Origin of the sequence: uncultured Castellaniella sp. (genome assembly GCF_937988725.1) — a bacterium.
Lineage (GTDB): Bacteria > Pseudomonadota > Gammaproteobacteria > Burkholderiales > Burkholderiaceae_B > Castellaniella.
On the sequence record NZ_CALKHS010000009.1, the window covers coordinates 340,232 to 396,179 of the forward strand.

Consider the following 55,948-nt stretch of genomic DNA (forward strand, 5'->3'; position numbering starts at 1 on the left):
GACTGCCGCCTGTTCCAGTTCGATCTGGTGTCGGCCGGCTACCGGGACCGCTGAGGATCGGCAAGGCGACAGGCGGGATCTCTTTTTGGCAACACTCCTTCCGGAGGGTCGAAACCGGCGCTTGCATTTTGACTAGGGAAAACCCTATAATAGGGTTAACCCGAGCGAAACGCTCTTACCACGCCAAGAGGCCTGCCATGAAGAACCTGAACAATGTCGATATCCGCCTGACCGACGCCCTGGAACGCCAACTGCTGGCCGAAGCCATCGAAGCGCAACAGGAATACGCTCTGGATCGCGCCCTGTCGCAGCTGTTCCGCAAGGTTGCCGGCTTCTTCAAGGCTCCCGAAGGCCGCATGCACCACTCGGTGCGCACCGCCCACTGAGCGAATCTCCGGCTCCGGGTTTCGCCGCAAGGCCGCCTGATTCAGGCGGCCTTTCTCTTGCCCGCAATCCGCCCGCGCCCGACGAGCCGTCGCCATGGCCGCGGCATGGGATAATGGCGTGCTTCCCAGTCCACCCGCCGCCATGCCAGCCACCGCCACCCTGCCCGCCGTTCCCCTCGCCCCTTCCCGCCTGCGCCGCTTCGCCTGCATGATGTACGAGGGCGTGCTGCTGTTCGGGGTCGTCTTCCTGGCCGGGTATCTGTTCGACACCCTGACGCAAAGCCGCAGCGGCCTGATGCTGCGCCATTCCCGCCAGGTGTTCCTGTTCCTGGCCATGGGGGTGTACTTCCTGGCCTGCTGGCGGCGCGGCGGCCAGACCCTGCCCATGAAGACCTGGGACATCCGCCTGACCGACCGGGGCGGCCAGCCGCTGCGCGGCTCGCGCATGGCGCTGCGCTACGTGCTGCTGTGGCCGCTGCCGCTCCTGACCGCGCTGCTGATCGGCGCCCTGTCCCGGGCGATCGGCTGGCCCTCGCTGGACCTGCTGATCGTGGCCGCCCCTTTCTCAATTTTCATCTGGACCTGGTTCGACCCGCAGCAGCAATTCCTGCACGACCGCCTGCTGGGCACCGAACTGCATGACCTAAGACTGCCCACATGAGCGATTTCCTGAAGAAATACCTGACTGCCGACCACAGCACCCGCATCCAGACCCTACGCCTGGAAGAAGCCTGGCGCACCGGCCTGGCCCACCAGGACCTGCCGCCGCTGATCGTCGGCCTGCTCGGCGAGCTGGCCGCCGCGGCCGTCCTGCTGGCCGGCAACATCAAGTTCGACGGGTCGGTGGTCCTGCAGCTGCAGGGTAACGGCCCCGTGCGGCTGATCATGGTGGAATGCACCGCCGCGCTGGAACTGCGCGCCACGGCGCACCTGCGGGAATCCGCCGTCGTGCCCGAGGCCGCCACGCTGCAGTCCCTGCTGAATGCCGATGGCCAGGGCCGCTTCACCGTGCTGCTGGATCCCGCCGGGCGCCAGGAAGGCGCCACGCCCTACCAGGGCATCGTCCCCCTGGAAGGCGACACCGTGGCCGCCACGCTGGAACACTACATGAAGCATTCCGAACAACTGGACACCCGTCTGTGGCTGGCCGCCGACGACCGTCATTGCGCGGGACTGCTGCTGCAGCGCATGCCGGGGCGGACCGCCGCCGACGGCACACCCATCCCGGCCGACACGGCCGAGGCCACCTGGACGCACTGCCAGGCCCTGGCGGACACGCTGAAGCCCGCGGAACTGCTGGCCGACGCGCCCGACGCGCTGATCCGCAAACTGTTCTGGGAAGACGACCTGCTGGCCTTCCCCGACCAGCCGGTCCGCTGGCATTGCCCCTGCAACCGCCAGCGCGTGGCCGACATGCTGCGCAGCCTGGGGCAAGCCGAAGTCGACTCCATCCTGGCCGAACAGGGGCGCGTGCACATCGCCTGCAACTTCTGCGGCAAGCCCTACGATTTCGACGCCGTGGACTGCGCCGGCCTGTTTCTGGACACGCCCGAACAGCGGCCGGCGCCCGGGTCCGATTCCATCCACTGACAAGGCCCCGCACGCGCTTTTGCCATAGCGGAGCTTCCCGACTACCCGGCGCGGCCGGGCGGCCCCATACTGCCTCGCACTTCCCGGCACACACGAGAGGCAGCGGGCCATGGCGTTCTCAGACACAGCGCATCCGTTTCATGCGGGCGGCCCATCCGCGCAACGCGGCGCGGGCATGGCGGGGTTTCTCGCCGTCCTCGCCCCCATCCTGGGCCTGGGGCTGGGCGGCATCGAACTGGCGCACTGGATGAATCTGCGCCAGACCCTCAGCCTGGCGCTGATGGACGCCGCCCGCGCGGGCATCACTCGCCAGGCCAGCCCCCAAGCCATCGCCGACGCCTTCGAACAGGGCCTGCGCGCAATCTACATCCGGCCGGCCGCGCAAACCCGGGCGCTGCAGGTCCGGCGCCACGCCCTGGGCATCCCCTGGCAGATCCGCATCCGGCAGCCCGGCCCCGCGGCCTTTCTGGACCACGCCGACGCGGCGCTTCCCGTTCCGCGCGCTCATCCGGCGCAGGCCCTGATCCGCAACGACTACCAGGCCGCGCAGCACGCGCGACGGCTCCGGCAGGGCTGGCCCGAGGGACGCGGGCCGCAATCGGGCCTGACGATCTTCGAAGCCAATACCTTGCTGATGGATCTCTGGTGGCCGCAAGCCCCCCTGGCGCCCGGGGTATCGGCCGTCGTCCGGGCCCTGGCGCCCCTGCATGGCGACCCCATCGGGCGGCGGATGATGGAAAAGGGCTACCTGCCATTCCGCCGCCGCATTCGCCTGGGGATGCAGTCCCACCCGGCCTCCTGGCCGGACCTGCCCGACGGGCGCGTCGTCCACGGAGGGCCGGCGACCGTCCCCGGGTCCGCCCCGCCGGACGTCCCGGCCGGCATGCCCGCCGACGGCGCAAGCGCGCCTTCCGGCTCCTCCGGCGCCCAGGCGCCAGGCGAAACGACGCCCGAGACAGGGCAGGCGCCCCCTGCGGATCCATCGGATACGGAATGGGAAATGGAAAAGCCGGACGCGACGGCGCCCGGCCAGGACACAACAGGCGGCACGCCGGAGGCCTGCGCGCCTTGAACCGCTACTGCCCGCCGGGTGTGCGCGGCAGGATCTGGACGAAATATTCGCCTTCGCGGATCATGTTCAGTTCGCCGCGGGCGCGTTCCTCGACGGCGGAAATCCCGGTCTTCAGATCCTGGACTTCCGCCTGCAAGGCATTGTTGCGGGCCATCAGCGCCTGATTGTTGTCGGTTTCCTGCTGCACTTGCGCCTGCAGGTCCTGAACCCGCAGCCAGCCGCCCTTGCCCCACCACAAAGGATACTGGGTGGCCAGCGTCAGGACCAGCAAGGCCAGGCTGAGCAGGCGCATGGTCGTGGTCAGCGCAGGTTGTAGAAGGCCGACGCGCCCGGATAGGCGGCGACTTCCGCCAGCTCTTCCTCGATGCGCAGCAGCTGGTTGTATTTGGCCATGCGGTCGGAACGCGACAGGGAGCCGGTCTTGATCTGCATGGCGTTGGTGGCCACGGCGATGTCGGCGATGGTGGAATCTTCGGTTTCGCCGGAACGGTGCGAGATCACGGCGGTGTAGCCGGCGCGCTTGGCCATTTCGATGGCGGCGAAGGTTTCGGTCAGCGTGCCGATCTGGTTGATCTTGATCAGGATCGAATTGGCGATGCCTTGGTCGATGCCTTTCTTCAGGATCTTGGTGTTGGTGACGAACAGGTCGTCGCCCACCAGCTGGACCTTGCGGCCCAGCTGTTCGGTCAGGATGCGCCAGCCGTCCCAGTCGTCTTCGGCCATGCCGTCTTCGATGGTGATGATCGGGTATTTGTCGCACCAGGACGCCAGCAGATTGGCGAAGTCCTGGGAATTCAGGGCGATGCCGCCTTCGCCGGCCAGGTGGTACTTGCCGTCGCGGTAGAACTCCGAGCTGGCGCAATCCAGGCCCAGCACGATCTGGGAACCGGCTTCGTAGCCGGCTTCGCCGATGGCCTTCAGGATCAGTTCGATGGCCGCTTCGTGGTTGGCGACGTTGGGGGCGAAGCCGCCTTCGTCACCCACGGCCGTGGACATGCCCTGGCCGCCGATGATCTTCTTCAGGGAATGGAAGACTTCCGCGCCCATGCGCAGGGCTTCGCGGAAGCTGGTCGCACCCACCGGCAGGATCATGAATTCCTGCAGGTCCAGGGTGTTGTTGGCGTGCGCCCCGCCGTTGATGACGTTCATCATGGGCACGGGCATCTGCATGGGGCCGCTGCCGCCGAAATAGCGATACAGCGACAGGCCGGCGTCGTCGGCGGCCGCCTTGGCGACGGCCATGCTGGCGGCCAGGATCGCATTGGCGCCCAGGCGGCTTTTGTCGTCCGTGCCGTCCAGGTCGATCAGGGTGCGGTCGATGAAGGTCTGTTCCTGGGCGTCCAGGCCCATCAGGGCCTCGGAGATCTCGGTATTGACGTGTTCCACCGCCCGCAGCACGCCCTTGCCCAGATAGCGGGACTTGTCGCCGTCGCGCAGCTCGATGGCTTCGCGGGAACCGGTCGACGCCCCCGACGGCACCGCCGCGCGGCCCATGGCGCCGGATTCCAGCAAGACGTCGCATTCCACGGTGGGGTTGCCGCGCGAATCCAGAATTTCGCGCCCGATGATGTCTACGATTGCACTCATGGTATGACCGTCCTGCCTGTTTGGGGTGGGTGGGTGAAAAGGAAACCCCGCTATTGTAGCGGGGGATGCCGAAGGTCAGTCTACTTCGGAAAACCGCGCCTGTGGGCCATGAGCCCCATACCGGAGGTATGCACTGCGCAGATCGGGGCGGCGGCTACAGCGCCAGATCCAGCGCCCCGCCCTGCTTCACGCAGCGATCCAGCGCCGCCAGGGTGTCCAGCAGCGCGCGCATCTTGCCCAGCGGCACGGCATTGGGACCGTCAGACAGGGCCTTTTCGGGATTCGGATGGGTTTCCATGAACACCCCGGCCACGCCCACCGCCACGGCGGCGCGCGCCAGCACGGGAACGAATTCACGCTGCCCGCCGGAACTGGTGCCCTGACCGCCGGGCAGCTGCACCGAATGGGTGGCATCGAACACCACCGGGCAGTGCGTGTCGCGCATGATGGCCAGGGAGCGCATGTCCGACACCAGGTTGTGATAGCCGAACGATGCGCCGCGTTCGCACACCAGGATGTTCTGGCCGTCGCCGCCCGCCTGGATGGCGGCGTCGCGGGCCTTGGCCACGACCTGCTTCATGTCTTCAGGCGCCAGGAACTGCCCTTTCTTGATGTTGACGGGCTTGAGCGTCGCGGCGCAGGCCTGGATGAAATCCGTCTGGCGGCACAGGAAGGCGGGCGTCTGCAGCACGTCCACGACCGAGGCGACCTCGCGGGCCTGGCCGGTTTCGTGCACGTCGGTCAGCACCGGCACGCCCAGCTGCTTGCGCACGTCTTCCAGGATCTTCAGGCCCTCGTCCATGCCGGGCCCCCGGAACGAAGCCCCCGAACTGCGGTTGGCCTTGTCGAAGGAGCTTTTGTAGATGAAGGGGATGCCCAGCGCCCGCGTCATTTCCTGCAGGATGCCGGCGGTCTCAAAGGCCAGTTCGCGCGATTCGATCACGCAGGGTCCGGCGATCAGGAACAGCGGCTGATCCAGGCCCGCTTGGAAATGACACAGTTGCATGGTTCTACCCCTTGACGCTCAGGCTGGTCCGGCTTTTCTGATAAGCCAGCGCAGCCTGGATGTAGCTGGTGAACAGCGGATGGCCGTCGCGCGGCGTGGACGTGAATTCCGGGTGGAACTGCACTCCCATGAACCACGGATGGCTGGGGATCTCCATGATTTCCGGCAGGTTTTCCGTGGGCGTGCGGGCGCTGATGACCAGGCCGGCTTCTTCCAGGCGGTTCACGTAGACGTTGTTGACTTCGTAGCGGTGGCGGTGGCGTTCGTTGACTTCCGCCCCGTAGATGTCGAAGGCCCGCGTGCCGGGCTTGACCGGGCAGCGCTGGGCGCCCTTGCGCATGGTGCCGCCCAGGTCGGACGCGGCATCGCGCTTTTCGATCCTGCCTTCGCGGTCCTGCCATTCAGTGATCAGGGCCACCACCGGGTGGGAGGCGGACGGATCGAATTCGGTGCTGTTGGCCCCGCCCAGGCCGGCCACATGGCGGGCGAATTCCACCACGGCCAGCTGCATGCCCAGGCAGATGCCCAGGTAGGGGATGCCGTTTTCGCGGGCGTACTGGATGGCCTTGATCTTGCCTTCCGTGCCGCGCTTGCCGAAGCCGCCCGGCACCAGGATGGCGTCCAGGCCCGCCAGGCAGCCGGTGCCCCGGGTTTCGATTTCCTCGGAATCCAGGTATTCGATGTGCACCCGCGAATGCGTGTGGATGCCCGCATGCACCAGGGCTTCGGACAGGGATTTGTAGGATTCGGTCAGGTCGACGTATTTGCCGACCATGCCGATGGTGATGGACTCGCTGGGGTTTTCCAGATCGCGCACCAGGCGGTCCCAGACGGTCAGGTCGGCGGGCGGCGGCGTGATGGCCAGCGCGTCGCACACCAGGCTGTCCAGGCCCTGCTCGTGCAGCATGGCCGGGATCTTGTAGATGGAATCCGCGTCCCAGACCGAAATCACCGCGTCCAGGGGCACATTGGAAAACAGGGAGATCTTCGCCCGCTCGTCGTCCGGCACAGGACGGTCGGCGCGGCACAGCAGCGCATTGGGATAGATGCCGATTTCACGCAGCTTCTGCACCGAGTGCTGGGTGGGCTTGGTCTTGAGTTCGCCCGCCGAGGCGATGTAGGGCACCAGCGTCAGGTGCACGAAGGCGCACTGGTTGCGGCCCAGGCGCAGGCTCATCTGGCGCACGGCCTCCAGGAAAGGCAGCGATTCGATGTCGCCCACCGTGCCGCCGATCTCGACGATGGCCACGTCGGCCTGGCCGTTGTAGGCGGCTTTCGCGCCCCGCGCGACGAAATCCTGGATTTCATTGGTGATGTGGGGAATGACCTGCACGGTCTTGCCCAGGTAATCGCCCCGCCGTTCCTTGCGCAGCACGGATTCGTAGATCTGGCCGGTCGTGAAGTTGTTGACCTTGTGCATGCGGGCCGACACGAAGCGTTCGTAGTGGCCCAGATCCAGGTCGGTCTCGGCGCCGTCCTCGGTGACGAAAACCTCGCCGTGCTGAAAGGGGCTCATGGTGCCCGGATCCACGTTGATGTAGGGATCCAGCTTCAGCATCGTGACCCGCAGCCCGCGGGATTCCAGGATCGCGGCCAGGGAGGCCGCAGCAATGCCCTTGCCCAGGGAGGAGACGACTCCCCCTGTGACGAATACGTATTTGGTCATTTCATAGGTGCCCGGTGTGGACGGGCGCAGCGGGAAATCGAGATTATAACCGCTCCGCCGGGGCCGTCAGGAGGCCTGCGGCGGCACCGTTGCCGATCAATCACATAGGCCAGATTGGCGAAGGACAAAGCCCGGCAGGCGATGCCGGCCGCGCTTCCGGTACGCCCCGAAGGCGAGGATCATCGCCCGCTCCCGGATCAACGGCGAAAGACGGCGGAGACCGGCGTTAGAATCGCCAAGGCCGTTTCTTCGACGAACGGTCCCCGATCATGCCCGCGAAGTGATCGAGAAGCGCTACGCTGAACCGGTTCATCCCGTCGCTGCGCTCATCGCATATCTCGTTTTAGGCGAGGCGCTGGCGCTGGAGTCGATACCGGGGATCCTGCTCGCCGTCATCGGCATCTATCTCGTGATCCGAAAGTCCTGAGCGCCGGCCCACGCACACACACAGGAACTCCATGAACGGCTTCATCTCCGGATTTCTCCTCGGCCTCGGCCTGATCGCCGCCATCGGCGCGCAGAACGCCTTCGTCCTGAAGCAGGGCCTGCAGAAGCGGCACGTGCTGGCCGTCAGCCTGACCTGCGCCCTGTCCGACATGGTCCTGATCGCCGCGGGCGTCGCGGGCTTCGGCGCGCTGATCGCGGCGGCCCCCGGCATCCGGGTCCTCATGACCTGGGCGGGCGCCCTCTTCCTGGCGGTCTATGCCATCAAGAGCTTCCACGCGGCGATCACCAACCGCTCAGCGCTGAATCCGGCGGAGGCCGGAACCAGCAGTCTGTCCGCCACAATCGCCACCTGCCTGGCGTTCACCTGGCTGAACCCGCACGTCTACCTGGACACGGTCGTGCTGCTGGGTTCCGTCTCCACGAACTACGGCCCTGACCGCTTCCTGTTCGGGCTGGGGGCGGTCACGGCATCTTTCCTGTTCTTCTTCGCGCTGGGGTTCGGCGCCCGGCTGCTGCGGCCGCTGTTCGCCCGCCCCGCCGCGTGGCGCGTGCTGGATCTGCTGGTCGGCCTGATCATGACGGCGCTGGCCGTCAAGCTGGCGGCATCGGCGTGATGCGCGACCCGGCCATATGGTCCCCCCGGCGCGCCAGCCCCTGGACCGGACATGCCGCCCCTAGGCTGACGCAAAGGAATAAGTCTCCCTGACCCGCAACGCCGCCACGAACCCGACCAGGCTCAAGCCCGCCGGAAGCCAAAGCGCCGTCTGGTATGCCGCTGCGGAAACGTCGGCGCCCAACACAAGCAACCAGCCATATGCCGTCTGGACGATGGCGGTGACCAGGAACACCCCCATGTTGACGAAGGCGATGGCGGATCCGGCGAGTTCCGCATGCACGCTCTCCTTCACGGCCGCGAAAGAGACGGCCACCTGGGCGCCACTGGACAAACCCAGCGCCAGGAAACAGACGAGACCGCTTGTGAATCCGCCGCCAGGGGCGAACAGCAGCCAGAACCAGGCCGCGACATTGCACAGTGAGGACAGCCAGATGAAACACTTGCGCGCCCTCATCCCGTCGGACAATTGGCCAAAGAGCAGCGATCCGAATCCATAGGGCAGCAACGCCAGCGTCAGTATCCACGACGCCGAGGCGCCCGACAGACCATAGCCATCGCTCAACAACTGGGTACCCCACAAGCCGGCGAAAGCGTAGAAGGTCCCGTTCGTCCCCGAGATCGCCAGCAGGATCAGCCATAGCTGCCGGCTTCCGATCACGTCCAGCCACAAGCCCCGGTGAGGCGAATCACGCCGCATCCCCATCGCCCGCCGCCGCAATGCATCGGACATCGGCGGGGGACGCCAGAAGAGCAGAATCAGAAGCGCCGCGGCGACAGTCACCAGGCCGAGCCACTGGAAGACCGTCCGCCAATCGGTCAGTTCAAGAAGCAGACGCGCGGGGGCTTCCGACACGAGCGAACCCAGGGTTCCGATCAATAGCGTCACTCCGGTCACCATGCCGAACCGGCGCCCATCGAACCAGATGGCGTTGTTCTTCATCATGGCAACGAAGACCAGCGACATGCCCAGGCCCACCAGGCAAGGGCCTGTCAGAGCAAGCGCGTAATTCCCGCTCGCGCTCAGGATCAAGGCGCCGACACCGGTCAATAGCGTGCCGATCATGGCCGGCGCACGAATGCCGAAACGATCGATGACCACGCCGGCCGGCACCTGCATCAGGGTGTACACCCAGAAATGCGCGGCTGCGAGCCCGCCTAATGCCGCCGCGTCCAGTCCCAGGCTTTCACCGATCGGCGCCGCAAACGTCGCCGGCGCAAACCGATTGAAAAACCCGATAAAGAAGGCGGTGACCAGGAGCGTGTAGCTGACAAGCATGAGTCCCCTTCTGAGAGCGCTTCGGCGGTGATGTTGTAGCGCGCCAGGCGCGACACGCCGCGGGCGACGAAGTACCCCAGCAGCACGCGGTCCCAGATCCCGATCCAGTCGAACAGTCAGGGTAACATCGAGCGGAGGACGGGATCGGGATTAAGATGGTACGAGCCCACCATGGATAGCCCCGGGAGGACGCCATGCCCCGATTGACTGCGAAAGACTTCGCGCCGGAACTGCTGGAACTCTACGATTTCTACGCGCACGGACTGATCGACCGGCGCGAATTCCTGAATCGGGCGGCGCGCTACGCCGCCGGGGGGCTGGGCGCCGCCGCCCTGCTGGCCACGCTGTCGCCCGATTACGCGCTGGCCGAACAGGTGTCCTTCACCGACCCGGACATCCTCGCCGAATACATTCATTACCCGTCCCCCAAGGGCAACGGCACGATACGCGCCTATCTGGTCCGGCCGGCCAAGGCCGCGGGCAAAATCCCCGGCGTCGTGGTCGTCCACGAGAACCGCGGCCTGAACCCCTACATCGAAGACGTCGCCCGGCGGCTGGCCAAGGCCGGCTTCCTGGCGCTGGCGCCCGACGGCCTCAGCGCCAAGGGCGGCTACCCGGGCAACGACGACCAGGGCCGGGAACTGCAGCAGCAGATCGACCCCGTCAAGCTGATGAACGATTTCTTCGCCGCCGTCGAATTCCTGCCGACCGTCGCCGGGTCGACGGGCAAGACCGGGATCATCGGCTTCTGCTACGGCGGCGGGGTCGCCAACGCGGCCGCCGTCGCCTACCCGGAACTGGCGGCGGCCGTGCCCTTCTACGGCATGCAGCCGCGTCCCGAGGACGTGCCCCGCATCCGGGCGCCCCTGCTGCTGCACTACGCCGGCCTGGACACCCGCGTCAATGCGGGCTGGCCGGCCTACGAGGCGGCGCTGAAAGCCGGCGGAAAGACCTACGAGGCCCACATCTACCCAGGCGTGAACCACGGCTTCCACAACGATTCGACCCCGCGCTACGACAAGGACGCCGCCGAGCTGGCCTGGAGCCGCAGCATCGCCTGGTTCAGGCGCTGGCTGGCCTAGCGGCCCGCGCCATCACGCCTCGGCCAGCGCGGGTTCCGCCTTCGGGGCCGAATGGGCGCCGGCCGATACGGCCGGCAGATCATGGGATTCGTCGATGTGGCGCAGTTGGCGGCGGCTGGCCAGCAGCACCGCAACGCCGGCCAGCACGGCGGCCGCGCCCACCCAATAGGGCACGTGATCGTTGATGGTTTCGCCCAGATAGCCCGCCAGCCAGGGCGCGACCGCCCCGCCGCTGAAGCGCACGAAGCTGTAGGCGGCGGACGCCACGCCGCGCTCGACGGGCGCGGCCTTCATCACGGTCTCGGTGACCAGGGTGTTGTTGATGCCCAGGAACAGGCCCGCCGCCACCACGCCGACCACCAGCACGGCCTTGTTGTCGGTCCAGACGGCCATCATGACCAGCACCGCCGCGAAACCCGTCAAGGCCATGGCGATGGACGGCAGCGTGCCGAAGCCGCCCTGCAGCCGGGGCGCCAGGACGACGGAGGCGAAGGCCAGCATCGCGCCCCAGCCGAAGAAGACCAGCCCGACCTGCTGGGCGCTCATGTCCAGCGGGAACGGCGTGTAGGCCAGCAACGTGAAAAAGCCGAAGTTGTACAGCAGCGCCGTGATCGCCACGCCCAGCAGCCCGGGGTGTTTCAGCGCCCGGAACGGATCGCGCAGCGAACTGGGACGGGCCACCGCCGCCGCGGAAGGCAGCAGCATCACCGTGACCACGAAAGCGATGGCCATCAGCACCGACACTCCGAAAAACGGCCCGCGCCAGGAAATCGACCCCAGGACCCCACCGATCAGCGGGCCCGCGGCGATGCCCACGCCCAGGGCTGCCTCGTAGAAGATGATGGCGTCGCGCACCGAGCCCCGGGACGCGCTGACGATGGCCGCCAGGGCGGTGGCGACGAACAGGGCGTTGCCCAGCCCCCAGACGGCGCGGTAGCCGACGATTTCCATGACGGAATCGGACATCCCCGCCAGCCCGGCCCCGACGATGATGACCGCCAGGCCCAGCAGCAGGGTGCGCTTGACCCCCAGGCGGCTGGACACCGCGCTGGTGATCAGCATGGCCAGGCCCATGATGGCCATGTAGCTGGTGAACAGCAGCGAGGTCTGGGAAGGCGTGGCCCCCAGGGAATCGGCGATGGGCTTGAGGATGGGATCGACCAGGCCGATGCCCATGAAGGCGATGACGCAGGCGAACGCGACGGCCAGCACGGCCTTGGGTTGTCGCAATAAATTCATGATGAAGAAAGTTCCTTGCTGACGGATTGATTCGGAAGTCCGGAGGATTGGCGGTAGGCCGCGTCCAGCAAACCGCTCAGGGCTTGCAGGGCATCCCGCAGCCCCTGGCGCTGCGCCGGCTGCAATTCCGCGATCAGGGATTCGACGACCCGGGCGCGTTCCCGGCGCAGATCGGCCAGCACCCGCCGCCCTTGCGGCGTCAGGGAAATCCGCGTGGCGCGGGCATCGACCGGATCGACGGCGCGAGCCACCAGTTGCTGTTCCTGCAGACGCTGCACCAGCGCGGTCATGGTGGGCTGGCTGCAGTGTTCCGCCTGGGCCAGATCGCCGATGCGCGCGGGTTCCAGTTCATTGACCTGCGACAGCACCCGCGCCTGCGCCAGAGGCACCGTCCAGGTGGTGTGATGCGTGACCCAGCGGTTCAGCCTCACGATGCGATCCAGCAATTCGGCCCCGACCGGGTCGCCCGCCGCCAGTTCGTCCATATCTTTTCCCGATCAATTACATAGCATTCCTATGTAATTATACGGAAAAATGCCGGCGACATCACCCCTCAAGGAGAAGTTCGGCCGCCGGCAATCAGCCTGCGAAGGTCAGTGCCATCGCGGCGGCGTGCCTGCCGGCATGATCAATCCACCGTCGCCAGGACGCTTCCGATCGTCTCGAAGATCTGCGCGATCTGCTTTTCCTCGATGATGAGCGGCGGCGAGATGGCGATGATGTCACCCGTGTAGCGCACCAGGACCCCCTTGTCGAAACATCGGTTGAAGACTTCGGAAGCGCGCGCGCCGGGCTTCCCGGGACGGGGTTCCAGTTCGATGCCGGCCACCAGCCCCAGGTTGCGGACGTCGATCACGTGCCGCGCGCCCTTGAGCGCATGGGCGGCGTCCTCGAAGGCGCCGGACAGGCCCTTGGCGCGATTGAACAGATCCTCGTCGCGGTAGATGCCCAGGGTGGCCAGGATGGCGGCGGTCGCCATGGGGTGGGCCGAGAAGGTGTAGCCGTGGAAGAACTCGATGCCGCCCTGGCTGGCGTCCACGACCGTGTCGTAGATCTCGCGGCGCACGGCCACGCCGCCCGCCGGCACGGCGGCGTTGCACACGCCCTTGGCGAAGGTGATCAGGTCGGGCTTGACGCCGAAGAAGCTGCTGGCCGTCGGCGCGCCCAGGCGGCCGAAGCCGGTGATGACTTCGTCGAAGATCAGCAGGATGCCATGCTTTTCCGTGATGGCCCGCAGCCTTTCCAGATAGCCCTTGGGCGGCAGCAGGACGCCGGTGGACCCGGCCAGGGGTTCCACGATCACGGCCGCGATGGTCGAGGCGTCGTGCAGGGCGATGATGCTTTCCAGAGCGTCGGCGAAATGCTCGCCCCCCCAGGCCGGCTGCCCCCGCGAAAAGGCGTTGTGTTCCAGATCGTGCGTGTGCGGCAGGTGGTCCACCCCCGGCAGCAGGACGCCGGAAAACGCCTTGCGGTTGGGGGAAATGCCGCCCACCGAAATGCCGCCGAAGCCCACGCCGTGATAGCCGCGCTCGCGGCCGATCAGGCGCGTGCGCTGGCCCTCGCCCCGGGCGCGGTGATAGGCCAGCGCCATCTTCAGCGCCGTATCGACGGATTCCGATCCCGAATTGGTGAAGAAGACGCGGTCCATGCCTTCGGGCATCAGGGCGGCGACTTCGGTCGCGGCCCGGAAGGAGTCCTCATGGCCGATGTTGAAGCTGGAGGCATAGTCCAGTTTTTCCGCCTGGCGATGCAGGGCCTCGACGATGGGCTTGCGCCCGTGGCCCGCGTTGACGCACCACAGGCCCGAGGTGCCGTCCAGGATCTGGTGGCCGTCCGTGGCGGTGTAGTACATCCCCTTGGCGGACGCCAGCAGGCGCGGGTGGGCTTTGAACTGGCGGTTGGCTGTGAACGGCATCCACAAGTGGGACAGATCCAGCGCGACTGCAGTATCGGAACTCATGATGTGACCTCGCAAAGTCAGGGAACCGGGAAGGATGAAGCCCATTCTGGGCGCGCGATGGCGCAAAAGACATACACAGTGCTAGGATGGATCCATCACTGTATTGGCCGTATCACGACAACTGTATTGGTCATGATCCTGTTCACTCCCAAGCGCCCTCCGCCCGACGGCCGGACCCTGGTCGACCAGGCCGTGGATGCCATCGAACAGGCCATCGACGCCCGCATCCTGCGCCCGGGCATGGTCCTGCCCTCGGTCCGGCAATTCGCGCGCGACCATCGCCTGTCCACCTTCACCGTCATGACCGCCTACAACCGGCTGGTCGCGCGGGGGCGTCTGCAATCCCGCCCAGGCATCGACTACCGCGTCGCCCGCCCCGCCCCGGCCCGGCCGCCGGCCGCCGCCTGGGAAGCGCCGCAGGTGGGCCCCGCCTGGCTGCTGTCCGACGTCTTCGCCGATCACTCCATGGCCATCAAGGCCGGCTGCGGCTGGCTGCCGCCCGACTGGCACAACGAAGCCGGCCTGCAGCATGCCCTGCGCCAGCTGGTGCGGGTGCCCGTCGGCCAGATGGCGTCCTACGGACACCCGCTGGGCTACCACCCCCTGCGCGAGCACATCGCCCACCACCTGGGCGGCTACGGCCTGGCGGCGGACGCGGGACAGATCCTGCTGACCCACGGGGCGACCCAGGCGCTGGACATCGTCATCCGGACCGCGCTGAAGCCCGGGGACCACGTCGCCGTCGAAGCGCCCTGCTACGCCAACCTGCTGCAGATCCTGGCCATGAACGGCGTCATCGCGCATGGCGTGCCCCGCACCCCGGACGGACTGGACGAGGACGCCCTGGACGCCCTGGCCGGCGCGCACCCGCTGCGGGCGGTCTTTGTCACCACTGTCCTGCAGAACCCGACCGGCGCCAGCTTCACCATGGCGGGCGCCTTCCGGTTGCTGCAACTGGCGGAACGCCATGATCTGCTGGTCGTGGAAGACGATGTGTCGCGCGAGCTGCTGCTGGAGCCCGCGCCCCTGCTGGCCGCGCTGGCCAGCACGCGGCGCGTGGTCTACGTATCGGGTTTCGCCAAGAGCGTGATGCCCTCGCTGCGAGTCGGATACCTGCTGTGCGAACCGAATCTGCTGCGGCGCTGCGCCCAGACCAAGATGTCGCTGGGGCTGACGTCCGCGGAGATCATGGAGCGCACGGCCTGCCAGGTCCTGCGCGACGGCCGGCAGGGCCCCTACCTGCGCGGCGTGCGGGAGCGCCTGGGCCAGGCCCACGACCAGACCTGCCAGAGGATGCGCGAGGCCGGCTTCGAGATCGCCCACGAACCCGGCGCGGGCCTGTTCCTGTGGGCGCGGCCCCGCCAGGCGCTGGATCACCCGGGCGGCGCCATCGGCCTGGCGGCCCGGGCCCTGAAGGCCGGCATCTGGCTGGCGCCCGGGGCCTACTTCTACCCGGACAGGCGCGACGAAGGCTGGTTCCGCTTCAATGTGGCGTATTCGTCCGCGCCGGCGCTCTGGGCTTTCTTTCGCGAGGCCGCCCGAAACCCGGAATGAGGCCGGGCACGGAGCCGGCCCCGCCCGTCAGACCGGTTCGGTGCGCGCCAGCAGCCAGTCGCGGGCGGCGCCGTCCACCAGCGGCAGCAGGCGTTCGCGGACCTGCCGATGGTAACCGTCCAGCCAGTCCCGCTCGTCGGCCGACAGCAGTTCGCGCACCACGCAGCGGGTGTCGATGGGACACAGCGTGACGGTTTCGAACCCCAGGAAGGATCCGAAGGCCGTCTGCGCCGCCGGCACGGCCAGCACCAGGTTTTCGATGCGGATGCCCCATTGACCGTCGCGGTACAGGCCGGGCTCGTTGGAGGTCAGCATGCCGGCCCGCATGCCCTGATGGGGCCGCGCGTGGGCCCGCACCGAGATCGACTGCGGGCCTTCGTGCACGTTCAGGAAATAGCCCACCCCATGCCCCGTGCCGTGACCGTAATCCAGGCCCCGCCGCCACAGGGGCATGCGGGCGACGGCATCCAGCACCGAAGAGGCCGTGTCGACGGGGAACTGCGCCCGCGCCAGGGCGATATGCGCCTGCAGCACGGCGGTGTAATCGGCCCGCTGCGCCGCCGACGGCGCGCCCACGGGCACCACGCGGGTGATGTCGGTGGTGCCGCCCAGATACTGCCCGCCGGAATCGATCAGCAGCAGGCCGTCGCCCTGGATCACGGCATGGGACGATTCGGTCGCCCGGTAATGCGGCATGGCGCCGTTGGCGTTGAAGCCGGCGATGGTGGCGAAACTGAGGCTGACGAAGCCCGGCCGCCGGGCGCGGGCCGCCGACAGGCGGGTGTCCACGTCGATTTCCGTGATGCGTTCGCCCGCCGCCAGGGCGGCTTCGAACCAGGCGAAGAATTCGCACAGGGCGGCGCCATCCTGGGCCATGGTCTGGCGGACGTTATCGGCCTCGGCCGCGTTCTTGACGGATTTCAGCAGCTGGGAAGGATTGATGGACTCGATCACGCGCACCTGGGCGGCGTGCGACAGGGTGCCCGCCGTCACCCGGGCCGGGTCCACCAGCAGGGCCGCGTCGACGGGCAGGCTGCTCAGGTCCCCCGCCAGGGCCGTGTAATCATTCAGTTCGACCCCGTCGGCCGCCAGACGGGCCGCCAGGTCCGGGGCGATCTTGCCCGGCGCCACGTACAGGCGCGCCCGATCGGCATCCAGCAGCGCATGCGCCAGGAAGACGGGGTTGTAGTCCACGTCGGCCCCGCGCAGGTTCAGCAGCCAGGCGATGTCGTCCAGGGAGGACAGCAGATGATGATCCGCCCCCAGGTCCCGCATGGCGGCGCGCACGGCGGCCAGGTTGTCGGCCCGGCTGCGGCAGGCGTGCGGCGGCAGGTGTTCGAAGACCGCCGCCATCGGCAGCTCCGGCCGGTCGGCCCAGACGGCGCCGACCGGGTCCTGGTTCAGCACCAGGCTGACGCCGGCGGTCTCCAGGGCTTTGCGCCAGCGCGCAGCGGAGGCCCGGTCCATCACCCGGCCGTCCACCGCCAGACCGTCGCCGCGCCGCAGGTGCGCCACGGCCCAGTCGAGCATGTCGGGCACGTCGGGCGCCCCGGCCCGCATCAGGGCGATGCCGGAACCCCGCAGCTGGGATTCCGCCTGCACCCAGTAGCGGCTATCGGTCCACAGGCCGGCGAAGTCGGCCGTCACCAGCAGGCTGCCCGCCGAGCCGTCGAAGCCCGACAGCCAGGCCCGCGCCGCCCAGTGTTCGGGCAGGTATTCCGACAGATGCGGATCAGCCGTGGGCACCAGGCAGGCCTGCAGGCCCGCCAGGGCCAGCTGCCCGCGCAAGGCGGCGATGCGATCGGCAGGCGCCGCCAGGGCATGCAACAGAGTCACGGTATTTCCTTCAGGCGACCGCCGAGGTGTCCAGCTTGGCGGTGGTCTTGGCGCGGATTTCATCCACCGTGACGCCCGGGGCCAGTTCGGTCAGGCGCAGGCCGCCGTCGGTGACTTCCATGACGCCCAGATCGGTGATGATCAGGTTGACCACCCCGACCCCCGTCAGCGGCAGGGTGCATTCGGGCAGCAGTTTCAGGGATTCGGTGCCGTCCTTGGCGCGGGCGACGTGTTCCATCAGGACCACGACCTTGCCCACGCCGGCCACCAGGTCCATGGCGCCGCCCATGCCCTTGATCATCTTGCCGGGAATCATCCAGTTGGCCAGGTCGCCCTTCTCGGACACCTGCATGGCGCCCAGGATGGCCAGGTTGATCTTGCCGCCCCGGATCATGCCGAAGGAATCGGCCGAAGCGAAAATCGAGGAGCCCGGCAGCGTGGTGACGGTCTGCTTGCCGGCGTTGATCAGGTCGGCGTCGACCTGGTCGTCCTTCGGGAACGGGCCGATGCCCAGCAGGCCGTTTTCCGACTGCAGCCAGACTTCCATGCCGCTGGGCACGAAGTTGGCCACCATGGTCGGCAGGCCGATTCCCAGGTTCACATAGAACCCGTCTTGCAATTCCTTGGCGGCGCGCGCCGCCATCTGTTCACGATCCCAAGCCATTGTGTGCCCCCTTTTTATTGACGGATGGTGCGTTGTTCGATGCGCTTTTCAGGATGCGCATTGAGGACGATGCGGTGCACGTAGATGCCCGGCAGGTGGATCTCATCCGGATCGAAGGCGCCGGTGGGCACGATTTCCTCGACCTCGGCCACGGTGATCCTGCCCGCCATCGCGACGTTGGGATTGAAGTTGCGCGCCGTGCGGCGGAAGACCAGATTGCCGCTGCGGTCGGCCTTCCAGGCCTTGACCAGGGAGACGTCCGGCGTCAGGGATCGTTCCATCAGATAGGTGCGGCCGTTGAATTCACGGGTTTCCTTGCCGTCGGCCACCACGGTGCCCACCCCGGTGGGCGTGAAAAAGGCCGGAATGCCGGCCCCGCCCGCGCGCAGCTTTTCGGCCAGCGTGCCTTGCGGCGTGAATTCGAGCTCCAGTTCGTTCGCCATGTACTGGCGGGCGAATTCCTTGTTCTCGCCGACGTAGGAGGCGATCATCTTCTTGATCTGGCGCGTGGCCAGCAACTGCCCCAGGCCGAAATCATCGACCCCGGCGTTGTTGCTGACGCAGGTCAGGCCATGCACCCCGGAATCCCGCAGCGCTGCGATCAGGGCTTCGGGGATGCCACACAGCCCGAAGCCGCCGACGGCGATCATCTGATTGTCGGCCACGATGCCCTTCAAGGCAGCGGCAGCGCTTTCATAGACTTTATCCATACGACGTTTCCTTTGAGACGAACTGAAAAATACGACTCATGCTGAAAAACAGCGCATCAGCATACGCCGGTCGGCATCGGTCCAGGGAACCGGCCGCCCGGTTGCGCCATCGGCGCAGACCAGCACATTGCGCCCCCGGGCATGCAGCGCCCGCGGGTCATCCGCATCGGCAATCCAGCAGTCCAGTTCGACGCTGGTGCGCCCCACCCGCAGCAGCTTCATGCCGACGACAACACAGGCAGGATACAACAGCGGTTTGAGAAAATCACACGAGGCGTGGGCCAGCACGCCGAAGCGGCCCCCGGCGCCATCCAACCCCATGGCGGAAAACAAACGTACGCGAGCTTCTTCGAAATAACGGAAGTAGGCCACGTTGTTGACGTGGCGCAGGGCATCCATGTCGCCCCAGCGGACTTCGACCCGGATTTCAAACGTTCCCGAAGGTGTTTGAATATCAACGACTTCCGTGGGCATCGAGGGCTCCTTGAACATGGGCCGGCGGGCCCGTGGACGAAAGTGCAGTATACCGATCTGCAATACAATGGCCGGCAATCCAAGCATCAGAAAACGGGAGCCATCCATCATGACTGAACGTGAATCCATGGAATACGACGTCGTCGTCGTCGGCGGGGGGCCGGCGGGGCTGTCGGCCGCCATCCGGCTGAAGCAACTGGCCGCCGAACGCGGCCAGGACGTCAGCGTCTGCGTCCTGGAAAAGGCGGCCGAGATCGGCGCCCACATCCTGTCGGGCTGTGTGATGGACCCTCGCGCGCTCAACGAACTGATCCCCGACTGGAAGGAAAAGGGCGCTCCCTTGAACGTGCAGGTGCAGGAAGACCGTTTCCTCTTCCTGACCGAATCCGGCTCCCGCGGCACGCCCGCCTGGCTGCTGCCCGACTGTTTCAAGAACCACGGCAACTACATCGTGCGCCTGGGCCACGTCACCCGCTGGCTGGGCGAACAGGCCGAAGCCCTGGGCGTGGACGTGTTCCCCGGCTTCGCCGCCGCCGAGATCCTGTACGCGGAATCGGGCGCGGTGCGCGGCGTGCTGACCGGCGACATGGGCGTGGCCCGCGACGGCAGCCACACCGACGCCTACCAGCCGGGCATGGAACTGCTGGCGCGCTACACGATCTTCGCCGAAGGCTCGCGCGGCCACCTGGGCCGCCAGTTGATCGAAAAATTCCGCCTGGACGCCGGCCGCGACCCGCAAAGCTACGCCATCGGCGTGAAGGAACTGTGGGAAGTCGATCCCGCCCAGGCCCGCCCGGGCACCGTCATGCACACGGCCGGCTGGCCGCTGGATTCCGACACCTACGGCGGATCTTTCCTGTACCATCTGGACGACAACCTGGTGGCCGTGGGCCTGGTGGTCGGCCTGGACTACGCCAACCCCTGGCTGTCGCCCTTCGAGGAATTCCAGCGCTACAAGACCCACCCCGCCATCCGCGCCACGCTCGAAGGCGGCAAGCGCATCGCCTACGGCGCCCGGTCCCTGACGGCCGGCGGCCTGCTGTCGCTGCCGAAGATGATCTTCCCCGGCGGCGCGCTGGTGGGCTGCGAAGCGGGCGTGCTGAACGCCTCGCGCATCAAGGGCAGCCATTCCGCCATCAAGACCGGCGCTCTGGCCGCCGAAGCGGCCTTCGAGGCCCTGGCCGCCGGCCGCAGCCACGACGAACTCACCGCCTACCCGGCCGCCTTCGAATCGTCCTGGCTGCATGCCGAACTGAACAAATCCCGCAACTTCAAGCAGTGGTTCAAGAAAGGCCGCACCATCGGCACCCTGATGACGGGGATCGAGCAATGGCTGCTGAAGGGCAACATCCCCTGGACCATCCACCGCAGCAAACCGGACCACGCCTGTCTGCAGCCGGCTGCCGAATGCGCGCGCATCGACTATCCGAAGCCCGACGGCAAGCTGACCTTCGACCGGCTCAGCTCCGTCTTCATCTCGAACACCAACCACGACGAAAACGAACCCGTCCACCTGACGCTGAAGGACGCGGCCGTGCCGGTGAAGGTCAACCTGGCCAAGTTCGGCGGCCCCGAAGCCCGCTTCTGCCCGGCGGGGGTCTACGAATTCGTCAAGACCGAAACCGGCGAGGACAAGCTGCAGATCAATGCGCAGAACTGCGTGCACTGCAAGACCTGCGACATCAAGGACCCCACCCAGAACATCGTCTGGGTCACGCCCCAGGGCGGCGAAGGGCCGGTCTACAACGGCATGTAAGTGCCATGGATATCGCCTACGCCACCAAATTCCTGGGCGCGCTGTTCGCCATCATGAACCCCTTCATCACCCTGCCGCTGTTCCTGGCGCTGACGGCGCAGAAATCCGTGGCTGAACAGCGCAACCTGGCGGTCGCCATCCTGGGATACACCGCCGTCATGTGCATCGTGATCGCCCTGGCCGGCAGTCACATCATCAGCTTTTTCGGCGTCAGCCTGGATTCCTTCCGGGTGGCGGGCGGCATGGTGCTGATCGGCATCGCCCTGTCCATGCTCAACGGCCAGCCGATCACGTCCCACGAACGCGCCACCCAGGAAAAAAGCGCCAACACCGCGGCCGCCGCGGCCGAAGGCACGGACGACAATCCCGCCTTCTACCCCCTGACCTTCCCCATGATCATCGGCCCCGGCACGATCGCCACCCTGATCATCTACAGCGCCCAGGCCAGGGACTCCGCCCGCCTCGTCAGCTTCGGCGTCGTGCTGCTCGCCGTCCTGGCGGCCCTGTTCGCCGTGCTGTATTTCGCCGCGTCGATCGGCAGGCTGCTGTCCACCAAGATGCGCGTCATCATGGCCCGTGTCATGGGCATCATCCTGGCCGCCATCGCGGTGGAAATGGTGTTCGCGGGCGCCAAGGCCATGCTGCCGGGGCTGGCGCACTGACAATCCGGCCGCCACCGGACTCCTTGCGCTGCGCCGCGCCGTCGTCACGGGCAGCGGAGCAACCCACCAGAGACTAACATGACACCTGTCGAATTCGGCTTCCTGCTGATCCCGCAGTTTTCCATGCTGTCGTTTTCAGGCGTACTCGAGCCGCTGCGCATGGCCAACCGACTGGTGGAAACGCCGCTCTACCGCTGGCGAATGTTCACGCCGGAAAACCGTGCCGCGCCCGCCAGCAACGGTCTGCTGTTCGAACCCACCGGCCGCATGGAAGCCCCAGGCGCGCTCGACACATTGATTGTCGTGGCCGGCATCGATGCCAATACATACTGCACGCCGGACATCCTGGGTTGGCTACGTCGGCTGGCGGGAGGCGGTGTCAACCTTGGCGCGACCTCCGTCGGACCGCTGTTCCTGGCTCGCGCGGGCCTGCTGGACAACCATCGCTGCACCATCCACTGGGAAAACGTCGCGGGGCTGCGGGAAGAATTCCCGCTGCTGAACATTACCGACGAACTCTACGAAATCGACGGCCAGCGCCTGACCTGTTCGGGAGGGACGGCGGGCCTGGACATGATGATGCACCTCATCGGCCAACGGCATGGATACCGGCTGGCAACCGCCGTAGCGGAGCAATGCATCCATCCCGAAATCCGCAAATCCCAGGCCAGCCAGCGGCTGTCGCTGCGCAACCGTCTGAACGTAAACAACCCGCATCTGCTGGCCGCCATCGAATGCATGGAATTGCACCTGGAAGACACCCTGAGCGGCGCGCAGCTGGCCTCTCAGGTAGGCCTGTCAGTGCGGCAGTTGAACCGACTTTTCAGATCGAACCTCTCCGTTCCTCCAGGCGACTTCTATATGAACCTGCGCCTGGAGCGCGCCCGCGCCCTGCTGGAACAGACCAGTATGCCAGTGGCGGAAGTCAGCCTGGCCTGCGGGTTTGCCAGGACATCGCACTTCATCCGCCGCTTTCGCGAACGCTTCGGCCATACGCCCGTCGCCGCCCGCCGGCACCAGCGCGGACGCTACGTGGAAACGCCGGAGACAGTTAGGACCTGAAGCAGGACGTATTTCCGACAACGACCATGTGGCGTCAAAAATAGAATATATAACGTCCGTTTCAGAGCATCAATGCGCCGATAGACACCCTACTATGGGCGCTCAAAGGCGGGAACCCGGCCATGCGGCCGCGGAGGCCGCCACATAAAGGGCAGCTGCACGCACGGCACCCAGACGCCTCACAAGAGGAGACAGATTCGTGGACACCCTGATCTACATGGCCGCGCATGGCGACCTGATCCTCGCCCGCACGATCGAGCACATTTCCCTGGTGGGAGTGGCCATCGGACTGGCCATCCTGACGGGCGTGCCCATCGGCATCGCCATCACCCAGAACCAGCGTGCCGCCAACCTGGTGCTCTACATTGCTTCGATCATCATGACGGTGCCGTCGATCGCGCTCTTCGGCGTCATGATCCCGGTGCTGTCCCTGTTCGGTCACGGCATCGGTTACGTGCCGGCCGTCATCGCGGTACTGCTCTATTCGCAACTGCCCATCATCCGCAACACCTATACCGCTATCAACAATGTCGATCCCGCGTTGCGGGAAGCGGCGCGCGGCATGGGCATGACGCCGCTGCAACGCCTGGGCAGGGTGGAAATTCCGCTGGCCATCCCGGTCATCATGGCCGGCGTGCGCAGCGCTGTCGTGCTCTCCATCGGCATCATGGCGATCGCGGCCTACATCGGCGCCGGCGGCCTGGGCGTGTTCATCAGCCGAGGCATTTCGCAGACCGACCCCCGCCAACTGGTGACAGGCGCCGTCGCTGTCAGCGTGCTGGCCATCGTCGCCGATTTCTTCCTGCTATGGCTGCAGAACCGACTCACGCCGGCTGGTGTGAAAACCGCCTGACCCCCATTCAGAAAGGAGGCCCGACATCATGATCCGGCTGGAAAACCTCACCAAGACATTCACCACCCACGAAGGCACGGCCACCGCTGCCGATCACATCAGCATGGAAGTCGCGGCAGGGGAAATCTGCATCCTGCTGGGCCCTTCGGGCTGCGGCAAGACCACCACGCTGAAAATGGTGAACCGTATCATCCCGCCCAGTTCGGGCCGGGTCTTCCTGGATGAGAAAGACACTACGGACTACGACACCATCAGCCTACGCCGGCAGATTGGCTACGTGATCCAGCAGATCGGCCTGTTTCCCAACATGACCGTCGGCGAAAATATCGGAGTCGTGCCCCGCCTGCTGGGCTGGGACAAACGCCGAATCCAGCAGCGCACCGAAGCGCTGCTGGAGATGGTGGCCCTGGACCCCGCCGTATTCCTGGCGCGCTACCCGAAAGAACTGTCCGGCGGCCAGCAGCAACGCATCGGCGTGGCCCGCGCGCTGGCGGCGGATCCCCCAGTGCTGCTCATGGACGAACCCTTTGGCGCGATCGACCCGATCAACCGGCAAGTCATCCAGGACGAATTCCTGAAGATGCAGGAAAAGCTGGGCAAGACGATCCTGTTCGTCAGCCACGACATCGACGAGGCGGTCAAGATGGGCGACAAGATCGCCATCTTCCGCGAGGGCCGCCTGCAGCAATTCGACACCCCCAACAACGTCCTGGCCCGCCCGGCTAATGATTTCGTGGCGAATTTCGTAGGCTGCGACCGCACTCTCAAGCGGCTGCGGCTGATGACGGTACGAGACGTGATGACGGCCATACCCGCCGGTAATAACGACGGCCGGCACAGAGACGCCCGGAGCGACACGCCCGAGCGCCAGGTTCACGAGGACGACGACTTGCGCATGGCGGTTTCGCAAATGTTCACCCACAACCTCGACGAACTGGCTGTGGTGGATCACGCCGGACAGTACCGGGGCACCATCACGCAGCAGGCGATCCGGCAGGCTCTGAGCCAGGACGGCGGCCCCGTCCATCAAAATACCCAGGCGAAGCATCCCGTCACCTGCGAATCGCAAAGGCTCGCACCATGAGCCGGGCCTCGCGCGCACTTTGGCAGACCGGCCACAGGACCGAACGCCTGCTGGTCCTGGCGCTGCTGGCGCTCGTCGGCATTCAGTTGCAGATGAGCGGACTGGCCGATGACATTCTCTCCCACGGGGACGACATCCTGTACCTGAGCCGCCAGCACATCGAACTGACGCTCATTTCCGGCGGACTGGCGATCGCCACCGGGTTGCCGCTGGGAATCGTACTGAGCCGCCGCTTCATGCGCCGCTGGGCTGAAGGCGTCATGCAACTACTCAACATCGGCACCACCATCCCGACACTGGCCGTGCTGGCCTTGTCCATGACGCTGCTCGGAATCGGCACCGCGCCGGCCATCTTCGCACTGTGGATCGCTTCGCTCCTGTATATCGTGCGCAATACCTACTCGGGCTTGACGGCCATCCCGCAACACCTGCAGGAGGCCGCCTATGGCGTGGGCATGTCCGCCTGGCAGGTGCTGTGGCAGGTGGAGCTGCCCAACGCGCTCTTCGTGATCTTCGCCGGCATCCGCACCTCGCTGGCCATCAACGTCGGGACCGTGCCCCTGGCCTTCCTGGTGGGCGGCGGCGGGTTGGGCGAACTGATTTTCACCGGAATCGACCTGAACGATACCGGAACCATGCTGGCGGGCGCCATCCCCACAGCGCTGCTGGCCATCGCCGTCGATACCCTGATGGGCATGGCGGCTCACGCCTTGATTCCCCGAGGCGTCAACCCACTGCGATAGCGTTCACAAGCGCAGACATTCACCCCCAAGGAGCAGACAAATGCAGCTTTTCAAACTCGTACAGGCATGCGCCGCCACCGCTCTCCTCGCCTTTGCCGGCCAGGCTGCGGCCGCCGACGCCATCGTGGTCGGCGGCAAGAACTTCACCGAGCAGCAGATCATGGCGGAGATGACCAGCCAACTGCTGAAGGCCAAAGGCCACGCGGTCGATACGCGGGCCGGCATGGGCAGCGCCGTGCTGCGCAAGGCACAGGAAAACGGCCAGATCGACGTCTACTGGGAATACACCGGCACGTCGCTCATCGTCTACAACAAAGTGACAACCTCCCTGTCGGCGCAGGCCGGCTACGCCAAAGTCAAAGAACTGGACGCAGCCAAGGGACTGGTCTGGCTGAATCCTTCCAAAGCCAACAACACCTATGCGCTGGCCATGCGCCGCCAGGAAGCCGACAGCCTGGGTATCCACACGATCAATGATCTGGCGACAGCCCTGAACGGCGGCAAAGACCTGGCCTTCGCCGTCAATGCCGAGTTCTACGCTCGCGCCGACGGCCTCAAGCCGTTGCAGGAAACCTATGGCTTCGAATTCAAACGCGCCAACATCAAGCGCATGGACACGGGTCTGACCTACCAGGCGCTGCGCGACAAGCAGGTGGACGTGGCGCTGGTCTTCGCCACGGACGGGCGCATTCCCGCCTTCGACTTCGTCGTCCTGACGGATAGCAAGGGCTTCTTCCCTTCCTATGCGCTGACACCGGTCGTCCGTCAGGCCGTCCTGGCCAAGAATCCCAAGCTGGCCGACACCCTGAATGGCCTGTCCGCCGTGCTGGACGACAAGACCATGGCTCACCTGAACGCCCAGGTCGACGTCGATCACAAATCCATCAGCGACGTCTGCCAGGCTTTTCTCAAGGAAAAAGGGCTGATCTGAACGCATCCGGCCCAGCCATTCGCGCGCAAAGGACTGACATCATGACCGACGCCCCATGCCTACGCACCGCCGTCGCCCAGATCGAAGGGCGATGTGGCGACGTAGCCCACAACCTGGGCCTGCACCTGACGCTCATCGAAGAGGCCCGCGCACAACAGGCGGACCTGCTGCTGTTCCCGGAACTGTCCCTGACCGGCTACAGCCTGGGCGACGCGGCCCTGTCGCTGGCCCGGCGCGCCGACCACGCCATCATCCGCGAACTGGCGACGGCGGCCCAGGGCATCGACGTCGTCTTCGGCTTCGTGGAAGAAGCGCCGGCCGCACAGCTGTACAACGTCATGGCCGTGGCGCGCGACGGGGCCGTGCGCTTCGTACACCGCAAAATCAATCTGCCCACCTATGGGGGGCTGGAGGAAGGCAAGCTGTACGCTGCCGGCCGGCACGTGGACATATGCCCGATTCGCGGGCCATGGAAGGCCGGCCTCTTGATCTGTGCCGACCTGTGGAATCCCGCACTGGTGCATCTGGCCATGCTGCAGGGGGCCACTGTGCTGCTGGCGCCCATCAGCTCCGCCCTGGGAGCCGTCGGCGGCGACTTCTCCAACCCCCAGGGCTGGGACCTGGCCACACGCTTCTACGCCATGATGTACGGCACCCCGATCCTCATGTCCAACCGGCTAGGGCAGGAAAACGACACCCGATTCTGGGGAGGGTCACGCATTCTCGATCCGCAAGGGCAAGTCCTGGCGCGGGCGCCCGAAGGCAAGACCGGTCTGGCCTTCGCCGATCTGGACTACGACGCCGTGCGCCGGGCGCGCTTCAACCTGCCCACCCTCCGGGACAGCAACCCCGAACTGAACCTGCGAGAGCTGCAGCGCATCCTGGACAATCCCGACAGACCCCGGACAAGCGACTGACCGCATGACACGCATCCGCAACACCACACGGTCACAGGACACACGATGAAGGACTATCTTCTGGATCCGGAAGCGCGCGAGTTCCGCGCCGCCGCCCGCCACTTTCTGCAGAGCGAACTCGCCCCCCGGGCCGACGCCATCGAAAACAGACAGGACTGGGAGGCGGTCAAGGCCGTCGTCCAGGCGCTGGGCAGGGAACACTACCTGACATTGATGTTCCCGGATCTCTACCGAGGCCCGCTGTCGGCGCCCGGTCTGGTCCATGCCACGATCCTGTCCGAAGAAGCCGCCGCGGTCAACTACGCGTTCGAGACGACCATCGCCACCGCGATTTCCTGCGCCTACCCGCTGCACCGCTACGCCCTGCCCGACATCCGGGCGCGTTATCTGGACGGCATCATCGGCGGCAGCGAAGTGGGCGCGATCTGCGTGACCGAACCCAACGTGGGCTCGGACAGCGCGGGCATGCAGACCCGGATCGAATTCGACGACGCGAGCAAGGAATGGATCATCAACGGGTTCAAACGCTATATCTCGAACGCATCCGTGGCCGACACCTACATCGTCTACGGCATCAGCAACCCGGCCGTGGCGGCACAGAAAGGCATGAGCGCAGTCGTCGTCCCCAAGGACACGCCCGGCATCCACTTCCCCCGCACTTATACATTCATGGGACGACGCGGCTGCGTCGTCGGAGAGGTCGAGTTCAAGGACTGCCGCGTACCGGCCGACCACTTGCTGGGCCGGCGGGACGAGGGGTTCCGCATCATGCTGGGCATGTTCAATTTCGAACGCATCATCCTGGGCGGCTCAGGCCTGGGCCAGGCGCGAGCCGCCTTCGACATTGCCACAGATCATGCGCAGCGGCGCAACAGCTTCGGGCAGAAGCTGGGCTGCAAGCAGCTGATTTGGGACCGCATCGCCGAGATGAGCTGGCGCATCGATGCCGCCGAGCTGCTCACCTACCGAGCGGCGCTGCTCTACGACGCCGGCACGCTCAGCGCCAAGGAACTGATGAAACCGGCATCGATGGCCAAGCTGGTCGCCACCGAAACCGCCCTGTTCTGCGCCGATGCGACGGTCCAGATCCTGGGCGGAGATGGCCTGACCAAAGAATATGGCCGCGCCGAACAGATCTACCGCGACGCGCGCGCCCTCACCATCGTTGGAGGCACCACTGAAATGGTGAAGTACCTCATTGCCAGCGCCGACATGCCTTCGATCAAACCCAATCTCTGATGACGGCCCCTCACATGAACGTCTCCTCGATTCTCACCCAGACGGTGGACCGGCATCCGACCAAAGAAGCTCTGGTCTTCGAAGGCCGGCGCTGGACCTACGCCGCCTGGAACGCCAGGATCAACCGCATCTGCCACGCCCTGTCGGACATGGGCGTGCGTCCGCTGGACCGTGTCGCGCTCTATCTGAAGACGGACGAGGCATCCGCGACTCTGTACTTCGCTTGCCAGAAGATCGGCGCCGTGGTCGTGCCGATGAACTTTCGTCTGGCGGCGGCGGAAGTCGCCCACATTCTGCGCGATTCGGGCGCACGGGTGCTGGCCTACAGCCAGTCACTCGCTCCCAGCGCCCAGGCCGCCGCGCGGGATGTCCGCAGCACCCATGACTTCATCGCAGTCGCGCCGCCAGGCGCATCAATCCCGGCGGGCCATCACGATTATGAAACGCTGGCCGACGGTGGCAACGCGGCGGAGCCCGACTACCGCGCCGAGGCCGAACAACTCTCCGCTCTGGTGTATACCTCCGGTACGACCGGCCGCCCGAAAGGCGTCATGCACACCCACGCAAACGACGTCGCCATCGCCATGAACTGCACGATGGAGTACAGCCTCTGCGCCGCGGACCGGGCGCTGCACATCGCGCCGCTCTATCACGTGGGCGGCATGCAGGCCTACTTCCTGCCGCACGTGCTCGTAGGCGGCACGAACATCATCATGAGCCTCTATGAGGCGGGCAACACGCTGGAGGCGATCCAGGCCGAAAGCATCACGACTCTATTCGCGGTTCCCACCCAGATCCAGCAGATGCTGTTCCACCCTCGCTTCCGGGACTTCGACGTGTCTTCCCTGCGCATGATCACGACGGGCGGCGCCGCCATCGCCGCAGCCACCATGGAAAGGGTGCTGCGCGAATTCTGCAGTGGGTTGTACAACGGCTATGGCATGACCGAAGCGAGCCTCACCCTGCTTCTGCACCCCGAGGACGCCCTGGCGCGCCCGGGGTCCTGTGGCAAGCCCACTCTGGTTTCCCAGGCCAGGATCATCCCCCACGATCCGCAGCGCGACGTCCCTCCCGACGAAACCGTCCCAGCGGGCGCCGTGGGTCAACTGATTGTGCAGGGCCCCCAAATGATGACTGGCTACTGGAACAATCCCGCCGAAACGGCCCGCAAGATGAAGCACGGCTGGCTCTACACCGGAGACCTGTTCAGCCAGGACGCCGACGGTTACTACTCTTTCCAGGGACGTACCGACGACATGATCGTCTCCGGAGGCGAGAACATCTACCCGCGCGAAGTCGAAGAGGTGCTGTACCGCTGCCCCGGCGTCCGGGAAGCTGCTGTCATCGGCCTGCCCGACCCGCAATGGGGACACACGGTCACTGCGGTCATCGTCCGGTCGGACCCTCAACTGGACGCCGCCGGCATCGATTCCTTCTGCCAAGGCAGCGGCCTGCTGGCCGCCTTCAAGCGACCACGCCGGTTCTTCTTCGCTGAACAACTCCCCCTCAATCCGAGCGGCAAGGTGCTGAAGCACGAACTCATACGGCAGTACGGGCCGAAGACATAAACGTCAGCCGCCGCCACGTTCCCAGCAATATCAAAGAAGCCGATCATGCCCAACCACTCACACCATGTCCTGCAGCTCATCCACGCACTGCGCTTCGAAGACCTGCCGGAACAGGTCGTGGCGCAGGCGCGCCGCTGCCTGCTGGATCTGTGTGGCGTCGCCGCCGCCGGAACCGGTACCGAGCTGTCGAGAATCATCCGCAATCATGCTGCCGCGCAATACGGTGCCACGACACGCGGGGCCAGGATGCTGTTCGATGGGCGCGCCGTCAGCCTCCCGGGCATGGCGCTGGCTGGCGCCGCCACCATCGACAGCGTCGACGCTCATGACGGCCATGTGCTTACCAAAGGCCACGTCGGCGTCACCATCTTTCCCGTCGTCACCGCCCTGGCGGATGCCGGCTTGATCCGGGACGGGCGGGAATTCCTGGCGGCCCTGGCGCTGGGCTACGAAATCGCCACTCGCGCGGGAATCGCCCTGCATGCCACCGCATGCGACTACCACACCTCGGGCGCCTGGAATTCGATCGGCGCGGCGGCGTTGACGGCCCGCGCCCTGGCGCTGGACGTGAACCGCACACGAGAAGCTTTGGGCATCGCGGAATACTTCGGTCCCCGCAGCCAGATGATGCGCTGCATCGATCATCCGACCATGGTCAAGGACGGCTCCGGCTGGGGGGCGATGACGGGCGTATCGGCAGCCCTGCTGGCCGCCGACGGCTTCACCGGCGCGCCGGCAGCGACACTGGAAGACGAGGCCGTGACCGACTGCTGGCAGGATGCGGGCCGGCGGTGGACCATCATGGAGCAGTATTTCAAGCCATACCCTGTATGCCGCTGGGCACAGCCGGCAGTCGAGGCCGCCCTATCCCTTGCCCGCACTCATGCCCTGCAAGCAGCGGAGATCGCCGAAATCCGCATTTCGACTTTCTACGAAGCCTCGCGGCTGGCCACGCGACACCCTGACACCACCGAACAGGCCCAGTACAGCCTGCCGTTCTCGGTCGCCGCCGCCCTGCGCCATGGCCGGTTGGGCGTCGGGGAAATCAGCGGCCCGGCGTTACAGGATCGCCTGACATGGCGGCTCAGCGAAGACATGGTCATCAGCGAAAACCCCGCATACAGCCAGCGCTTTCCCGCCGAACGCTGGGCGAACGCCACGATCGTCCTGCGCGATGGACGTACGGTGCAATCCGCCCCCCACACAGCGCGCGGCGACGCGGAAGCGCCCCTCACCGACGCGGAAATCGAGGATAAATTCACCGCGATGGCTGAGCCTGCGCTGGGCCCCGCGCGCTGCCAGGCGCTGCGGCAGGCCATCGGCACGCTGGGCCTGGGCAGCGCGGATTCCTCCGCGCTGCCCAGACTGCTAGGACTGCTGCTGGCAGCACCGTCCGAATAGATCGCGCTTTCATCCGGAGGCAGGCCCCGACCGCGGAGCAAGCGCAGGCGGGGCATGCCGATCGCCATGAAAAAAGAGGCGGGGGATCCCCCCGCCTCTTTGGCTGTGTCCGCCGCCCTGGATCACAGGGCGCCGTTCAACACTCTTTACCGCACCTGGGCCAGCTGGTCCAGGATGCCGGGATTTTCCAGCGTGGAAACGTCCTGCGTGATCGGTTCGCCCTTGGCCACCACGCGCAGCAGGCGGCGCATGATCTTGCCCGAACGCGTCTTGGGCAGGTTCTCGCCGAAGCGGATCTCGCGCGGCTTGGCGATGGGGCCGATTTCCTTCGCCACCCAGTCGCGCAGCAGCTTGGCCATCGCGGCGGCATCGTCGCCCTGCGGCAACGGGCCGTTGAGCACCACGAAGGCCACCACGGCCTCGCCCGTCGTGTCGTCGGGGCGGCCCACCACGGCGGCCTCCGCCACCAGTTCGTGCGCCACCAGGGCCGATTCGACTTCCATCGTGCCCAGGCGGTGGCCCGAGACGTTCAGCACGTCGTCGATGCGGCCCATGATCCAGAAATAGCCGTCCTTGTCGCGCTGGGCGCCGTCGCCGGCCAGATAGTAGCCTTTCAGCTCTTCCGGGAAATAGGTCTTCTTGAAGCGTTCGGGATCGCCCCAGATCGTGCGGATCATCGACGGCCACGGACGACGGATCACCAGGAAGCCGCCCTTGCCGCGCTCGACCTCTTCACCGGTCTCGTCGACGATGGCGGCATCGATGCCGGGCAGCGGCAGCGTGCAGGAACCGGGCTTGAGCGGCGTCACGCCCGGCAGCGGCGTGATCATGTGCGCGCCGGTTTCCGTCTGCCACCAGGTGTCGATCACCGGGCAGCGCTGGCCGCCGACGTTGTTGTAGTACCAGACCCAGGCTTCCGGATTGATCGGTTCGCCCACCGAGCCGATGATGCGCAGGCTGCTGAGATCGTAGGATTTCGGATGGACCTTGGCGTCGGCCTCGGACGCCTTGGTCAGCGAACGGATGGCCGTCGGCGCCGTGTAGAACACCGAGACCTTGTGTTCCTGGATCATTTTCCAGAAGCGGCCCGCATCGGGATACGTGGGCACGCCCTCGAACACCACCTGCGTGACGCCGGCGGCCAGGGGGCCGTACGTGACGTAGGAGTGTCCCGTGACCCAGCCCACGTCGGCCGTGCACCAGAACACGTCGGTCGGCTTGGAGTCGAAGGTCCATTTCATGGTCATCAGCGACCACAGCAGGAAGCCGGCGCTGGAATGCTGCACGCCCTTGGGCTTGCCCGTGGAACCGGACGTGTACAGGATGAACAGCGGGTGGTCGGCATCGACGGGCACCGGCGGGCAGTCGCTGGACTGGCCCTGGATCGCATCGTGCCACCACAGGTCGCGCTTGGCGTCCCAGTTGACGTCGGAACCGGCGCGCTTGTAGGTGATGACCTTGCGCACGGCCTCGCAGCCGCCCATGGCCAGGGCTTCGTCCACCGCGCTCTTCAGGGCGATGGTCTTGCCGCCGCGGATCTGCGCGTCGGCCGTGATGATCAGCGTGGCGCCGACGTCCACCGTGCGTTCGTGGATGCTCTTGGCCGAGAAGCCGCCGAACACCACCGAATGGATGATGCCCAGGCGGGCGCAGGCCTGCATGGCCACCACCGCCTCGATCGACATGGGCAGGTAGATGACGGCGCGCTCGCCGGTCTTGAAGCCCAGCGACTTGATCGCGTTGGCGAACTGCGACACGCGGGCGTGCAGTTCTTTGTACGTGACCTTCGTGACCTTGCCGTCATCGGCTTCGAAAATCAGGGCGACGCGGTTTTCCGCCGGTGTGCCCAGGTGCTTGTCCAGACAGTTGGCCGAGACGTTCAGCTTGCCATCGGGATAGAACTTGTAGAAGGGCTTGTTGGATTCGTCCAGCACCTGGGTGAAAGGTTTTTCCCACACCAGGTTCTCGTTGGCCAGGCGCGCCCAGAATGCATTCGGGTCCCGGCTGGCTTCGTCGCACAGGGCCTTGTAGCCTTCCATCCCGGACACGTTGGCCTGCTTGACCAGATCAGCCGGCGGCGGAAACACGCGGTTTTCCACCAATATGGATTCAATCTCCGTAGGCATTTCGCTCGCTCCTTTTGAGTGATGTGATTCACATCATGTTTGAATTGTGTTACCTGTTACCGTACTGCACGAGCCTTACTTGATTCTGACAGATGCAACCCGCCCCCGGAGGGCTCAGCCGGGCTCAATCCGCGCATCCCGATCCTGCTGCCCCCGGACGAAATCCAGGCGGCCCAGCAGCCACAGGCCGGCCAGGAAGAACACCCCCGTCGCCAGCAGCGCCGCCCGGTGATTGCCCTGCGTCAGCCACACCAGCAGACCGTAGGTCAGCGGCCCGACGACGGCGGCCAGTTGCACCGCGAAGGTCCACAGGGCGAAGAACTCGGCCGGCCGGCGCGCCGGGGCCAGCACGCCCACCATGGCCCGTCCCGCGCTCTGGCTGGTGCCCATGCACAAACCCGCCAGGCCCGCCGCCGACCAGAACACCGGCAAGGATTGCGCCGATACCGCCAGCCCCACCATGACCAGCCAGCCGCACAGCGTGATGGCCAGCGCCCGCTTGTGGCCGATGCGGTCCTGCAGGTAGCCGAAGCCGAAGGCGCCGATCGCGGCGGCGATGTTCACCAGGAACACCAGCATCATGGTCTGGCGCATGTCGAAACCCATGACCTCGGTGGCATAGACGGCCGACAGGGTGATGACTACCGTGATGCCCGCCTGATAGCACGCGATGCACATCAGCAGGCGGCGGAAATCCGGATAGTCGCGGCGGGTTTCTTGCCAGGCGCGGCGCAGCTGCGCCAGCACGGCCAGCGCCGGGGCGGTCGCCGTGCTGGCCGGCTCGCGCAGCCAGAGGAATGAAGGCAGCGCCGCCAGGGCGAAGAAGCCCGCCGTCAGGCCCATGATCCAGGGGACATAGTCCTGGGCCGGCAGCCCCCGCGATCCGGCGTCGCTCGCCACCCACAAGGCCAGCCCCAGGGCCAGCATGCCGCCGCAATAGCCGAAGCTCCAGCCCCAGCCGGACACGCGGCCCATGGATTCCGGGCGGGCCAGTCCGGGCAGGAAAGACGCCACGGCGGATTCCCCGACGCAGTAGAACACGTTGGACGCGGCCAGCCAGAACAGGCCCCAGGCGATGTCTCCGGGGCCGACGCTGGCCAGCACGGCCGTCGCCAGCACGCAGCCCGCCGTGCTGGAAAACAGCAGGCGGCGGTGGCCGGCGCGGGCGTCGGCGCGCGCGCCCAGCGCGGGCATGGACACCATCACGATCAGGTACGACAGGGACAGGGCCGCGGTCAGCGCCAGCGTGCCCCAGGCATGGCCGGCCGCCACCACCCCGACGAAATAGGCATTGAACACCGTCGTCAGGACGACCGTGGTGTAGCCGGAATTGGCGAAGTCGTACATCGCCCAGGACCAGACCTCGCGCCGCCCCACGCCGGGCCTCAGGGCGCCGGCGCGGCCCCCCGGCCCGCCGGCCGCGCCTGCCGCCTCGGGCGAACGGGGCTGGTCCCGCTGATCGCTCACAGCACGGAACGGATCTGGTCGAGGGCGCCCGGATCCTCGATGGTGGTCAGGTCGCCGGGATCGCGCCCTTCGCACAGGGCCACGATGGCGCGGCGCAGGACCTTGCCGGAACGCGTCTTCGGCAGGCTGTTGACGAACATGATGCGGGCGGGCCGGGCCACGGCGCCGTTGCGCTGTTCGATGACGCGCTTGATCTCGGCTTCCAGGCGGTCGCGGCCGCCCGCCTCGTCGAGCAGCGCCGGATTACGCAGCACGGCGAAGGCCATGGCTTCCTGGCCCTTCAGCTGATCGGCCACGCCGACCACCGCCGACTCGGCCACGGCCGGATGGGTGTTCACGGACTCTTCGATTTCGCGGGTGCCCAGGCGATGGCCGGCGACGTTGATGACGTCGTCGGTGCGCCCCAGGATGAACCAGTAGCCGTCGTCGTCCACCAGGCCCCAGTCGGACGTGGAATAGGTCAGGCGCCCCGGGAAGGACCGGAAATAGGTCTGCACGAAGCGTTCGTCATTGCCCCAGATCGTGCTCATGGCCCCCGGCGGCAGGGGCGGTTCGATGGCCACGACGCCCTTGCGGTTGGGACCGCAGTCCTGACCGGTGGATTCGTCGACGACCCGCACGTCGAAGCCGTAGACCGGCACCGTGGGGCTGCCGAAGCGCGGGGGGATTTCCTCGACCCCGGGCTGCGCCGACAGGATCGGCCAGCCGGTCTCCGTCTGCCAGTAGTTATCGATGACGGGCTTGCCCAGCGCTTCGGACAGCCACTGGCCGGTCAGCTCGTCCAGCGGTTCGCCCGCCAGGTAGATGCGGTCCAGGCTGGACAGGTCGTGGCGCGTGAGCAGGGCCGGATCGTGCTTTTTCAGCACCCGGATGGCGGTCGGCGCGGAGAACAGCGCGTTGACCCGATGGGTCTCGATGATGCGCCACAGGATGGCGGCGTCGGGGCGCACCGGCGTGCCCTCGTACATGACGGTGGCCTGGCCGTTCAGCAGCGGCCCGTAGACCACATAGGAATGCCCCACCACCCAGCCCACGTCGCTGCTGGAAAAATAGACGTCGCCCGGCTTGCCGCCGAACACGTATTCCATGGATGCGCACAGGGCCACGGCGTAGCCGCCCACGTCGCGCTGCACGCCTTTGGGGTTGCCCGTCGTGCCCGAGGTGTACAGGATGTAGCTGGGCGAACTGGATTCCAGCCAGACCACCGGCACCTGCGCATCCAGATGGCGGGCCCGCAGGGTGGCGTAATCCAGGTCGCGGCCCGCGGTCAGGTCCATGGCCGCCAGGCCGCGGTTGACCAGCACGACATGTTCGGGGCCATGCGCGCACTGCGCGATGGCCTGGTCCAGCAGCGGCTTGTAGGCGATCGGGCGCCCGCCGCGCGAACCGGCGTCGGTGGAGATGATGACCCTGGGCTCGGCGTCGTCGATGCGCTGCGCCAGGTTATGGGACGCGAAGCCGCCGAAGACCACCGAATGGATGGCGCCGATGCGGGCGCAGGCCAGCATGAAGAACGCCGCCTGGGGAATCATGGGCAGATAGATCAGCACCCGGTCGCCCTGCTCCACGCCCAGCTGCTGCAGGATGGCGGCGGCGGCGTTCACCTCGCGGGAGAGTTCGGCGCGGGTGTAGACGATTTCCTGTTCGACTTCCGTGGACACCCAGATCAGCGCGGGCTGATCGGCCTGCGTGTCCAGCCAGCGATCCACCGCGTTGTAGCACAGGTTGGTGCGCCCGCCCACGAACCAGCGCGCGAACGGCGGATTGGAATAATCCAGCACCTGGGTGAAGGGGGTTTCCCAGTGGATGCGCTGGGCTTCGCGGGCCCAGAAGGCATCCCGATCCTGCACGGACTGCCGATGGAATTCGCGGATTTTCTGCATGATGTCGTCTCCTGTCATCCTGCAGCCCCGGCATCCTGACAGACACCCGAAACGCGGATGGTTCCTGAATTATTATGGTGCCAACATGCTACACCAGCCCAGAAACTACAGGGACAGGCTGACAGGAGACTGACGCGCGACGCCCCTGGCGCGGCGCGCCGCAGGAGAAGGCTTCAGCCCTGCGCCGCCAGGCCCTGCCGCAAGGCCCAGTCCGCGGCCGCCAGGCCCATGCTGGCCGTGACCGTCACCACGGAACCATACCCGGCGCAGGACAGCCCCTGGGGGGCGGCGGCGCCGGCTTCGGGCACGGCGCAGGCGGCCTCCGGCCGGGTCCATGCCGAGGGCAGCACCACCGGCTGGTCGAACCACAGGCAGGGCACCCCCATGCGCGGCACCCGCCGCCGGGGCTTGCCGCCCGCCGCGCCGCCCTTCGGGTAGCCATGGCGCTGGCGCAGATCCTGGCGGATGCGGCCCAGCAAGGCATCGTGGGTCGCCGCGGACAGGTCCCCCGCCCGCAGGGCCAGGGGGTCGGTCTTGCCGCCCGCCCCGCCGCACACCAGCAGCGGCCAGCCCGCGTCGCGCGCCTGCAGGATCATGGCGATCTTGGCCGGGACCTGGTCGGTGCAGTCCAGCAGGACGCCGGCCGGGCCGGCCGACAGGATGGCCCCCAGATTCCCGGCGCTGACGAAATCGTCGATTTCCGTCACCCGGCAGCCGGGATGGATGTCGCGCACCCGGTCGCCCATGGCGCGGATCTTGGCCATGCCCAGCGTGCTGCCCAGGGCATGCGCCTGGCGGTTGACGTTGGATTCGGCGATGTGGTCCATGTCCACCAGCGTCAGCGCCCCCACCCCGGAACGCGCCAGGGCTTCGACGCACCAGGCGCCGACCCCGCCGATGCCGGCCACGACCACATGCAGGGCGGACAGCCGCCGCCAGGCGCCCTCTCCATACAGGCGGTCCAGCCCGCCGAAACGGCGGTCCAGATCGGCGGCGGGGGCGGCCGGGGCGGCATCGGAAAACGGGATCGGATCCGGGCTGGACATCATGAAGACTTGCGAAGCGCTGAAAGCAGCATTTTGCCACGGGCGGGCCTCCGCCCCCACCGCCGGCGCGGGCCGCGATTCAGAGCCGCCCCAAGTCCTCTACAATAAGTAGCATTCAATTTCCAGCCATCCGCCCGGTTCCCGTGAACGCACTTGCGCCCCGCTCCATCTGCCAGCCACCGCCGCCCGAGGCATTCCGGCTGCGGGACGCCGACTGGCACGCGGAATCCATCCGGCAGACCCTGCTGCACTGGGACGGTCGCACCGATCTCTGGGTCTTCGGCTACGGATCGCTGATCTGGCGGCCCGAATTCGATTTTCTCGAATCCCGCCAGGCGCGCGTCCACGGCTACCACCGGGCGCTGTGCCTGTGGTCGCGCATCAACCGCGGCACGCCCGAACAGCCCGGGCTGGTGTTCGGGCTGGACCTGGGCGGGGCCTGCACCGGCCGCGCCTTCCGGATCGCCGCCCGCCAGGCGCCCGACATCCTGCCCGCCCTGTGGCGGCGCGAAATGGCCAGCGCCGCCTACATCCCGCGCTGGCTGCGCTGCCACACGGACGGAGGCCCCGTTTCGGGGCTGGTCTTCACGATGAACCGCCAGGACAGCGGCTACGCGCACGGCCTGTCCATCCCCCAGATCGTGGCCGCCGTGCGCCAGGGTCACGGGCGCTACGGCGCCTGCACCGACTACGTGCTGCAGACGGCCCAGGCCCTGACCGAGGCCGGCATCCCGGACCGGCGCCTGCAGGCCATCGTGCGCGCCCTTCAATCCCCTGAATCCTTCCGTCCCTGAACCGTCATCATGTCCATCGCCGATATCCGCCAGACCTATCAGAAGTTCGAACTGCTGGAATCCGCCGCCGCCGCGGACCCCTATGCGCAATTCGGCCAATGGTTCGAACAGGCCCTGCACAGCGAGGTCCGCGAACCCACCGCCATGACGCTGGCGACGGCCGACGCCTCCGGGCGTCCTTCCGCCCGGATCGTGCTGCTGAAGGGCTTCGATGATCAGGGATTCGTCTTCTACACCAACTACCAGTCGCGCAAGGGCGGGGAACTGAACGCCAACCCGCACGCCAGCCTGCTGTTCTTCTGGCCCGAACTGGAACGGCAGGTCCGCATCGAAGGCGGCGTGGTTCCCGTGCCGGCCGCCGAGTCCGACGCCTACTATGCCAGCCGGCCCCTGGGGTCGCGCATCGGCGCCTGGGCATCGCCGCAAAGCCGGCCCATCAGCCACGAAGCCCTGGCGCAGCGCGTCCAGGATCTGACGCGGGAACTGGGCGACGAGCCGCCTCGTCCGCCTCATTGGGGGGGCTACCGCCTGCAGGCGGCGCGCGTCGAATTCTGGCAGGGCCGGCCCTCCCGGCTGCACGACCGGCTGGTGTACGAGCGCACCGCCGAAGGCGGCTGGAACCTGACGCGCCTGGCGCCCTGATGAGCGCCATGACCCGATCCTCTCCCGCTCCGGCGGATTTCCCGTCCCTGTATTTCCGTTCGGCGCTGGGCCGGTTTCCCACCGGCGTGACCATCGTCACCGCCGAACATCCGGACACCGGCGCTCCGCTGGGCCTGACCATCAGCTCGTTCAGCTCCGTGTCGCTGGACCCGCCCATGGTCCTGTGGACCCTGACGCACACCGCGTCGTCGCTGGGGGCGTTCCTGGCGCTGGACCATTATGTGATCCACGTCCTGTCGGCCAGCCAGATCGACCTGGCGCGCCGCTTCGCCAAGGGTTCGCACGCCGACCGCTTCGCCGGCCTGGCGCTGGACCGCGCGCCCAACGGAACCCTGATGCTGGGGGATTCCCGCTGCGCCGCCTGGTTCGAATGCCACAACACCCAGCACCACCTGGCGGGAGACCACACGATCTTCGTCGGCCAGGTGGAACACTGCCAGCGCCAGCTGCTGTCGCCGCTGATCTACCATGCCGGCGACTTCGAACTGACCCAGGCCAGCGAACCCCTGTCCCGCAACTGACGCCGGCCCTTTCCCCATCAGACCTGTCATGCACGACTACATCCTGACGCTTTCCTGCCCCGACCGCATGGGCATCGTCCACGCCGTCAGCAGCTGGCTGCTGACGCTGCACGGCAACATCGTGCACGCGCAGCAATTCGGCGACCCCGACAGCCGGCAGTTCTTCCTGAGAGTCCATTTCGCCCTGCCGGCCGACACTCCCATCGAGACTCTGCAAGAGGACTTCGCGAGCGCGGCCGAACGCTTCAACATGCAGTTCCAGATCCACGACGCCCGCCGCAAGGCGCGGCTGCTGGTGCTGGTCAGCCGCCAGGGCCACTGCCTGAACGACCTGCTGTTTCGCGTGCAAAGCGGGCAGATGCCGGCGGAAATCGCGGGGGTGGTGTCCAATCACCCGGATTTCCAGGCGCTGGCGCAGGCCCATGGCCTGCCGTTCCACCATCTGCCGGTGTCCGCCGACACCCGCGCAGCCCAGGAACGCCAGATCCTGGATCTGGTCGATCGCGAACGCGTGGACCTGGTCGTGCTGGCCCGCTACATGCAGATCCTGTCGTCCGATCTGTGCGGCGCCCTGGAAGGCCGCGCGATCAACATCCACCACAGCTTCCTGCCCAGCTTCAAGGGCGCGCGGCCCTATTACCAGGCTCACGCGCGGGGCGTGAAGATCATCGGCGCCACCGCGCACTACGTGACGCAGGACCTGGACGAGGGCCCGATCATCGAGCAGGACATCGAACGGGTGGATCACGCCATGGGTCCGAAGGACCTGACGCGCATCGGCAGCGACATCGAATCGGTGGTCCTGTCGCGCGCCGTGCGCTGGCACGTGGAACACCGGATCCTGTTGAACGGGCGGCGGACGGTGGTGTTCCGCTAGGGGGCGACGGACCTGCGGCACAACACGTGCTGCCCGGGCGTCCTGCAAGCCTGACATTCGCCCGCTTCGTGCAGCGCGGCGCATGCGATGGCGTGACCGACCCATCCAAGGAGCAAGTCCCATGAAGCAGAACGCGCACCGTGTCGTGATCGTCGGCGGCGGAGCAGGAGGGCTGGAACTGGCGGCCCGCCTGGGGCGCCAGTTCGGCCAGAAACATATCGTCCTGATCGACAAGGCCGACAGCCATATCTGGAAGCCATCCCTGCATGAGGTCGCGGCGGGCACCCTGGACATACACCGGGAAGGCCTGTCCTATTTCATGCTGGCACGCCAGTGCGGTTTCACATTCATCCACGGGGCCCTGCAGGGCCTGGATCGCGACGCGAAGCGTGTCCGGCTCGAGGCAGCGCATGGCCCGACGGGCGAGGAGGTCTTTCCGTCGCGCAGCATCGACTACGACACCCTGGTGTTGGCGATCGGCAGCAAATCCAATTTCTTCGGCACGCCCGGCGCGCCCGAGCACGCCATTGCACTGGATTCCACCGCGCAGGCGGAAAACTTCCGCGAACGGCTGTTGCGGGAACTGGCAAAGCTCAATGGCAAGAGAGAATCCGGAAAAACCGCCTCGGGCGAACTCATGCCGGGCGCTGGCGCCGGCGATCGACGCCATGCGGCCGAGGATCCGCCGCCGCTCTTGAAGCCGGACGATGCGCTGCATATCGCCATTGTCGGAGGGGGTGCGACAGGCGTCGAGCTCGCGGCCGAGCTGGTCGAAGCGCTGAATGGCTTCGCGTACTACGGGATGGGCGAACTGGAACCGGGGCGCGACGTGAAGATCAGCCTGCTCGAAGGGGCGGACCGCATTCTTTCCGCCTTGCCGGAGAACCTGTCCAGCAAGGCGCGCCAGCTGCTGCGCCAGCGCGGCGTCATGATCGAAACATCGGTACGCGTGGCCGGTGTCGAGTCGGGATGCCTCATGGACAGCGAGGGCCGCCGCCATGCGGCCGACCTGTGCGTGTGGGCGGCCGGCATAGAAGCGCCGGCCATCCTATCGGAGCTGGGCCTGGAGGCGAACCGGCATCATCAAGTCGTGGTGGACGGCAGGTTGCAGACCAGCGATCCCCGTGTTTTCGCGTTGGGCGATTGCGCCCAGGCGCCCTGGGAAGGTCGGGACCGGCCGCTTCCCGCCAAGGCTCAGGTGGCCAGCCAACAGGCCGCTTTCCTCTACGACATCCTGCAAGCCCGCGTGACGGGTCAAGCCGAACCGGCCGGGACATTCCGGTTCCGGGACCATGGCTCGCTAGTCTCCGTCGGACATTCGGAGGGGGTCGGCAGCCTGATGGGGGTACTGTCGGGCAGGAACTGGTTCGTCGAAGGGCTCCTGGCGCGCCTCATGTACATGAGCCTGCATCTGCGGCATCACATGGCGGTGCTGGGCGTCCTGCAAACGGCGGCCCTGGCGCTCGGGAGGCTCCTGCTGAGGCGAGGCGCCCCGCGCGTGAAACTACATTGACATGCGAGGTCCGCTGGAGCGGCGCCGGTCACCGCCCCGCAGGCAGTTCGAGTTCGAACAGGCTGGTGGCCTCGACCTCGAGCACCTGGTCGTCGTCCTGGTTGAACAGGCGCCAGGTCCAGCGGATGATGCCCAGATCGTCGCGCGACGAGGATACCCGCTTCGAATCCACGGTGGCTTCCAGGCGTAGTTGGTCGCCCGGCCGCACCGGCAGGATCCAGCGCAGGCGTTCCAGCCCCGGCGAGCCGAAGGATTCGGAATCCCCCAGGGCGGACTCGACCGCCAGGCGCATCGCGATCCCGCAGGTCATCCAGCCGCTGGCGATCAGGCCGCCCCAGCGCCCCGAACGGGCGCGCTCGGCGTCCACATGGAACCACTGCGGATCATAGGTGCGGGCGAAGGCCAGCATCTCCGCTTCGTTCACCGTCACCGGCCCATGGCGGATCACCATGCCCGGTTCGAATTCCTTGAATTTCATGAGCAGTTTCCAGGACAACACCAGGACTCATCATCCTGACGGCCCGGCCGGGGCATAGATCGCCGGCCGGGGCGAAGACAATTTCTCAGTTTAACCGCATCCGCGGTCCGCGCCGGGCGGGTGCGCGACGCGCGCCGCTCAGGCGGCAAACGCGGCCGCCGCCCGGCCGATCCGGTCGTTGACGCCCTGCCAGGCGGGCTCCTCGGGCGGGCGCTGCAGCACGATGCGGTCATAACCGGCGGCATCGAGTTCGCGCAGCAGCGCATACAGGCGGCGGGCATAGTGAGCCGGATCGTCGCGCACGACCACCCAGTCCACGCCTTCGGGCGCGGGGCCGGGAGGCGTATCCAGGACCACCACGGCCAGCCGCCGGAGGGCCTGCCCCGCCGGCGCGCACGCCGCGGCGGGCGCCGGCCCCGCGCCGGCCGCCCAGGCGGACAGCGCGGCCGGGTCCGCCAGGGCCACGGGCGTATGCGGCGCGTAGTGCGCCTTGAGCGAGCCGGACACGCGGGGCGCCGCCGCATCGGGCAGCGCCGGCAAGTCGCCCAGGACCTCGGCCAATTGCAGCACATTGACCTGGCCGGGCCGCAGCAGGGTCGGGCCCACGCCCCGGTCCAGGCGCGACAGATCCAGGATGGTCGATTCGATGCCGACCTGGGATTCGCCGCCCTCCAGAATCATCAGGGCCTGCTCGTCCAGTTCGGGAAAGGCCTGGCGCACGTGGACCGCCTGCGTCGGCGACACCTGGCCGAACTGATTGGCCGAGGGCGCCGCGACGCCGCCGCAGCCGTGGGGCTTGAGCGCGGCGAACACGTGCAGCAGGGTCTGCGCAACCGGATGAGCCGGGCAGCGCAGGCCGATGCTGTCCTGGCCGCCGCTGACCGCATCCGGAATCCGGTCGGCGCGCGGCAGGATCAGGGTCAGAGGCCCCGGCCAGAACGCCGCCATCAGCTGCCGGGCCTGCAGCGGCACGGCCGCCGCCCAATAGGACGGATCGGTGTCCGGCGCCAGGTGGACGATGACGGGATGGTTGGCGGGGCGTTTCTTGGCCGCGTAGATGCGGGCCACGGCCTGCGGATTCTCGGCGTCGGCCCCCAGGCCGTAGACGGTTTCCGTGGGAAAGGCCACCAGACGCCCCTGGTCCAGCCGGCGGGCGGCTTCCAGGATGCGGGCCTGCATGGTGTCAGGCATGGGGCAGCCCCAGCACGCCGGCCACCTGGGCGATGCGGGCATGCAGCTCGGCCGCCGTGGCGCCCAGGATATTGATGTGGCCCATCTTGCGTCCCGGGCGGGCTTCGCTCTTGGCGTACAGGTGCAGGCGCACGCCGGGCACGGACAGCACCCCCGCCCAATCCGGTTCGCGCTGCCGTCCATCATGGTCGAACCACAGGTCCCCCAGCAGATTCAGCATGGCCGCGGGGCACAGGGTATCGGTCACGCCCAGGGGCAGGCCGGCCATGACGCGGGCCTGCTGCTCGAACTGGCTGACCAGACAGCCGTCCTGGGTGTAGTGGCCGCTGTTGTGGGGACGCGGCGCCATTTCGTTGGCGATGACCGAGCCGTCGCGCAGCACGAAGAATTCGACGCACAACACCCCGTGATAATCCAGGTGCTCCGCCACCCGCAGGGCGTGCCGGCGCGCCTCGTCCGCCACGGCGGGCGCGATCGCGCCGTCCACCGCCGACACCGCCAGGATGCCGTCGCGATGGGCATTGCGCGAAGGCGGATAGGTGACCATGCGGCCATCCAGGCCGCGCGCGACCACCACGGAGATCTCATAGTCCAGCGGCTGCAGGGATTCCAGCACGCAGGCCACTTCCTTCAGGGATTCGAACGCCTGCCGGGCTTCTTCACGGGACGCCACCCGGACCTGGCCCTTGCCGTCATAGCCCAGGCGCGCGGTCTTGAGGATGCCCGGAAACAAAGACGCGGGACAGGCGTCCAGATCGTCGGCCCGCAGCACGGCCGCATGCGCGGCCACCGGCACCCCGGAAGCCTGCAGATAGGCCTTCTCGGCCACGCGATCCTGGGCGATGGCGACCGCGTCCCCCGAGGGCGTCGTCCGGCACAGCCGGGCCAGATGGCGCAGGCTGTCGGCCGGCACGTTCTCGAATTCGGTCGTCACTGCGGCGCACAGCCGGCCCAGCGTGTCGAGCCCCTGCGGATCGTCATAGGCGGCCCGGATGTGGCGGTCGGCCACCATCCCGGCCGGACTGGATTCGTCGGGGTCCAGGACCGCCACGCGATAGCCCAGCGCCTGGGCCGACTGGCAGAACATGCGGCCCAGCTGGCCGCCGCCCATCACCCCCAGCCAGGCCCCGGGCGCTACCGGCAGGCCGGCATCGACGCCGGCCATCAGCCCGCCTCCGGCGGCACGACCATGGCGCGGGCCGCCTGCGTCTGGCGCGCCCGGTAGGCTTGCAGCCGCTGCAGCAGATCGGCATCCGTCATGGCCAGATTGGCGACCACGTGCAAGGCGGCGTTGGCCGCCCCCGATTCGCCGATGGCGAAGGTGCCCACGGGCACTCCCCGGGGCATCTGCACGATGGACAGCAGGGAATCTTCGCCGCGCAGATAGCGCGAGGGCACCGGCACCCCGAACACCGGCACCGGCGTCAGGGCGGCCATCATGCCGGGCAGGTGGGCGGCCCCGCCGGCCCCGGCCACGATGGCCCGCAGGCCCCGCGAGACGGCCTGGGCGCCGTATTCGACCATGTCCAGCGGCATGCGGTGCGCCGACACCACCCGGGTCTCGTGGGCGATGCCGAATTCGTCGAACACCGCGGCGGCATGGCGCATCACGTCCCAGTCGCTGGACGAGCCCATGATCAGCCCGACCACCGGGGAAGCAGCGGTCATGTCGCCCCCTTGGCGCTACGCGCCGTCCCCCCGAGGGGGAATTCGTGCTTGGGACGGCCCGGCGCACTCATGTCGCCCCCTTGGCGCTACGCGCCGTCCCCCCGAGGGGGAATTCGTGCTTGGGACGGCCCGGCGCACTCATGTCGCCCCCCGGGTCAAGCGGTCCTGGGCTTCGCGGTATTTGGCCGCCGTGCGTTCCAGCACGTCGGCCGGCAGGCGCGGCGCCGGGGCGGTCTTGTCCCAGTCCTGGGTTTCCAGCCAGTCGCGCACGAACTGCTTGTCGAAGGACGGCGGGCTGATGCCCACGGCATAGCCGTCGGCGGGCCAGAAGCGCGAGGAATCCGGCGTCAGGACTTCGTCCATCAGGTGCAGGGTGCCGCGGGCGTCCAGGCCGAATTCGAACTTCGTGTCGGCGATCAGGATGCCCTGGCGGCGGGCGTATTCGGCGGCTTCGATGTACAGCGCCAGCGTCATGCGGCGGATTTCCGCCGCCAGCTCGGCGCCGACCTGGGCCACCACGTAATTGAAATCGACGTTTTCGTCGTGATGGCCGAATTCGGCCTTGGCTGCCGGGGTGAAGATGGGTTCGGCCAGCTTTTCAGCCTGGCGCAGGCCGGGCGGCAGGGCCACGCCGCACACCGCGCCGCTGGCCTGGTAGTCCTTCCAGCCCGAGCCGATCAGGTAGCCGCGCGCCACGGCTTCCACCAGGATGGGTTCCAGGCGCTTGACCACCATGGCCCGCCCCGCCACCTGGTCCCGCTCTTCGGGCGCCACCACGTCCTCGGGCGCGATGCCCGTGGCGTGCGTGGGGATCAGGTGGCCCAGGCGCCGCAGCCAGAATTCCGTCAGGGCAGTCAGGACCTTGCCCTTGCCCGGAATCGGATCGTCCAGGATCACGTCGAAGGCCGAGATCCGGTCCGTGGCGATGATGAGCAGTTTGTCTTCGCCCACGGCATACATGTCGCGGACCTTGCCGCGCCCCAGGAGGGGCAGCGACTGGATGGAGGATTGGAGCAAGGCCTTCATCGGGATTTATTTCACCAATTGCTTGAGTTCGCCGGCCGCATAGCGGGCCGCCATGTCCGACAGGGGGATCGCCTTGATCTTGGAAGCGTTGCCCGCCGTGCCGAACTGCTCGTAGCGTGCCAGGCAGACCTTCTTGGCGGCTTCGCGGGCGGGCTTGAGGTATTCGCGCGGATCGAACTTGGCGGGATTTTCCGCCATGAAGCGGCGGATGGCGCCGGTCATGGCCAGGCGGATGTCGGTGTCGATGTTGACCTTCCGGACGCCGAACTTGATGGCTTCCTGCAGCTCTTCCACCGGCACGCCATAGGTTTCCTTCATGTCGCCGCCGAACTGGCGGATTTCCGCCAGCAGTTCCTGGGGCACGCTGGAGCTGCCATGCATCACCAGGTGGGTGTTGGGCAGGCGCGCGTGGATTTCCTTGATCCGCTGAACCGACAGGATGTCGCCGGTGGGCTTGCGCGTGAACTTGTAGGCGCCGTGGCTGGTGCCCACGGCGATGGCCAGGGCGTCGAGCTGGGTCTGCTGGACGAAATCGGCCGCCTGTTCGGGGTCGGTCAGCAGCTGTTCGCGGGTCATGGTGCCTTCCGCGCCGTGGCCGTCTTCCTTGTCGCCCTTCATGGTTTCCAGCGAGCCCAGGCAGCCCAGTTCGCCTTCCACCGTGATGCCCAGCTTGTGCGCCATCCCGACGACCTGCCGGGTGACGTCCAGGTTGTATTCGTAGGACGAGATCGTCTTGCCGTCGGACATCAGCGAGCCGTCCATCATGACGCTGGAAAAGCCCAGGTTGATGGCGCCCTGGCAGACGTCGGGCGACTGGCCGTGGTCCTGGTGCATGACGACGGGAATGTGCGGATAGGAATCGACGGCCGCCTGAATCAGGAGCTTCAGGAAGCCTTCGCCGGCGTATTTGCGGGCGCCGGCCGAGGCCTGCATGATCACCGGGCTGTCCGTCTGGGCGGCGGCTTCCATGATGGCCTGGACCTGTTCCAGGTTGTTGACGTTGAAGGCGGGAATCCCGTAGCCGTGTTCGGCTGCGTGATCGAGGAGCTGACGCATGGAAACCAGGGCCATGTCTGGACCTCCGAAGGGATGAGATAGTGGAAAAAAGAGAATTGCCCAGATTTTAAGGCGGAATGGGAATTGATGCTGATTGCCCGCATCACCGCTTGTAAGCGATTCCGACTCGTCAGGCGCGACGCCGTCCCCAGGGACGGCGCCGTGCCCGGGCTCATGCCGGGGAGCGGCGCGCCGACTTGGGCCGGAAGGCCTTGACCACGGCCTCGCGCGTCTCGACGTACGGGCCGCCGATCAGGTCCAGGCAGTACGGCACGGCGGCGAACACGCCCGGCACCCGCACGCTCCCGTCCGCGTCCCGCAGGCCTTCCAGGGTTTCCTGGATGGCTTTGGGCTGACCCGGCAGGTTGATGATCAGCGCGGCGTGATCGGGCAGTTCCCGGATGACCGCCACCTGGCGCGACAGGATGGCGGTCGGCACGAAGGCCAGGCTGACCTGGCGCATCTGTTCGCCGAAGCCGGGCATCTCGCGCGTGGCCACGTCCAGCGTGGCCTCGGGCGTCACGTCCCGGCGGGCGGGGCCCGTGCCGCCGGTCGTCAGGACCAGGTCGCAGCGGGCTTCGTCCACCAGCTCCCGCAAGGCGGCGGCGATGCCTTCGCGCTCGTCGGGAATCAGGCGGGTCACGACCTGGGGCGGCCGGGTCAAAGCCGACGCCAGCCAGTCGCTCAGGGCGGGAATGCCCTGATCCTGATAGACGCCGGACGAAGCCCGGTCGGACACCGACACCAGGCCGACGATCAGTTCGTCGGGATGGCTGCGGCGCAGGGGAAAGGAATCGCTCATGGGATAGACTGTGCTGACATGGAAACGGACATTCTATTAGGTACGGGCCCGGCCGAGGCGAACACCCTGCTGCTCGTCGGCGGCGACCTGTGCGCGCGCACGGCTCAGGCGCTGGCCCCGGAACGCTGGGCCTGCATCGGCCTGCGGCGGCGGACCATGGCCGCCGGGCCCGGCGCCCGCGTCCGCTGGCTGCGGGCCGACCTGGGCGATCCCGGCAGCGTGGCCGAGGCGCTGGCCGCCGTTTCGGACATCGCGCCCCCGCCCATCACCCATCTCCTGTACGCCCCCGCGCCCGATGCCCGCACGCCCGAGGCCTACGCCCGCGCCTACCCGCAAGGCCTGCGGGCGCTGCTGGACGCGCTGCCCCGCCCCGACGCGGTGCGGCGCTGCGTGCTGGTCGATTCGTCCGCCATCTGGGGGCCGGTCGAGGACGACCGCCTGGTGGACGAGGACACGCCGCCCGCCCCGGCGGACTTTCGCGGCGCGGCGATGCTGGACGCCGAGGCCCTGCTGCATGCCCGGCTGCCCGGACGCGGCGTCGCCCTGCGCCTGTCGGGCCTGTACGGCCCCGGCCGGCTGCGCCTGGCGGACGGCCTGCGCGCCGGGCGGATCGCCGCGCCGGACGGCCCGGGCCACTGGGCCAACCGGATCCACGTGGATGACGCGGCGCGGGCCTGCGCCCATCTGCTGGCCCTGGCCGCTCCCCTGCCCTGCTACATCGGCACCGACGACCGTCCCACGCCCACGGCGGCGCTGTACGAAGCGCTGGCGCGGATGGCGGGCGGCCCGGCACCCGCCCGGGAAGCCCGCCCTCCCGACGGCAAGCGCCTGTCCAACGCACGGCTGCGGGCCAGCGGCTGGACGCCCGCCTGGCCCGACGCGCTCGAAGGCTACGCGGCCTGCCTGGGCGGATCATCCGCGCGCCGCGTACACTGCCTCCCATGAGCAACATCCCTCCCAACACACCGCCCGCAAGCGCCCCGGATCCGTCAGGCGCAGCGCAGTCCGCCGGGGCCGCCCCGGGCCCGGACTCGCCGCTCGAGCTGAGCACCACGCTGAGCCTGCGCAGCGGCAGCCAGAGCTGGGGCACTGAACGGCGCATGGCGCTGCTGGCCGCCATCGGCACTGAAGGGTCCATCAGCGCGGCGGCGCGCAAGGTCGGACTGAGCTACAAGGCGGCCTGGGACGCCGTGGACATGATGAACGGCCTGGCCGGGGGCCTGCTGGTCGAGCGCGTCACCGGCGGCAAGCGCGGCGGCGGCGCGCACCTGACCGACCGGGCCCGCGAACTCGTCGCCTGGTACCAGGCGGCCCAGGCGGAACACCAGCGCTTCATGGAAGCCCTGGCGCGCTTCGGCCCCGACGGCACCCGGCATCTGGACCTGCTGCACAGCATGGCGCTGCAGACCTCGGCCCGCAACCGCTACGAAGGCGTCATCGGCGCCATCGACTCCGGCCGCATCAACGACCGCATCCGGCTGGATCTGGACGAAGGCATTTCCCTGACGGCCACCCTGACCCACGCCAGCACCGAACGGCTGGGCCTGGCCGAAGGCCGGCGCGCGCTGGCCTTCCTGAAAGCCCAGGCGGTCCGCGTCCTGCCGCGGGAAGCCGCCGATCCAGGCGCCGCCCACGAGGGGCTGAATCGCTGGGCCGGCCGCATCAGCCACCGCGCGGACGACGGCGCCCTGGCGGAACTCAGCCTGGACATCGGCCCCAGGGTGCGCATCACGGGCCTGGCCGCCCCGGGCGCGCAGGGCGGCAGCCTTGCCCCCGGCGATCCAGCCATGGCGTGCTTTCAGGCGGCCGACGTGCTGATCGGCACGGTCGACTGAACGGCGCCGTCACTTCGCACACGCACGGCAGTCTCGCCTGGACGCGGCCGGATACAGGCCCCATCCACCGTCAGCCTGCGCACTCTGACAGCCTCCGTCCAGCGCCTCAGACCCGAGAAACCCGCTCGGCGCCGCCCCGGATTTCCCCATGGGCGATATGGAAGACCTCGTCGGCCAGGGCCTGGACGTCGGCCAGATCATGCGTAATCAAGACCGTCGGGATGTCGATGTCGCGCTGCAACTGCGCCAGTTCCACGCGCATCTGCGCGCGCAGACCCGCATCCAGGGCCGACAGGGGCTCGTCCAGCAACAGCAGCCCGGGGTCGGTGGACAGCGCCCGCGCCAGGGCCACGCGCTGGCGCTGCCCGCCGGACAGTCCGGCCGGATAGCGATCCAGCAAACCGTCCAGATGGAAGGCCCTTACCCAGCGCCCGGCCGCCTGCGGCAAATCGCGGCGGCGCAACCATCCGCCAGATCCCGCATCGCCGCCGGCGCGCCGAACCGGCAGCCCCCAGCCATGCCAGTTCAGCCAGCCGCGCGACAGGCCGAAGCCGATGTTCTGGCGCACGGTCAGGTGCGGAAACAGCGCGTAGTCCTGGAACAGATAGGCCAGGCGCCGGGCCCGGGGCGGCACGTCGATGCCGGCCACGTGATCGAACAGCACGCGCCCGTCGACCACGATGCGCCCCGCGTCCGGGCGCAGCAGGCCGGCGATCGCCTGCATGGTCAGGCTCTTGCCCGCCCCCGACGGCCCGAACAGGGCCACCCGGCGCCCATCGGTCCGCCACGCTGGCCTCAGCAGAAAGCCGTCCGGCCCGCCGACGCGGCAGCGGATGTCCACGATCAGGCTCATGCGGCGCTCCGGGACCGGCGCGAGACGCGGCCCCCCGGCATCAGCCAGGCGGCCAGGCACAGCACCGCCACGCAGGTCGCCGAGGTAACCAGCACCAGAATGGTGGCCGTGTCGTCATTGCCGGCCTGGACAGCCTCGTAGATCGCGATCGACAGGGTCTGCGTCCTGCCCGGAATGTTGCCGGCCACCATCAGCGTGGCCCCGAATTCGCCCAGCGCCCGGGCGAAGGCCAGCAGCACCCCCGCCAGGATGCCCCGGGACGCCAGCGGCAGGCTGACCCGGAAGAATACGGCGGCGGGCGACACCCCCAGCACGGCGGCGGCCTGCTCCAGGCGATGGTCCACGTCCAGGAAGGCGGCCCGGGCTGCCTTGAGCACCATGGGGAAGGCCACGACCGCCGCCGCCACGACGGCCCCCTGCCAGGTGAAGACCAGCTCGATGCCATGCGACTGCAGCCAGGCGCCCAGCCAGCCGCGCCGGCCGAACAGCACCAGCAGGTAATAGCCGGTGACGGTGGGCGGCAGCACCATGGGCAGCGTCAGAAAGGCATCGACCACGTCGCACCAGCGCGAGGACCAGCGCGACAGGCCGTAGGCCGCCGCGATGCCGCCCAGGGTCGCCAGGGCCGTGGCCCAGCCCGCGACCTTGAGGGACAGCAGCAGAGGAATCCAGAGATCGGTCATGAGATTGATCGCAGCGGCGCCGGCTCGCCCATCGCTGGGCGCGGTCCGGCAAAACCCGCATTATGGCTTGGCGAAGCCGTAGCGGGCCAGCACCGCCTGTCCTTCGGGAGAGACGACGTACTTCAGGAAATCGGCGGCTTCGGGCGCGCGCCCGTCCCGCTTGACCAGGGCGATCGGGTAGACCACCGGCACGGGCGTGTCCACCGTCTGCACGATTTTGACCCTGTCCTTCATGATGGCGGCGTCCGTGGCGAAGACGAAACCGGCGTCGACCTCGCCGCGCTCGACATAGCTGAGCACCTGGCGCACGTTCTGCCCCAGGATTTCATGCGCCTTGACCGTGTCCCAGGCGCCGGCCTTTTCCAGCGCCGCCTGGGTATAGCGCCCCACCGGCACGGAGGCCGGATTACCCAGCGCGATCCGCCGCACGTCCGGCTTGGACAGATCCTTCAAGGACCGGATCCCGCGCGGATTGTCGGCCGGGACCACCAGCACGACCTCGTTGCGCACGAAATCGACCCGGCTGGCGGGATCGATGGCCTGCGCGGCGGCGGCCTTGTCCATGGCCTTCTGGTCCGCCGAGGCGAAGACGTCGGCGGGCGCGCCCTCGGTGATCTGGCGCAGCACCACGTCCGACGCGCCGAAGGTGGTCAGCACCTTGGTGCCGGGATGGGCGGTTTCATACTGGGCGGCCAGGTCCTTGAAGGCATTGGTCAGACTGGCCGCGGCGGACACAAGAACTTCACCGGCCATGGCCGGCGCCATCGCCCCGGACAGCACGCAGACGGCAAGCAGACGACGCAATCGCATGAAGACTCCTTCAGTCATGAAAAGCGGGATGTTCGCTATCGTAATATATATAGGTATATTCCGCTATTCCATGAAATACGGATGCCCATGCCGCCGCGAGCCACGCCCCGCCGTCCGGACCGCCGGACATCCGCCTCGCGGCGAGTAGAATGGAGGCCATCGTTCCAGGCGGCCGATGCCCCATGGCCGCCGGCGTCCCGCGACCGACCTATCCTGGATATGGCCACCCAGCCTTCGCCTTTTCCCACCATCGACGCTTTTCTGGATGCCTTATGGCTGGAAGACGGCCTGGCCGACAACACGCTGGCGGCCTACCGGCGGGACCTGAGCGCATTCGCCCGCTGGCTGCAAGCCGCCCAGGGCCGGCCGCCCGAAGCCGCCCGCCAGGAAGACATCCAGGCCTGGCTGGCCGCCCAGTATCAGCAGACCAAGGCCAGCACGTCCAATCGCCGCCTGGCGGCCCTGCGGCGCTTCTATCTGTGGGCCCTGCGGCGCAGCCTGTGCTCGGAAGACCCCTGCCTGGGCCTGCACAGCGCCCGGCAGCCGGCCCGCTTTCCCAAGACCCTGTCCGAAGCCCAGGTGGACGACCTGCTGCAGGCGCCGGATACGGAATCCACCCTGGGCCTGCGCGACCGCGCCATGCTGGAAACCCTGTACGCCACCGGGCTGCGCGTCAGCGAACTGGTGCACCTGGACGTGCAGGACACCAGCCTGAGCGACGGCGTGGTGCGCGTGGTCATGGGCAAGGGCGCCAAGGATCGCCTGGTGCCGCTGGGCGACGAGGCCCTGTACTGGATAGACCGCTATCTGCGTGAAAGCCGCCCGGCCATCCTGGGCGCGCGCGCCTGCGACGCCCTGTTCGCCACCACGCGCGGCGGCGCCATGACGCGCCAGGCGTTCTGGCTGCTGATCCGCAAATACGCGCAGCAGGCCGACATCCGCGTTCCCCTGTCGCCGCACGTGCTGCGCCACGCCTTCGCCACCCACCTGCTGAACCACGGCGCCGACTTGCGCGTCGTGCAGATGCTGCTGGGCCACGCCGACATTTCCACCACCCAGATCTACACCCACGTCGCCCGCGAACGGCTCAAGGCGCTCCACGCCCAGCATCACCCTCGGGCGTGACTGTCCATCCCACCGACCAGACCCCTCATGTCCAAGACCAAGCACACGTCCGAAACCCCGGCCACGCACTGGCTGCGGCAGCAGAAGATCGCCTTCGGCGAGCATCCCTACGACTACGTCGATCACGGCGGCGCCCGCGAGGCCGCGCGCCAGTTGGACGTGCCGCTGCACCAGGTCGCCAAGACCCTGATCATGGAAGACGAACTGGGTCGCCCGCTGGTGGTGCTGATGCACGGGGACTGCGAAGTCTCGACCAAGAATCTGGCGCGGCAGATCGGCGCCAAGAAGATCACCCCCTGCACACCCGACACGGCGCAACGCAATTCGGGCTACCAGGTGGGCGGCACCTCGCCGTTCGCCACCCGCAAGCGCATGCCGGTCTGGGTGGAAAAAACCTTGCTGGACTACGACACCGTCTACCTGAACGGGGGACGGCGCGGCTACCTGATCAGCGTGGCATCCGGCGTGCTGACGGGCGCGCTGGGCGGCAAGCCGGTGCAGGCGGCCCTGCGGGACGGCGACTGATCAGACGGCCGATCCGGCCAGGCGCCGCCGTCGCCGCTGCGCCAGCGCCAGCAAGACCAGCACGACCAGGGCCGGCAACAGCATCCATTCGCTGGCCGGGCGGTCATTGGCGATTTCCATCCCGGTGATGTCATAGCCCTGCTCGATGCCCAGCTTGGCGGCCTGGCTGCCGAACTGCACGGCGATGATGGTCAGGTCATCGGCGCCCGGCAAGATGCGCAGGCCCGTGGCCTGCAAGCGCTCGCGCCCGGTGGCGCCCTCGCCCAGCTTCAGCAGCACGCCCTTGGAAATTTCCTTGCCGTACAGGTCTTCGCCATGGATCCACAGGCGCAGTTCCTGGCCCGGTTTGGCCTTGTCGGCGAATGCCATGACCTGACTGGCGGGCTGCAGCGTGTATTCCGGTATCACCCGATCCATCCAGAATCCGGGCCGGAACAGGGAAAACGCGATCACCAGCAGCAAAACGCATTCGTACCAGCGATTGCGATCCAGGAACCAGCCCTGGGTCGCGGCCACGAACACCAGGTTGGCCAAGATGGCCGAACCCACCGTGATGGACAAGTGCACCGGACCGCCAATATCGATCAGCAAGAGCTGGGTATTGAAAATGAACATGAAGGGCAGCACCGCAGTGCGGATGCTGTAGCCAAAGGCCGTCACCCCGGTCTTGATGGGATCGGTGCGGGCGATGCCCGCGGCCGCATACGAGGCCAGCCCCACGGGCGGAGTGACGTCGGCCATCAGGCCGAAATAGAACACGAACAAGTGCACCGCGATCAAAGGCACCAGCAGGCCGTTCTGGGCGCCGAGCTCCACCACCACGGGCGCCATCAGCGTGGACACGACGATATAGTTGGCCGTCGTGGGCAGACCCATACCCAGGATCAGACAGATGACGGCCACCATGCCCAGCATGACGAACAGATTGCCGCCCGAGATCATCTCGACGAACTCCGTCATCACCAGCCCGACGCCGGTCAGCGTGACCGTGCCGACGATGATGCCGGCCGCCGCCGTGGCCAGCCCGATCGAAATCATGTTGCGCGCGCCCGTGACCAGCCCATTGAACAGATCGCACGCCCCCTGGCGCCAGGCGCCCGCCGGCGACTGCCCGCCTCGGAACCAGGCCACCAGAGGACGCTGCGTCAGCAGGATGAAGACCAGGAACATGGTGGCCCAGAAGGCCGACGTCGCCGGCGAAAGCTGCTCGACCATCAGGTTCCAGATCAGCACCACCACCGGCAAGAGAAAATACAGGCCGGACTTCAGGGTCGGTCCGATGTCGGGCAGGGTTTCCAGCCGCGTGCCGGGGTCGTCCAGCTTCAGTTCGGGATACCGGGTGCCGAATTTCAACAGGGCCAGGTAGACCAGCACCAGCGCGGTGCCCGCCACCAGCATGGACGCATCCCCCGCCACGGCCTTGATCCAGCCAAAGCCGTAGTACACGATGGCTGCCAGAATGATCACGCCGCTGACGGTCATGCCGGTGGAGATCAGCCGGTACTTCCAGGGCATGCTGTGTTCGCGGGCGATGCCGCGGATATCGGCCTTCACGGCCTCCAGGTGCACGATGTAGAACAGGGCGATGTAGGAAATCAGCGCGGGCAGGATGGCATGGGTGACCA

Annotated in this window: 56 protein-coding genes and 1 pseudogene (2 of these 57 cut by a window edge); 29 read left to right on the plus strand and 28 right to left on the minus strand. The window is 67.4% G+C overall.

Going from position 1 to position 55,948, the window contains the following annotated elements:
• From Q0263_RS09090 to Q0263_RS09110, 5 genes are all read left to right on the plus strand, one after another.
• Positions 1–54 carry the end of a THUMP domain-containing protein gene (locus Q0263_RS09090; protein WP_298015459.1) on the plus strand. The gene continues 1,668 nt to the left of window position 1, outside the view, so only the last 54 of its 1,722 coding nucleotides appear in the window; its start codon lies off the left edge, out of view; the stop codon is at positions 52–54.
• Positions 55–197: 143 nt separating this feature from the next.
• On the plus strand, positions 198–386 hold the full coding sequence (locus Q0263_RS09095; protein WP_298015460.1) for a hypothetical protein: 189 nt from the start codon (positions 198–200) through the stop codon (positions 384–386).
• 142 nt (positions 387–528) lie between these two features.
• Positions 529–1,047: an RDD family protein gene (locus tag Q0263_RS09100; RefSeq protein WP_298015687.1), complete on the plus strand. Its 519-nt coding sequence runs from the start codon at positions 529–531 to the stop codon at positions 1,045–1,047.
• Positions 1,044–1,976, plus strand: coding sequence for an Hsp33 family molecular chaperone HslO (locus Q0263_RS09105; protein ID WP_298015461.1), 933 nt, complete (start codon positions 1,044–1,046; stop codon positions 1,974–1,976). Before Q0263_RS09100 ends, Q0263_RS09105 begins: the two co-directional genes overlap by 4 nt.
• A 175-nt stretch (positions 1,977–2,151) precedes the next feature.
• A complete protein-coding gene (locus Q0263_RS09110) occupies positions 2,152–3,048 on the plus strand; it encodes a hypothetical protein (RefSeq protein ID WP_298015462.1) in 897 nt (298 codons plus the stop codon).
• 4 nt (positions 3,049–3,052) lie between these two features.
• Here Q0263_RS09110 and ftsB read toward each other — a convergent pair whose 3' ends face one another.
• From ftsB to Q0263_RS09130, 4 genes are all read right to left on the minus strand, one after another.
• Positions 3,053–3,340, minus strand: coding sequence for a cell division protein FtsB (ftsB, locus tag Q0263_RS09115; protein WP_298015463.1), 288 nt, complete (start codon positions 3,338–3,340; stop codon positions 3,053–3,055).
• 8 nt (positions 3,341–3,348) lie between these two features.
• A complete protein-coding gene (gene eno / locus Q0263_RS09120) occupies positions 3,349–4,635 on the minus strand; it encodes a phosphopyruvate hydratase (protein ID WP_298015464.1) in 1,287 nt (428 codons plus the stop codon).
• Between the two features lie 154 nt (positions 4,636–4,789).
• Positions 4,790–5,641, minus strand: a complete 852-nt coding sequence (gene kdsA, locus Q0263_RS09125) for a 3-deoxy-8-phosphooctulonate synthase (RefSeq protein WP_298015465.1) — start codon at positions 5,639–5,641, stop codon at positions 4,790–4,792.
• 4 nt (positions 5,642–5,645) lie between these two features.
• On the minus strand, positions 5,646–7,307 hold the full coding sequence (locus Q0263_RS09130; protein ID WP_298015466.1) for a CTP synthase: 1,662 nt from the start codon (positions 7,305–7,307) through the stop codon (positions 5,646–5,648).
• Positions 7,308–7,587: 280 nt separating this feature from the next.
• Between Q0263_RS09130 and Q0263_RS09135 the strand changes: the two genes are divergently transcribed.
• Positions 7,588–7,734, plus strand: coding sequence for a hypothetical protein (locus tag Q0263_RS09135; RefSeq protein WP_298015467.1), 147 nt, complete (start codon positions 7,588–7,590; stop codon positions 7,732–7,734).
• A gap of 31 nt (positions 7,735–7,765) precedes the next feature.
• On the plus strand, positions 7,766–8,368 hold the full coding sequence (locus tag Q0263_RS09140; RefSeq protein WP_298015468.1) for a LysE/ArgO family amino acid transporter: 603 nt from the start codon (positions 7,766–7,768) through the stop codon (positions 8,366–8,368).
• Positions 8,369–8,428: 60 nt separating this feature from the next.
• Here the strand turns inward: Q0263_RS09140 and Q0263_RS09145 are convergent, their stop codons facing one another.
• A complete protein-coding gene (locus Q0263_RS09145; RefSeq protein ID WP_298015469.1) occupies positions 8,429–9,646 on the minus strand; it encodes an MFS transporter in 1,218 nt (405 codons plus the stop codon).
• A gap of 5 nt (positions 9,647–9,651) precedes the next feature.
• Positions 9,652–9,747: pseudogene (locus tag Q0263_RS09150) on the minus strand (CDP-diacylglycerol--serine O-phosphatidyltransferase); the annotation flags it as partial.
• Positions 9,748–9,840: 93 nt separating this feature from the next.
• On the opposite strand from Q0263_RS09150, the gene yghX reads away from it, so the two are divergent.
• Positions 9,841–10,728 carry a YghX family hydrolase gene (gene yghX, locus Q0263_RS09155; RefSeq protein ID WP_298015470.1) on the plus strand — a complete coding sequence of 296 codons (888 nt, stop codon included), beginning with the start codon at positions 9,841–9,843 and terminating at the stop codon, positions 10,726–10,728.
• A 12-nt stretch (positions 10,729–10,740) separates the two neighbouring features.
• Here yghX and Q0263_RS09160 read toward each other — a convergent pair whose 3' ends face one another.
• The 3 genes from Q0263_RS09160 to Q0263_RS09170 form a co-directional block, all read right to left on the minus strand.
• Positions 10,741–11,967, minus strand: coding sequence for an MFS transporter (locus Q0263_RS09160; protein WP_298015471.1), 1,227 nt, complete (start codon positions 11,965–11,967; stop codon positions 10,741–10,743).
• On the minus strand, positions 11,964–12,452 hold the full coding sequence (locus Q0263_RS09165; RefSeq protein ID WP_298015472.1) for a MarR family transcriptional regulator: 489 nt from the start codon (positions 12,450–12,452) through the stop codon (positions 11,964–11,966). The genes Q0263_RS09160 and Q0263_RS09165 overlap by 4 nt, the downstream gene beginning before the upstream one ends.
• A 143-nt stretch (positions 12,453–12,595) precedes the next feature.
• Positions 12,596–13,882 (minus strand): aspartate aminotransferase family protein, encoded by a 1,287-nt coding sequence (locus Q0263_RS09170; protein ID WP_298015688.1) that lies wholly within the window; start codon positions 13,880–13,882, stop codon positions 12,596–12,598.
• Between the two features lie 177 nt (positions 13,883–14,059).
• Here Q0263_RS09170 and Q0263_RS09175 point away from each other — a divergent pair, with 177 nt between their 5' ends.
• Positions 14,060–15,481 carry a PLP-dependent aminotransferase family protein gene (locus tag Q0263_RS09175; protein WP_298015473.1) on the plus strand — a complete coding sequence of 474 codons (1,422 nt, stop codon included), beginning with the start codon at positions 14,060–14,062 and terminating at the stop codon, positions 15,479–15,481.
• 27 nt (positions 15,482–15,508) lie between these two features.
• Here the strand turns inward: Q0263_RS09175 and Q0263_RS09180 are convergent, their stop codons facing one another.
• The 4 genes from Q0263_RS09180 to Q0263_RS09195 are packed head-to-tail and all read right to left on the minus strand — an operon-like array spanning position 15,509 to position 19,276.
• Positions 15,509–17,299: an aminopeptidase P family protein gene (locus Q0263_RS09180; protein ID WP_298015689.1), complete on the minus strand. Its 1,791-nt coding sequence runs from the start codon at positions 17,297–17,299 to the stop codon at positions 15,509–15,511.
• A 28-nt stretch (positions 17,300–17,327) separates the two neighbouring features.
• Complete coding sequence (locus Q0263_RS09185) at positions 17,328–17,981, minus strand: CoA transferase subunit B (protein WP_298015474.1); 654 nt, start codon at positions 17,979–17,981, stop codon at positions 17,328–17,330.
• A 14-nt stretch (positions 17,982–17,995) separates the two neighbouring features.
• Entirely contained in the window at positions 17,996–18,691 is a 696-nt protein-coding gene (locus Q0263_RS09190) for a CoA transferase subunit A (protein WP_298015475.1), read from the minus strand.
• Positions 18,692–18,727: 36 nt separating this feature from the next.
• On the minus strand, positions 18,728–19,276 hold the full coding sequence (locus Q0263_RS09195) for a thioesterase family protein (protein ID WP_298015476.1): 549 nt from the start codon (positions 19,274–19,276) through the stop codon (positions 18,728–18,730).
• Between Q0263_RS09195 and Q0263_RS09200 the strand changes: the two genes are divergently transcribed.
• The 11 genes from Q0263_RS09200 (at position 19,275) to Q0263_RS09250 (ending at position 31,381) form a co-directional block, all read left to right on the plus strand.
• The gene (locus Q0263_RS09200) at positions 19,275–20,921 is read left to right on the plus strand and encodes an electron transfer flavoprotein-ubiquinone oxidoreductase (RefSeq protein ID WP_298015477.1); all 1,647 of its coding nucleotides are present in this window, start codon (positions 19,275–19,277) and stop codon (positions 20,919–20,921) included. The two genes, Q0263_RS09195 and Q0263_RS09200, sit on opposite strands and share 2 nt — an antisense overlap.
• Positions 20,922–20,926: 5 nt before the next feature.
• A complete protein-coding gene (locus Q0263_RS09205) occupies positions 20,927–21,583 on the plus strand; it encodes a MarC family protein (RefSeq protein ID WP_298015478.1) in 657 nt (218 codons plus the stop codon).
• A gap of 78 nt (positions 21,584–21,661) precedes the next feature.
• Positions 21,662–22,645: a GlxA family transcriptional regulator gene (locus Q0263_RS09210; RefSeq protein ID WP_298015479.1), complete on the plus strand. Its 984-nt coding sequence runs from the start codon at positions 21,662–21,664 to the stop codon at positions 22,643–22,645.
• 217 nt (positions 22,646–22,862) lie between these two features.
• On the plus strand, positions 22,863–23,498 hold the full coding sequence (locus tag Q0263_RS09215) for an ABC transporter permease (protein ID WP_298015690.1): 636 nt from the start codon (positions 22,863–22,865) through the stop codon (positions 23,496–23,498).
• 28 nt (positions 23,499–23,526) lie between these two features.
• Positions 23,527–24,582, plus strand: coding sequence for an ABC transporter ATP-binding protein (locus tag Q0263_RS09220; RefSeq protein ID WP_298015480.1), 1,056 nt, complete (start codon positions 23,527–23,529; stop codon positions 24,580–24,582).
• Positions 24,579–25,325, plus strand: a complete 747-nt coding sequence (locus Q0263_RS09225; protein ID WP_298015481.1) for an ABC transporter permease — start codon at positions 24,579–24,581, stop codon at positions 25,323–25,325. The genes Q0263_RS09220 and Q0263_RS09225 overlap by 4 nt, the downstream gene beginning before the upstream one ends.
• Before the next feature lie 40 nt (positions 25,326–25,365).
• Positions 25,366–26,256: a glycine betaine ABC transporter substrate-binding protein gene (locus tag Q0263_RS09230; RefSeq protein ID WP_298015482.1), complete on the plus strand. Its 891-nt coding sequence runs from the start codon at positions 25,366–25,368 to the stop codon at positions 26,254–26,256.
• Between the two features lie 41 nt (positions 26,257–26,297).
• Positions 26,298–27,173 (plus strand): nitrilase-related carbon-nitrogen hydrolase, encoded by an 876-nt coding sequence (locus Q0263_RS09235; RefSeq protein WP_298015483.1) that lies wholly within the window; start codon positions 26,298–26,300, stop codon positions 27,171–27,173.
• 45 nt (positions 27,174–27,218) lie between these two features.
• The gene (locus Q0263_RS09240) at positions 27,219–28,412 is read left to right on the plus strand and encodes an acyl-CoA dehydrogenase (RefSeq protein ID WP_298015484.1); all 1,194 of its coding nucleotides are present in this window, start codon (positions 27,219–27,221) and stop codon (positions 28,410–28,412) included.
• Positions 28,412–29,980: a long-chain-fatty-acid--CoA ligase gene (locus tag Q0263_RS09245; protein ID WP_298015485.1), complete on the plus strand. Its 1,569-nt coding sequence runs from the start codon at positions 28,412–28,414 to the stop codon at positions 29,978–29,980. Before Q0263_RS09240 ends, Q0263_RS09245 begins: the two co-directional genes overlap by 1 nt.
• Positions 29,981–30,025: 45 nt before the next feature.
• Positions 30,026–31,381, plus strand: coding sequence for an MmgE/PrpD family protein (locus Q0263_RS09250; protein WP_298015486.1), 1,356 nt, complete (start codon positions 30,026–30,028; stop codon positions 31,379–31,381).
• A 146-nt stretch (positions 31,382–31,527) separates the two neighbouring features.
• Here the strand turns inward: Q0263_RS09250 and acs are convergent, their stop codons facing one another.
• From acs to Q0263_RS09270, 4 genes are all read right to left on the minus strand, one after another.
• Positions 31,528–33,507 (minus strand): acetate--CoA ligase, encoded by a 1,980-nt coding sequence (gene acs / locus Q0263_RS09255; protein WP_298015487.1) that lies wholly within the window; start codon positions 33,505–33,507, stop codon positions 31,528–31,530.
• Positions 33,508–33,621: 114 nt separating this feature from the next.
• Positions 33,622–34,896 (minus strand): MFS transporter, encoded by a 1,275-nt coding sequence (locus Q0263_RS09260; protein ID WP_366140699.1) that lies wholly within the window; start codon positions 34,894–34,896, stop codon positions 33,622–33,624.
• Positions 34,897–34,970: 74 nt separating this feature from the next.
• Positions 34,971–36,857, minus strand: a complete 1,887-nt coding sequence (locus Q0263_RS09265) for a propionate--CoA ligase (RefSeq protein ID WP_298015488.1) — start codon at positions 36,855–36,857, stop codon at positions 34,971–34,973.
• A gap of 173 nt (positions 36,858–37,030) precedes the next feature.
• A complete protein-coding gene (locus Q0263_RS09270) occupies positions 37,031–37,903 on the minus strand; it encodes a tRNA threonylcarbamoyladenosine dehydratase (RefSeq protein ID WP_298015692.1) in 873 nt (290 codons plus the stop codon).
• Between the two features lie 230 nt (positions 37,904–38,133).
• Here Q0263_RS09270 and Q0263_RS09275 point away from each other — a divergent pair, with 230 nt between their 5' ends.
• The 5 genes from Q0263_RS09275 (at position 38,134) to Q0263_RS09295 (ending at position 42,271) form a co-directional block, all read left to right on the plus strand.
• The gene (locus tag Q0263_RS09275; protein WP_298015693.1) at positions 38,134–38,697 is read left to right on the plus strand and encodes a gamma-glutamylcyclotransferase; all 564 of its coding nucleotides are present in this window, start codon (positions 38,134–38,136) and stop codon (positions 38,695–38,697) included.
• Between the two features lie 9 nt (positions 38,698–38,706).
• On the plus strand, positions 38,707–39,339 hold the full coding sequence (gene pdxH / locus Q0263_RS09280; RefSeq protein WP_298015489.1) for a pyridoxamine 5'-phosphate oxidase: 633 nt from the start codon (positions 38,707–38,709) through the stop codon (positions 39,337–39,339).
• Between the two features lie 8 nt (positions 39,340–39,347).
• Entirely contained in the window at positions 39,348–39,881 is a 534-nt protein-coding gene (locus tag Q0263_RS09285) for a flavin reductase family protein (RefSeq protein ID WP_298015490.1), read from the plus strand.
• 28 nt (positions 39,882–39,909) lie between these two features.
• The gene (gene purU / locus Q0263_RS09290) at positions 39,910–40,758 is read left to right on the plus strand and encodes a formyltetrahydrofolate deformylase (RefSeq protein WP_298015491.1); all 849 of its coding nucleotides are present in this window, start codon (positions 39,910–39,912) and stop codon (positions 40,756–40,758) included.
• Between the two features lie 121 nt (positions 40,759–40,879).
• Positions 40,880–42,271 carry an NAD(P)/FAD-dependent oxidoreductase gene (locus Q0263_RS09295; RefSeq protein WP_298015492.1) on the plus strand — a complete coding sequence of 464 codons (1,392 nt, stop codon included), beginning with the start codon at positions 40,880–40,882 and terminating at the stop codon, positions 42,269–42,271.
• A 28-nt stretch (positions 42,272–42,299) separates the two neighbouring features.
• On the opposite strand, the gene Q0263_RS09300 is transcribed toward Q0263_RS09295, so the two are convergent.
• From Q0263_RS09300 to mog, 7 genes are all read right to left on the minus strand, one after another.
• Complete coding sequence (locus tag Q0263_RS09300) at positions 42,300–42,749, minus strand: MaoC family dehydratase (RefSeq protein ID WP_298015493.1); 450 nt, start codon at positions 42,747–42,749, stop codon at positions 42,300–42,302.
• Between the two features lie 138 nt (positions 42,750–42,887).
• Complete coding sequence (locus Q0263_RS09305) at positions 42,888–43,928, minus strand: L-threonylcarbamoyladenylate synthase (protein ID WP_298015694.1); 1,041 nt, start codon at positions 43,926–43,928, stop codon at positions 42,888–42,890.
• 4 nt (positions 43,929–43,932) lie between these two features.
• The gene (locus tag Q0263_RS09310) at positions 43,933–45,105 is read right to left on the minus strand and encodes a 5-(carboxyamino)imidazole ribonucleotide synthase (RefSeq protein ID WP_298015494.1); all 1,173 of its coding nucleotides are present in this window, start codon (positions 45,103–45,105) and stop codon (positions 43,933–43,935) included.
• Positions 45,105–45,608, minus strand: a complete 504-nt coding sequence (gene purE / locus Q0263_RS09315) for a 5-(carboxyamino)imidazole ribonucleotide mutase (protein WP_298015495.1) — start codon at positions 45,606–45,608, stop codon at positions 45,105–45,107. Before purE ends, Q0263_RS09310 begins: the two co-directional genes overlap by 1 nt.
• A 138-nt stretch (positions 45,609–45,746) precedes the next feature.
• Positions 45,747–46,634 (minus strand): phosphoribosylaminoimidazolesuccinocarboxamide synthase, encoded by an 888-nt coding sequence (locus tag Q0263_RS09320; protein WP_298015496.1) that lies wholly within the window; start codon positions 46,632–46,634, stop codon positions 45,747–45,749.
• A 6-nt stretch (positions 46,635–46,640) separates the two neighbouring features.
• Positions 46,641–47,705, minus strand: a complete 1,065-nt coding sequence (fba, locus tag Q0263_RS09325) for a class II fructose-bisphosphate aldolase (RefSeq protein ID WP_298015497.1) — start codon at positions 47,703–47,705, stop codon at positions 46,641–46,643.
• A 157-nt stretch (positions 47,706–47,862) separates the two neighbouring features.
• A complete protein-coding gene (mog, locus tag Q0263_RS09330) occupies positions 47,863–48,492 on the minus strand; it encodes a molybdopterin adenylyltransferase (RefSeq protein ID WP_298015498.1) in 630 nt (209 codons plus the stop codon).
• Positions 48,493–48,510: 18 nt separating this feature from the next.
• On the opposite strand from mog, the gene Q0263_RS09335 reads away from it, so the two are divergent.
• Both Q0263_RS09335 and Q0263_RS09340 read left to right on the plus strand, forming a co-directional pair.
• Positions 48,511–49,437: an NAD-dependent epimerase/dehydratase family protein gene (locus Q0263_RS09335; protein ID WP_298015499.1), complete on the plus strand. Its 927-nt coding sequence runs from the start codon at positions 48,511–48,513 to the stop codon at positions 49,435–49,437.
• Positions 49,434–50,327, plus strand: coding sequence for a TOBE domain-containing protein (locus Q0263_RS09340; RefSeq protein ID WP_298015500.1), 894 nt, complete (start codon positions 49,434–49,436; stop codon positions 50,325–50,327). Before Q0263_RS09335 ends, Q0263_RS09340 begins: the two co-directional genes overlap by 4 nt.
• 106 nt (positions 50,328–50,433) lie before the next feature.
• On the opposite strand, the gene Q0263_RS09345 is transcribed toward Q0263_RS09340, so the two are convergent.
• From Q0263_RS09345 to modA, 3 genes are read right to left on the minus strand one after another with little or no spacing between them, the layout of a single operon-like run.
• Complete coding sequence (locus tag Q0263_RS09345; protein ID WP_298015501.1) at positions 50,434–51,180, minus strand: ATP-binding cassette domain-containing protein; 747 nt, start codon at positions 51,178–51,180, stop codon at positions 50,434–50,436.
• Positions 51,177–51,863 carry a molybdate ABC transporter permease subunit gene (gene modB / locus Q0263_RS09350; RefSeq protein ID WP_298015502.1) on the minus strand — a complete coding sequence of 229 codons (687 nt, stop codon included), beginning with the start codon at positions 51,861–51,863 and terminating at the stop codon, positions 51,177–51,179. Before modB ends, Q0263_RS09345 begins: the two co-directional genes overlap by 4 nt.
• Positions 51,864–51,923: 60 nt before the next feature.
• Positions 51,924–52,673, minus strand: a complete 750-nt coding sequence (modA, locus tag Q0263_RS09355) for a molybdate ABC transporter substrate-binding protein (protein WP_298015503.1) — start codon at positions 52,671–52,673, stop codon at positions 51,924–51,926.
• 219 nt (positions 52,674–52,892) lie between these two features.
• Between modA and xerD the strand changes: the two genes are divergently transcribed.
• Both xerD and Q0263_RS09365 read left to right on the plus strand, forming a co-directional pair.
• Entirely contained in the window at positions 52,893–53,798 is a 906-nt protein-coding gene (xerD, locus tag Q0263_RS09360; RefSeq protein ID WP_298015504.1) for a site-specific tyrosine recombinase XerD, read from the plus strand.
• Between the two features lie 27 nt (positions 53,799–53,825).
• Entirely contained in the window at positions 53,826–54,323 is a 498-nt protein-coding gene (locus tag Q0263_RS09365) for an aminoacyl-tRNA deacylase (protein WP_298015505.1), read from the plus strand.
• On the opposite strand, the gene Q0263_RS09370 is transcribed toward Q0263_RS09365, so the two are convergent.
• Positions 54,324–55,948: the 3' portion of a TRAP transporter permease gene (locus tag Q0263_RS09370; RefSeq protein WP_298015506.1), read on the minus strand. The gene runs 973 nt beyond the window's last position; the window shows 1,625 of its 2,598 coding nt (coding positions 974–2,598); the start codon falls outside the window, past its right edge; the stop codon is at positions 54,324–54,326.

Coding starts and splice junctions, on each gene's coding strand:
- Q0263_RS09240 (WP_298015484.1), top strand. CDS start 27,219: ATGAAGGACTATCTTCTGGATCCGGAAGCGCGCGAGTTCCGCGCCGCC.
- Q0263_RS09170 (WP_298015688.1), bottom strand. CDS start 13,882: ATGCCGTTCACAGCCAACCGCCAGTTCAAAGCCCACCCGCGCCTGCTG.
- Q0263_RS09270 (WP_298015692.1), bottom strand. CDS start 37,903: ATGTCCAGCCCGGATCCGATCCCGTTTTCCGATGCCGCCCCGGCCGCC.
- Q0263_RS09245 (WP_298015485.1), top strand. CDS start 28,412: ATGACGGCCCCTCACATGAACGTCTCCTCGATTCTCACCCAGACGGTG.
- modA (WP_298015503.1), bottom strand. CDS start 52,673: ATGCGATTGCGTCGTCTGCTTGCCGTCTGCGTGCTGTCCGGGGCGATG.
- Q0263_RS09335 (WP_298015499.1), top strand. CDS start 48,511: ATGGAAACGGACATTCTATTAGGTACGGGCCCGGCCGAGGCGAACACC.
- eno (WP_298015464.1), bottom strand. CDS start 4,635: ATGAGTGCAATCGTAGACATCATCGGGCGCGAAATTCTGGATTCGCGC.
- pdxH (WP_298015489.1), top strand. CDS start 38,707: ATGTCCATCGCCGATATCCGCCAGACCTATCAGAAGTTCGAACTGCTG.
- Q0263_RS09200 (WP_298015477.1), top strand. CDS start 19,275: ATGACTGAACGTGAATCCATGGAATACGACGTCGTCGTCGTCGGCGGG.
- Q0263_RS09250 (WP_298015486.1), top strand. CDS start 30,026: ATGCCCAACCACTCACACCATGTCCTGCAGCTCATCCACGCACTGCGC.
- Q0263_RS09320 (WP_298015496.1), bottom strand. CDS start 46,634: ATGAAGGCCTTGCTCCAATCCTCCATCCAGTCGCTGCCCCTCCTGGGG.
- Q0263_RS09205 (WP_298015478.1), top strand. CDS start 20,927: ATGGATATCGCCTACGCCACCAAATTCCTGGGCGCGCTGTTCGCCATC.
- mog (WP_298015498.1), bottom strand. CDS start 48,492: ATGAGCGATTCCTTTCCCCTGCGCCGCAGCCATCCCGACGAACTGATC.
- Q0263_RS09095 (WP_298015460.1), top strand. CDS start 198: ATGAAGAACCTGAACAATGTCGATATCCGCCTGACCGACGCCCTGGAA.
- Q0263_RS09160 (WP_298015471.1), bottom strand. CDS start 11,967: ATGAATTTATTGCGACAACCCAAGGCCGTGCTGGCCGTCGCGTTCGCC.
- Q0263_RS09130 (WP_298015466.1), bottom strand. CDS start 7,307: ATGACCAAATACGTATTCGTCACAGGGGGAGTCGTCTCCTCCCTGGGC.
- Q0263_RS09190 (WP_298015475.1), bottom strand. CDS start 18,691: ATGGATAAAGTCTATGAAAGCGCTGCCGCTGCCTTGAAGGGCATCGTG.
- Q0263_RS09225 (WP_298015481.1), top strand. CDS start 24,579: ATGAGCCGGGCCTCGCGCGCACTTTGGCAGACCGGCCACAGGACCGAA.
- Q0263_RS09235 (WP_298015483.1), top strand. CDS start 26,298: ATGACCGACGCCCCATGCCTACGCACCGCCGTCGCCCAGATCGAAGGG.
- purE (WP_298015495.1), bottom strand. CDS start 45,608: ATGACCGCTGCTTCCCCGGTGGTCGGGCTGATCATGGGCTCGTCCAGC.
- Q0263_RS09195 (WP_298015476.1), bottom strand. CDS start 19,276: ATGATGGATGGCTCCCGTTTTCTGATGCTTGGATTGCCGGCCATTGTA.
- Q0263_RS09265 (WP_298015488.1), bottom strand. CDS start 36,857: ATGCAGAAAATCCGCGAATTCCATCGGCAGTCCGTGCAGGATCGGGAT.
- fba (WP_298015497.1), bottom strand. CDS start 47,705: ATGGCCCTGGTTTCCATGCGTCAGCTCCTCGATCACGCAGCCGAACAC.
- purU (WP_298015491.1), top strand. CDS start 39,910: ATGCACGACTACATCCTGACGCTTTCCTGCCCCGACCGCATGGGCATC.
- Q0263_RS09230 (WP_298015482.1), top strand. CDS start 25,366: ATGCAGCTTTTCAAACTCGTACAGGCATGCGCCGCCACCGCTCTCCTC.
- Q0263_RS09185 (WP_298015474.1), bottom strand. CDS start 17,981: ATGGCTTGGGATCGTGAACAGATGGCGGCGCGCGCCGCCAAGGAATTG.
- modB (WP_298015502.1), bottom strand. CDS start 51,863: ATGACCGATCTCTGGATTCCTCTGCTGCTGTCCCTCAAGGTCGCGGGC.
- Q0263_RS09210 (WP_298015479.1), top strand. CDS start 21,662: ATGACACCTGTCGAATTCGGCTTCCTGCTGATCCCGCAGTTTTCCATG.
- Q0263_RS09220 (WP_298015480.1), top strand. CDS start 23,527: ATGATCCGGCTGGAAAACCTCACCAAGACATTCACCACCCACGAAGGC.
- Q0263_RS09215 (WP_298015690.1), top strand. CDS start 22,863: ATGGCCGCGCATGGCGACCTGATCCTCGCCCGCACGATCGAGCACATT.
- Q0263_RS09105 (WP_298015461.1), top strand. CDS start 1,044: ATGAGCGATTTCCTGAAGAAATACCTGACTGCCGACCACAGCACCCGC.
- ftsB (WP_298015463.1), bottom strand. CDS start 3,340: ATGCGCCTGCTCAGCCTGGCCTTGCTGGTCCTGACGCTGGCCACCCAG.
- Q0263_RS09340 (WP_298015500.1), top strand. CDS start 49,434: ATGAGCAACATCCCTCCCAACACACCGCCCGCAAGCGCCCCGGATCCG.
- Q0263_RS09310 (WP_298015494.1), bottom strand. CDS start 45,105: ATGGCCGGCGTCGATGCCGGCCTGCCGGTAGCGCCCGGGGCCTGGCTG.
- xerD (WP_298015504.1), top strand. CDS start 52,893: ATGGCCACCCAGCCTTCGCCTTTTCCCACCATCGACGCTTTTCTGGAT.
- Q0263_RS09175 (WP_298015473.1), top strand. CDS start 14,060: ATGATCCTGTTCACTCCCAAGCGCCCTCCGCCCGACGGCCGGACCCTG.
- yghX (WP_298015470.1), top strand. CDS start 9,841: ATGCCCCGATTGACTGCGAAAGACTTCGCGCCGGAACTGCTGGAACTC.
- Q0263_RS09345 (WP_298015501.1), bottom strand. CDS start 51,180: ATGAGCCTGATCGTGGACATCCGCTGCCGCGTCGGCGGGCCGGACGGC.
- Q0263_RS09110 (WP_298015462.1), top strand. CDS start 2,152: ATGGCGGGGTTTCTCGCCGTCCTCGCCCCCATCCTGGGCCTGGGGCTG.
- Q0263_RS09295 (WP_298015492.1), top strand. CDS start 40,880: ATGAAGCAGAACGCGCACCGTGTCGTGATCGTCGGCGGCGGAGCAGGA.
- Q0263_RS09300 (WP_298015493.1), bottom strand. CDS start 42,749: ATGAAATTCAAGGAATTCGAACCGGGCATGGTGATCCGCCATGGGCCG.
- Q0263_RS09100 (WP_298015687.1), top strand. CDS start 529: ATGCCAGCCACCGCCACCCTGCCCGCCGTTCCCCTCGCCCCTTCCCGC.
- Q0263_RS09305 (WP_298015694.1), bottom strand. CDS start 43,928: ATGCAGGCCCGCATCCTGGAAGCCGCCCGCCGGCTGGACCAGGGGCGT.
- Q0263_RS09145 (WP_298015469.1), bottom strand. CDS start 9,646: ATGCTTGTCAGCTACACGCTCCTGGTCACCGCCTTCTTTATCGGGTTT.
- kdsA (WP_298015465.1), bottom strand. CDS start 5,641: ATGCAACTGTGTCATTTCCAAGCGGGCCTGGATCAGCCGCTGTTCCTG.
- Q0263_RS09140 (WP_298015468.1), top strand. CDS start 7,766: ATGAACGGCTTCATCTCCGGATTTCTCCTCGGCCTCGGCCTGATCGCC.
- Q0263_RS09165 (WP_298015472.1), bottom strand. CDS start 12,452: ATGGACGAACTGGCGGCGGGCGACCCGGTCGGGGCCGAATTGCTGGAT.
- Q0263_RS09365 (WP_298015505.1), top strand. CDS start 53,826: ATGTCCAAGACCAAGCACACGTCCGAAACCCCGGCCACGCACTGGCTG.
- Q0263_RS09285 (WP_298015490.1), top strand. CDS start 39,348: ATGACCCGATCCTCTCCCGCTCCGGCGGATTTCCCGTCCCTGTATTTC.
- acs (WP_298015487.1), bottom strand. CDS start 33,507: ATGCCTACGGAGATTGAATCCATATTGGTGGAAAACCGCGTGTTTCCG.